Source organism: Aureimonas populi, assembly GCF_017815515.1.
Classification (GTDB): domain Bacteria; phylum Pseudomonadota; class Alphaproteobacteria; order Rhizobiales; family Rhizobiaceae; genus Aureimonas; species Aureimonas populi.
Genome location: NZ_CP072611.1, coordinates 563,443 through 619,315, shown reverse-complemented (window position 1 = coordinate 619,315; position 55,873 = coordinate 563,443). Strand labels below are relative to the sequence as shown.

The 55,873-nt window shown below is 65.5% G+C and carries 54 protein-coding genes, 1 tRNA gene and 8 pseudogenes (1 of these 63 cut by a window edge); 25 read left to right on the top strand and 38 right to left on the bottom strand.

All coding sequences use genetic code 11. The annotated features are described in order from the left end of the window. Positions 1-245 precede the first annotated feature (245 nt). Both J7654_RS02860 and J7654_RS02855 read right to left on the bottom strand, forming a co-directional pair. Positions 246-431: a class IIb bacteriocin, lactobin A/cerein 7B family gene (locus J7654_RS02860; protein WP_209738047.1), complete on the bottom strand. Its 186-nt coding sequence runs from the start codon at positions 429-431 to the stop codon at positions 246-248. A gap of 45 nt (positions 432-476) precedes the next feature. Beyond that, positions 477-635: a hypothetical protein gene (locus tag J7654_RS02855; RefSeq protein WP_209738044.1), complete on the bottom strand. Its 159-nt coding sequence runs from the start codon at positions 633-635 to the stop codon at positions 477-479. 876 nt (positions 636-1,511) lie between these two features. On the opposite strand from J7654_RS02855, the gene J7654_RS02850 reads away from it, so the two are divergent. The 8 genes and pseudogenes from J7654_RS02850 to J7654_RS18485 form a co-directional block, all read left to right on the top strand. After that, a complete protein-coding gene (locus J7654_RS02850) occupies positions 1,512-2,747 on the top strand; it encodes an HlyD family secretion protein (RefSeq protein WP_209738042.1) in 1,236 nt (411 codons plus the stop codon). Beyond that, positions 2,744-4,879: a peptidase domain-containing ABC transporter gene (locus tag J7654_RS02845; protein ID WP_209738040.1), complete on the top strand. Its 2,136-nt coding sequence runs from the start codon at positions 2,744-2,746 to the stop codon at positions 4,877-4,879. Before J7654_RS02850 ends, J7654_RS02845 begins: the two co-directional genes overlap by 4 nt. A 112-nt stretch (positions 4,880-4,991) precedes the next feature. Next, complete coding sequence (locus tag J7654_RS02840; protein ID WP_245195609.1) at positions 4,992-5,603, top strand: response regulator transcription factor; 612 nt, start codon at positions 4,992-4,994, stop codon at positions 5,601-5,603. Beyond that, on the top strand, positions 5,600-7,315 hold the full coding sequence (locus J7654_RS02835; protein ID WP_209738035.1) for an ATP-binding response regulator: 1,716 nt from the start codon (positions 5,600-5,602) through the stop codon (positions 7,313-7,315). Before J7654_RS02840 ends, J7654_RS02835 begins: the two co-directional genes overlap by 4 nt. Positions 7,316-7,484: 169 nt before the next feature. Beyond that, complete coding sequence (locus tag J7654_RS02830; protein ID WP_209738033.1) at positions 7,485-7,685, top strand: hypothetical protein; 201 nt, start codon at positions 7,485-7,487, stop codon at positions 7,683-7,685. Positions 7,686-7,804: 119 nt separating this feature from the next. Then, entirely contained in the window at positions 7,805-8,740 is a 936-nt protein-coding gene (locus J7654_RS02825) for an ATP-grasp domain-containing protein (protein WP_209738032.1), read from the top strand. Positions 8,741-8,824: 84 nt separating this feature from the next. Beyond that, complete coding sequence (locus J7654_RS02820) at positions 8,825-9,001, top strand: hypothetical protein (protein ID WP_209738030.1); 177 nt, start codon at positions 8,825-8,827, stop codon at positions 8,999-9,001. 274 nt (positions 9,002-9,275) lie between these two features. Next, positions 9,276-9,413, top strand: a pseudogene (locus J7654_RS18485) (OB-fold nucleic acid binding domain-containing protein); the annotation flags it as partial. Positions 9,414-9,471: 58 nt separating this feature from the next. On the opposite strand, the pseudogene J7654_RS18480 reads toward J7654_RS18485, so the two are convergent. From J7654_RS18480 to traG, 4 genes and pseudogenes are all read right to left on the bottom strand, one after another. Continuing rightward, positions 9,472-9,795 (bottom strand): annotated as a pseudogene (locus J7654_RS18480) (ATP-binding cassette domain-containing protein); the annotation flags it as partial. A 195-nt stretch (positions 9,796-9,990) separates the two neighbouring features. Continuing rightward, positions 9,991-10,212, bottom strand: a complete 222-nt coding sequence (locus J7654_RS02810) for a VirB3 family type IV secretion system protein (RefSeq protein WP_209738028.1) — start codon at positions 10,210-10,212, stop codon at positions 9,991-9,993. After that, positions 10,212-10,316 (bottom strand): annotated as a pseudogene (locus J7654_RS18275) (TrbC/VirB2 family protein); the annotation flags it as partial. The pseudogene J7654_RS18275 and the gene J7654_RS02810, both read right to left, overlap by 1 nt. Further along, positions 10,313-11,656 (bottom strand): annotated as a pseudogene (gene traG / locus J7654_RS02805) (IncP-type conjugal transfer protein TraG); the annotation flags it as partial. The pseudogenes traG and J7654_RS18275, both read right to left, overlap by 4 nt. A gap of 678 nt (positions 11,657-12,334) precedes the next feature. Between traG and J7654_RS02800 the strand changes: the two are divergent. Continuing rightward, a complete protein-coding gene (locus J7654_RS02800; RefSeq protein WP_209738025.1) occupies positions 12,335-12,607 on the top strand; it encodes a hypothetical protein in 273 nt (90 codons plus the stop codon). Then, on the top strand, positions 12,591-13,850 hold the full coding sequence (locus J7654_RS02795; RefSeq protein ID WP_209738023.1) for an ImmA/IrrE family metallo-endopeptidase: 1,260 nt from the start codon (positions 12,591-12,593) through the stop codon (positions 13,848-13,850). The genes J7654_RS02800 and J7654_RS02795 overlap by 17 nt, the downstream gene beginning before the upstream one ends. Before the next feature lie 136 nt (positions 13,851-13,986). Here the strand turns inward: J7654_RS02795 and J7654_RS02790 are convergent, their stop codons facing one another. Next, complete coding sequence (locus J7654_RS02790) at positions 13,987-14,799, bottom strand: IS5 family transposase (protein ID WP_209738022.1); 813 nt, start codon at positions 14,797-14,799, stop codon at positions 13,987-13,989. 93 nt (positions 14,800-14,892) lie between these two features. On the opposite strand from J7654_RS02790, the gene J7654_RS02785 reads away from it, so the two are divergent. Continuing rightward, the gene (locus J7654_RS02785; RefSeq protein ID WP_245195606.1) at positions 14,893-16,092 is read left to right on the top strand and encodes a rhodanese-like domain-containing protein; all 1,200 of its coding nucleotides are present in this window, start codon (positions 14,893-14,895) and stop codon (positions 16,090-16,092) included. Between the two features lie 360 nt (positions 16,093-16,452). On the opposite strand, the gene J7654_RS02780 is transcribed toward J7654_RS02785, so the two are convergent. The 7 genes from J7654_RS02780 to J7654_RS02750 form a co-directional block, all read right to left on the bottom strand. After that, the gene (locus J7654_RS02780) at positions 16,453-17,070 is read right to left on the bottom strand and encodes a DUF1989 domain-containing protein (protein ID WP_209738018.1); all 618 of its coding nucleotides are present in this window, start codon (positions 17,068-17,070) and stop codon (positions 16,453-16,455) included. After that, entirely contained in the window at positions 17,067-18,038 is a 972-nt protein-coding gene (locus J7654_RS02775; protein WP_209738016.1) for an arginase family protein, read from the bottom strand. The genes J7654_RS02780 and J7654_RS02775 overlap by 4 nt, the downstream gene beginning before the upstream one ends. Then, on the bottom strand, positions 18,035-18,847 hold the full coding sequence (locus J7654_RS02770; RefSeq protein WP_209738014.1) for an amino acid ABC transporter ATP-binding protein: 813 nt from the start codon (positions 18,845-18,847) through the stop codon (positions 18,035-18,037). Before J7654_RS02770 ends, J7654_RS02775 begins: the two co-directional genes overlap by 4 nt. Continuing rightward, complete coding sequence (locus J7654_RS02765) at positions 18,844-19,563, bottom strand: amino acid ABC transporter permease (protein ID WP_209738011.1); 720 nt, start codon at positions 19,561-19,563, stop codon at positions 18,844-18,846. Before J7654_RS02765 ends, J7654_RS02770 begins: the two co-directional genes overlap by 4 nt. Further along, positions 19,563-20,225 (bottom strand): amino acid ABC transporter permease, encoded by a 663-nt coding sequence (locus J7654_RS02760; RefSeq protein WP_209738009.1) that lies wholly within the window; start codon positions 20,223-20,225, stop codon positions 19,563-19,565. The genes J7654_RS02765 and J7654_RS02760 overlap by 1 nt, the downstream gene beginning before the upstream one ends. Before the next feature lie 57 nt (positions 20,226-20,282). Then, a complete protein-coding gene (locus J7654_RS02755; RefSeq protein WP_209738006.1) occupies positions 20,283-21,143 on the bottom strand; it encodes a transporter substrate-binding domain-containing protein in 861 nt (286 codons plus the stop codon). Between the two features lie 82 nt (positions 21,144-21,225). Next, positions 21,226-22,191: an agmatinase gene (locus J7654_RS02750; protein WP_209738004.1), complete on the bottom strand. Its 966-nt coding sequence runs from the start codon at positions 22,189-22,191 to the stop codon at positions 21,226-21,228. A gap of 211 nt (positions 22,192-22,402) precedes the next feature. Between J7654_RS02750 and J7654_RS02745 the strand changes: the two genes are divergently transcribed. Next, entirely contained in the window at positions 22,403-23,389 is a 987-nt protein-coding gene (locus J7654_RS02745) for a LysR family transcriptional regulator (protein WP_209738002.1), read from the top strand. Between the two features lie 405 nt (positions 23,390-23,794). On the opposite strand, the gene J7654_RS02740 is transcribed toward J7654_RS02745, so the two are convergent. The 8 genes and pseudogenes from J7654_RS02740 to J7654_RS02705 form a co-directional block, all read right to left on the bottom strand. Then, positions 23,795-24,607: an IS5 family transposase gene (locus J7654_RS02740; protein WP_209736461.1), complete on the bottom strand. Its 813-nt coding sequence runs from the start codon at positions 24,605-24,607 to the stop codon at positions 23,795-23,797. Positions 24,608-24,871: 264 nt separating this feature from the next. After that, positions 24,872-25,241: pseudogene (locus tag J7654_RS02735) on the bottom strand (VOC family protein). 129 nt (positions 25,242-25,370) lie between these two features. Next, positions 25,371-25,622: pseudogene (locus J7654_RS02730) on the bottom strand (SDR family NAD(P)-dependent oxidoreductase); the annotation flags it as partial. 20 nt (positions 25,623-25,642) lie between these two features. Further along, positions 25,643-26,808: pseudogene (locus J7654_RS02725) on the bottom strand (IS3 family transposase). A gap of 63 nt (positions 26,809-26,871) precedes the next feature. Beyond that, positions 26,872-27,372, bottom strand: a pseudogene (locus tag J7654_RS02720) (FAD binding domain-containing protein); the annotation flags it as partial. Continuing rightward, the gene (locus J7654_RS02715) at positions 27,369-27,875 is read right to left on the bottom strand and encodes a (2Fe-2S)-binding protein (RefSeq protein WP_209737996.1); all 507 of its coding nucleotides are present in this window, start codon (positions 27,873-27,875) and stop codon (positions 27,369-27,371) included. The gene J7654_RS02715 and the pseudogene J7654_RS02720, both read right to left, overlap by 4 nt. A gap of 87 nt (positions 27,876-27,962) precedes the next feature. Further along, the gene (locus J7654_RS02710) at positions 27,963-28,388 is read right to left on the bottom strand and encodes a MarR family winged helix-turn-helix transcriptional regulator (RefSeq protein ID WP_209737994.1); all 426 of its coding nucleotides are present in this window, start codon (positions 28,386-28,388) and stop codon (positions 27,963-27,965) included. 256 nt (positions 28,389-28,644) lie between these two features. Further along, positions 28,645-28,719, bottom strand: a tRNA-Gly gene (locus J7654_RS02705). Between the two features lie 263 nt (positions 28,720-28,982). Between J7654_RS02705 and trxA the strand changes: the two genes are divergently transcribed. From trxA to J7654_RS02690, 3 genes are all read left to right on the top strand, one after another. Further along, the gene (gene trxA / locus J7654_RS02700) at positions 28,983-29,939 is read left to right on the top strand and encodes a thioredoxin (protein WP_209737992.1); all 957 of its coding nucleotides are present in this window, start codon (positions 28,983-28,985) and stop codon (positions 29,937-29,939) included. A gap of 79 nt (positions 29,940-30,018) precedes the next feature. Then, positions 30,019-30,696 (top strand): LON peptidase substrate-binding domain-containing protein, encoded by a 678-nt coding sequence (locus tag J7654_RS02695; protein ID WP_209737990.1) that lies wholly within the window; start codon positions 30,019-30,021, stop codon positions 30,694-30,696. Beyond that, positions 30,693-30,908 carry a Trm112 family protein gene (locus J7654_RS02690; RefSeq protein WP_209737988.1) on the top strand — a complete coding sequence of 72 codons (216 nt, stop codon included), beginning with the start codon at positions 30,693-30,695 and terminating at the stop codon, positions 30,906-30,908. Before J7654_RS02695 ends, J7654_RS02690 begins: the two co-directional genes overlap by 4 nt. Before the next feature lie 39 nt (positions 30,909-30,947). Here the strand turns inward: J7654_RS02690 and cysN are convergent, their stop codons facing one another. The 7 genes from cysN to J7654_RS02655 form a co-directional block, all read right to left on the bottom strand. Continuing rightward, positions 30,948-32,630 (bottom strand): sulfate adenylyltransferase subunit CysN, encoded by a 1,683-nt coding sequence (gene cysN, locus J7654_RS02685; RefSeq protein ID WP_209737986.1) that lies wholly within the window; start codon positions 32,628-32,630, stop codon positions 30,948-30,950. Then, on the bottom strand, positions 32,631-33,533 hold the full coding sequence (gene cysD, locus J7654_RS02680) for a sulfate adenylyltransferase subunit CysD (protein WP_209737984.1): 903 nt from the start codon (positions 33,531-33,533) through the stop codon (positions 32,631-32,633). A gap of 61 nt (positions 33,534-33,594) precedes the next feature. Next, the gene (locus J7654_RS02675; protein WP_209737982.1) at positions 33,595-34,392 is read right to left on the bottom strand and encodes a phosphoadenylyl-sulfate reductase; all 798 of its coding nucleotides are present in this window, start codon (positions 34,390-34,392) and stop codon (positions 33,595-33,597) included. A 12-nt stretch (positions 34,393-34,404) separates the two neighbouring features. After that, positions 34,405-34,914, bottom strand: a complete 510-nt coding sequence (locus J7654_RS02670; protein WP_209737980.1) for a DUF934 domain-containing protein — start codon at positions 34,912-34,914, stop codon at positions 34,405-34,407. After that, on the bottom strand, positions 34,911-36,584 hold the full coding sequence (locus J7654_RS02665) for a nitrite/sulfite reductase (RefSeq protein ID WP_209737978.1): 1,674 nt from the start codon (positions 36,582-36,584) through the stop codon (positions 34,911-34,913). The genes J7654_RS02670 and J7654_RS02665 overlap by 4 nt, the downstream gene beginning before the upstream one ends. Positions 36,585-36,631: 47 nt before the next feature. Continuing rightward, the gene (locus J7654_RS02660; protein ID WP_209737976.1) at positions 36,632-36,964 is read right to left on the bottom strand and encodes a DUF2849 domain-containing protein; all 333 of its coding nucleotides are present in this window, start codon (positions 36,962-36,964) and stop codon (positions 36,632-36,634) included. Between the two features lie 176 nt (positions 36,965-37,140). Continuing rightward, complete coding sequence (locus tag J7654_RS02655) at positions 37,141-38,382, bottom strand: ubiquinone biosynthesis hydroxylase (protein WP_209737974.1); 1,242 nt, start codon at positions 38,380-38,382, stop codon at positions 37,141-37,143. Between the two features lie 140 nt (positions 38,383-38,522). Here J7654_RS02655 and tesB point away from each other — a divergent pair, with 140 nt between their 5' ends. The 5 genes from tesB to J7654_RS02630 all read left to right on the top strand — a co-directional run bounded on the left by tesB (position 38,523) and on the right by J7654_RS02630 (position 43,239). Further along, entirely contained in the window at positions 38,523-39,395 is an 873-nt protein-coding gene (gene tesB, locus J7654_RS02650) for an acyl-CoA thioesterase II (RefSeq protein ID WP_209737972.1), read from the top strand. A 236-nt stretch (positions 39,396-39,631) separates the two neighbouring features. Beyond that, on the top strand, positions 39,632-39,970 hold the full coding sequence (locus tag J7654_RS02645) for a P-II family nitrogen regulator (protein WP_209737970.1): 339 nt from the start codon (positions 39,632-39,634) through the stop codon (positions 39,968-39,970). A gap of 14 nt (positions 39,971-39,984) precedes the next feature. After that, positions 39,985-41,322, top strand: coding sequence for an ammonium transporter family protein (locus J7654_RS02640; protein WP_209737968.1), 1,338 nt, complete (start codon positions 39,985-39,987; stop codon positions 41,320-41,322). Between the two features lie 213 nt (positions 41,323-41,535). Continuing rightward, positions 41,536-41,874: a P-II family nitrogen regulator gene (locus J7654_RS02635; protein WP_209737966.1), complete on the top strand. Its 339-nt coding sequence runs from the start codon at positions 41,536-41,538 to the stop codon at positions 41,872-41,874. A gap of 15 nt (positions 41,875-41,889) precedes the next feature. Beyond that, positions 41,890-43,239 (top strand): ammonium transporter, encoded by a 1,350-nt coding sequence (locus tag J7654_RS02630; protein WP_209737964.1) that lies wholly within the window; start codon positions 41,890-41,892, stop codon positions 43,237-43,239. Positions 43,240-43,304: 65 nt separating this feature from the next. Here J7654_RS02630 and J7654_RS02625 read toward each other — a convergent pair whose 3' ends face one another. Then, positions 43,305-43,616, bottom strand: coding sequence for a GNAT family N-acetyltransferase (locus J7654_RS02625; protein ID WP_209737963.1), 312 nt, complete (start codon positions 43,614-43,616; stop codon positions 43,305-43,307). A gap of 221 nt (positions 43,617-43,837) precedes the next feature. Between J7654_RS02625 and J7654_RS02620 the strand changes: the two genes are divergently transcribed. From J7654_RS02620 to J7654_RS02610, 3 genes are all read left to right on the top strand, one after another. Beyond that, positions 43,838-46,846 carry a DNA translocase FtsK gene (locus J7654_RS02620; protein WP_209737961.1) on the top strand — a complete coding sequence of 1,003 codons (3,009 nt, stop codon included), beginning with the start codon at positions 43,838-43,840 and terminating at the stop codon, positions 46,844-46,846. Between the two features lie 144 nt (positions 46,847-46,990). Continuing rightward, positions 46,991-47,638: an outer-membrane lipoprotein carrier protein LolA gene (locus J7654_RS02615; RefSeq protein WP_209737959.1), complete on the top strand. Its 648-nt coding sequence runs from the start codon at positions 46,991-46,993 to the stop codon at positions 47,636-47,638. Between the two features lie 108 nt (positions 47,639-47,746). Next, complete coding sequence (locus J7654_RS02610; RefSeq protein ID WP_209737957.1) at positions 47,747-48,550, top strand: exodeoxyribonuclease III; 804 nt, start codon at positions 47,747-47,749, stop codon at positions 48,548-48,550. Between the two features lie 12 nt (positions 48,551-48,562). Here J7654_RS02610 and J7654_RS02605 read toward each other — a convergent pair whose 3' ends face one another. Both J7654_RS02605 and J7654_RS02600 read right to left on the bottom strand, forming a co-directional pair. Beyond that, positions 48,563-49,018, bottom strand: a complete 456-nt coding sequence (locus J7654_RS02605; RefSeq protein ID WP_209737955.1) for a cyclic nucleotide-binding domain-containing protein — start codon at positions 49,016-49,018, stop codon at positions 48,563-48,565. A 106-nt stretch (positions 49,019-49,124) separates the two neighbouring features. Continuing rightward, positions 49,125-49,808 (bottom strand): response regulator transcription factor, encoded by a 684-nt coding sequence (locus J7654_RS02600; protein WP_209737953.1) that lies wholly within the window; start codon positions 49,806-49,808, stop codon positions 49,125-49,127. Between the two features lie 149 nt (positions 49,809-49,957). Between J7654_RS02600 and J7654_RS02595 the strand changes: the two genes are divergently transcribed. Together J7654_RS02595 and J7654_RS02590 are read left to right on the top strand one after the other, a co-directional pair. Beyond that, on the top strand, positions 49,958-50,446 hold the full coding sequence (locus J7654_RS02595) for a L,D-transpeptidase family protein (RefSeq protein WP_245195605.1): 489 nt from the start codon (positions 49,958-49,960) through the stop codon (positions 50,444-50,446). A 140-nt stretch (positions 50,447-50,586) separates the two neighbouring features. Then, positions 50,587-52,905 carry an FdhF/YdeP family oxidoreductase gene (locus J7654_RS02590; protein ID WP_209737949.1) on the top strand — a complete coding sequence of 773 codons (2,319 nt, stop codon included), beginning with the start codon at positions 50,587-50,589 and terminating at the stop codon, positions 52,903-52,905. Here J7654_RS02590 and J7654_RS02585 read toward each other — a convergent pair. The 6 genes from J7654_RS02585 to tsaD form a co-directional block, all read right to left on the bottom strand. Further along, the gene (locus J7654_RS02585) at positions 52,874-53,572 is read right to left on the bottom strand and encodes a class I SAM-dependent methyltransferase (protein WP_245195604.1); all 699 of its coding nucleotides are present in this window, start codon (positions 53,570-53,572) and stop codon (positions 52,874-52,876) included. The genes J7654_RS02590 and J7654_RS02585 overlap by 32 nt on opposite strands. Before the next feature lie 185 nt (positions 53,573-53,757). Then, on the bottom strand, positions 53,758-53,976 hold the full coding sequence (locus tag J7654_RS02580) for a DUF3072 domain-containing protein (RefSeq protein WP_209737944.1): 219 nt from the start codon (positions 53,974-53,976) through the stop codon (positions 53,758-53,760). A 49-nt stretch (positions 53,977-54,025) separates the two neighbouring features. Then, positions 54,026-54,466, bottom strand: a complete 441-nt coding sequence (locus J7654_RS02575) for an EVE domain-containing protein (protein WP_209737942.1) — start codon at positions 54,464-54,466, stop codon at positions 54,026-54,028. 8 nt (positions 54,467-54,474) lie between these two features. Beyond that, entirely contained in the window at positions 54,475-54,762 is a 288-nt protein-coding gene (locus J7654_RS02570; RefSeq protein ID WP_209737940.1) for a YciI-like protein, read from the bottom strand. 54 nt (positions 54,763-54,816) lie between these two features. Next, entirely contained in the window at positions 54,817-55,794 is a 978-nt protein-coding gene (locus tag J7654_RS02565) for an NAD(P)H-dependent glycerol-3-phosphate dehydrogenase (RefSeq protein ID WP_209737938.1), read from the bottom strand. Beyond that, on the bottom strand, positions 55,791-55,873 hold the end of the coding sequence (gene tsaD / locus J7654_RS02560; protein WP_209737936.1) for a tRNA (adenosine(37)-N6)-threonylcarbamoyltransferase complex transferase subunit TsaD. The gene runs 1,018 nt beyond the window's last position; the window shows 83 of its 1,101 coding nt (coding positions 1,019-1,101); the start codon falls outside the window, past its right edge — the gene reads right to left on this strand; it ends in the stop codon at positions 55,791-55,793. The genes J7654_RS02565 and tsaD overlap by 4 nt, the downstream gene beginning before the upstream one ends.

Below are 55,873 nucleotides of genomic sequence, written 5' to 3'. Positions count from 1 at the left end.
TCGGATGCGGAGGCATATTGATCTCTCACATCTCATTCCAATTTGCAGATGGCGGCAATAGCGCGGAGCCGGCCGTCGTTGTTCGAGTGGGTTTCCCGATCCAGCCCGATTAACCATTTGGTCATCGAGGAGCGGGGCAACACACCTTTCTTTATCCTCGTCGAACGCTCCACTGGGAGCGTTCGACGGACTGTATCGAGCAGTAAGGACGAGCCCGCCCGACACGGCGATATCTCAAGGTGGGCTTAGCTGGCCAACAGGCGAACGAAGCGTCCTGCGGTGTGGACAGCCGCGGCGGCACCTACGCCACCCGCGAAACCCTTGCCGAAGGCTACGGCGAGGGCAAGCGGTGCGATTCCGCCGGAAACGAGGTCGATCTCCTCGTCTGTCAGATGATTGGCGAAGTGTTCATGCGTTGGAGAAAAAGACATCTTAGCATTCCTTTAGTTATATGTGATTTCAAACGCCGAACTGATTCACTGTGTCATGAAATAGCCGGCGGCGCCGAGTTGGGCACCAACATAGGTCGCGACCCTACCCGCGCTTACCCTCGACAGAGCCACCGCCGCAACGAACAGAAGCGGGGCGGCCGCGCCGTTCACCGTTTCCAACTCTTGATTTGTCAGTTCACGCATTTTGACCTCCATTAAGAGTCCGATCGACCGCGTCATCAAATTGGCGCGGCACCACTAATCGCGAAATGCCCGAGCATCGGAAATAATAGGATGCCGGCCAGCACTCCGCTTCCCCTTCGAAACGCCGATTGACGAAGGGATTTCGTATACGCCTGATCCGCCTCCCAGCGATTTGGTGTACGGCGTCGTCGCCAGGCGAATTAAGTCCTTATCTCAGGCTCAGGCTCCAGAGATATTGTGCAACCCTGTCCAGCACACCGCCCAAGTGAACGCCGCCCGCAACTTGATCGATCTCATTCGAAGCGAGCTCCCGAGTAATCTCCAGACATTCACCCTGGCATTTCATGTATTACTCCTATAGTTTCATAAATATATTTTATTTTACATAGATGATAAAACACACATCCATCCGGATTGTGACTTAGATAATCCATCGTCTGTTATTTCATCAACACGAAGGCGGATTATTGTTCATAGACCGACGGGGTCAACTAGCCCAAATGCACTAACCCCTGATGTTTATCTTCGCAGGTCTGCGACCGCTGCATGCCGTCAGAAAGCTCTCTCATAATGCCCCGCACCAATTGGAGGCGAGAACGGACGGAAAACAAAAGGACGCGCGATCCGGTCAAGATCGGGCGGGACATGATGGCCAGTTCGATTCAGTATAGGTCATCTGTACTATTTGACGGACGCCGATATCCGCGACATGGATTGCGCCCTTATGTTTTCAGAATGTTGGCCGGAGGCAGTTTCGCATCCTTCGATCCGGCCAGTGGATGAAGAAAATGTCGATCGGCGTTAATGGTGGAAGTAGCACGGGCACCCACGGATAAGCGGACGAAGTCCAAACCGCCCGAATCCGCGCCCTCTCCCTTGTTCCGCAACGAAGCCGTCGTCAGCCAGACCCGGCGTCTGGAGGGAGAGGTCGTTCTCGCCCAGCCTGTGCAGTCCCGGGTTCTTGGCATCGCCGGCATGATCGTCGTGGTCGCCGGTCTCGCCTTCGTCTCCACCGCCACCTATGCCCGGATGGAGAGCGTGACCGGATGGGTGGTGCCAGAAGGAGGGTTGATACGGGTCGGCGCACGGCAAGCTGGGATCGTCGAACGAATCGACGTCGCGGAGGGCGACGAGGTTCAGGCCGGGCAGCCGCTAGCACTTGTCAGGGTCTCGTCCGATTTCAGTGGAGGCAATGCCGGTGTTCTAATCGCCGATCAGCTGCGCGCCGAGGCGGAAGCTGCCGAGGCGCAGGCGACGGCCGCGCGCGAGCAGCTCCTCGCCGAGCAGGAGCAGGTGACGGCACAGCGGGAGGCCCTTTCCTTGGAACTCGCGGAGAGCCGCTCGGGCCTTTCGACCCTGGTTGAGCGCGCCGAGCTTCTCAGCGGCAACGTGGGGCGTGCCGAGCAACTCGCCGAGCGCGGCGTCTTCACGCAGAGGAATCTCGAAGAGGCACGCATGGCCGAGCTCGTCGCGCGGCAGGAGGTGTCCCAGGCGCGTGCCGCCATCCTGAGCTACGAACGACAGATCGGTGAACTTGACGCGAGGGCCCGCTCGCTGCCGCTGGAAATCGAAGCGGCGACAGCCCAGGCGCGGATCTCGCAAGCCGCGCTCGCACAGCGGCAGACGGAGGCGGCCGTGCGCCACAGCCATGTCGTCGGGGCGACTGTTGCGGGCCGCGTCGTCGCCGTACCGGTCTCGCTCGGGCAGGACGTGGCCGCGGGCGCGATGATCGCCGCGATCACTCCGGCCGGTAGCAGCCTGGAGGCCGAACTCTTCATTCCTTCCAGAGCCGCGGGGTTCATTCAGTCCGGACAAGAGGTTCGCCTGATGTATCAGGCCTTCCCCTACCAGAAGTTCGGAACGGGGCGAGGTACAGTTCAGCAGGTGTCCCGCACCGTGCTTGGCCCTGGAGACATCTCTGTTCCCGGCCTCGAACTGCGTGAGCCTGTGTTCCGGGTGAAGGTCCGCCTGGAGCGTGACAGCGTGAACGCCTATGGACAGGAAATTCCGATCCAACCAGGCATGCTGCTCTCGGCCGACGTCGTCATCGACCGCCGCACGCTCCTGGAATGGCTGCTCGACCCGCTCTACGCCGTCGGACGGATGGGATGAGCATACGGGAACTGAACTTTTCCCGGACGAGACGGCTCCCCGTCGTCCTCGCCAGTGAGGGCGCCGAGTGCGGCCTGGCATGCCTGGCCATGGTCGGCAGCTTTCACGGTCATGAGGTCGACCTGAACGGACTGCGGCAGCGTTTCCCGGTTTCCATGAGTGGGGCGAGCCTTCGCAGCCTCATGCAGATGGCGACGCAACTTTCCCTCGCTCCACGCGCTCTGCGCGTCGGCCTCGAAGCCCTGTCCAAGCTCGCCCTTCCGGCGATCCTTCACTGGGACTTCAACCACTTCGTCGTGTTGAAGTCCGTATCCGCCCGCGCTGCTGTCATTCACGACCCCGCGCTTGGTGAGCGCCGGATGCCGATCGACGAGTTGTCGCGGCATTTCACCGGCGTCGCGCTCGAACTCGCACCAGCCGCTGGTTTCGAAAAGATCGAGGCGAAGGAGACGCTGCGGCTCAGCGATCTCTGGTCCCGCCTGACAGGCATCTGGCCCGCGATTTTCCAGATTCTCGGCCTATCGCTGGCCTTTCAGGTCGCCGCCTTCGCGCTACCGTTCCAAATCCAGCTCGTGGTCGACGAGGCGATCGCTCGGGCCGATGCCGATCTGCTGACGGTTCTCGCGCTCGGCTTCGGCGCTTTGACCTTCATTCATGCCGGGCTCGAAGCCGTCCGGGCCTGGGTCGTGCGGATTCTTGGCTCGATGATGCTGTTCCAGATCGTCGGCAACCTCGTACGCCATCTCATGCGCCTGCCGTCGTCCTTCTTCGAGAAGCGCCATGTCGGCGATATCATCTCACGGATCGAATCTACCAACGCCATTCAGGACGCGGTGACGCGCGGCATGGCAGTGGCCCTGATCGACGGCCTGATGGCCATCCTCGCCGCTTTCATCCTTTTTCTCTACTCGCCCCTTCTGGCGTTCGTTGTCTGCCTGTCGCTGGCACTGGTGCTCGGCATTTCCCTGGCGTTCTACCCGGTGATGCGCGCTCGTACGCAGGAGCAACTCATTGCCTCGGCGCGCGAGCAGACGCAGCTTATGGAGACGGTGCGCGCCGCGACAACGATCAAGATCATGGGCGGAGAATCCGAACGGGAGGCAAGCTGGCGCAATCGATACGCCTCGGTGATCAACGCCTCGGTCTCGCTCGGCAAGTACGAGATCACGCTACGATTTCTTCAGAACGTCATCATTGGTTTGCAGACGGTGATCGTCATCTATCTCGGCGCACGTTCCATCATCGGCGCTGACGGGCTGTCGATCGGAATGCTGATGGCGTTCCTCTCCTTCCGGCAGACTTTCAGCGACCGCACCCTTTCGCTGGTGACGGAGGTGATCCAGTTCCGGCTTTTGAAAGTACACCTCAATCGCATCGCCGACATCGCTATGGCGGCGGGCGCCCTTCCTGCGGCTTCTTCCGGGGCGGCACACGAAGCCGGCGGCAGTATCGAGCTTCGCGACGTTGCGTTCCGCTATGGCGCTTCCGATCCCCTCGTACTCGATCAGGTGAGCCTTGCCATCGAGCCGGGAGACTATGTCGCGATCACGGGAACGTCCGGCGGCGGCAAGAGCACGCTTTTCAAGCTGATGCTCGGGCTTCACGAGCCGGAGACGGGCGAGGTGCTGCTCGACGGACGGAGGGCGACGCCGGAGCTCTGGCAGGCTTGGCGCACCCAGGTCGGCGTCGTTGCCCAGGACGACCGACTCCTTTCGGGCTCGATCGCCGACAACATCGCCTTCTTCGACCCCGACCTTGACATGGAAAGGGTTGCGGTCGCTGCGAGCGCTGCTCGCATTCACGACGACATCGTGCGCATGCCCATGCAGTACCTGTCCCTGATCGGGGACATGGGGGCCGCCCTGTCGGGCGGTCAGCGCCAGCGCCTTCTCCTTGCGCGTGCGCTCTATCGCCAGCCGCGACTGCTCCTGTTGGACGAGGGAACGGCCAATCTGGACGAGCAGACGGAAGAGGAGATCGCCCGCCTGATCGCTTCACTGCCGATCACGCGGATCGTCATCGCGCATCGTCCGGCTTTGATCCGCAACGCCTCGCGCGTCTTCCGCGTGCAGGAGGGTCGGGTCGTCCCCGTGTCGTCCTCGCCGACCGGTCTGACGCCGGTGGGAGGTTGATCTTCTCTTCAGCGCACGGGACACGATTGCTATCTTGGAGACGAGGACCGACGGGAGGCGGTGAATACGCATGCCATGGAGTACCAAGGAAATGGATCGGCAGCCTCGACGCATGATCGTGGCGGACGACCATCCGCTGTTCCGCGATGGGCTGAAACGGCTCATGCTGCGCAACCATCCCACGGCCGAGATCGCCGAGGCCGGCTGCTTCGAAGAGGTCCTGGCGCTTGCAAGAGAAGGCATACCGCCGACGGCAATGCTTCTCGACGTCCGCTTTCCGGGCTTCTGCATCGAGAAGAGCCTTCCGTGCCTGCGTCGCGAGTTCCCAACCACGGCGATCGTGATCGTCTCCATGATCGAGGACCGACAGGAGATCCGGCGGCTGTTGGAGAGCGGTGCCAACGGTTTCGTCTGCAAGAGCGTGCCGCCCAAGGCGATCGCGGAAGCGGTGGAGGCGGTGCTCGATGGCGACCTGGTCGTGCTCACCGAGCCCCCTGAGGACGGCGAACTCGACGAGGACTGCCCGTCGCATCTTGGCGCTCTCACCCCGCGCCAGCGTGAAGTTCTCGCCCGTCTCGCTCAAGGCAAGACCAATAAGGAGATCGCATACGACCTGCAACTCTCCCCCTTCACGGTGCGCATTCATGTCTCGGCGCTTCTGCGGGCCCTGAACGTCTCGTCCCGGAGCGCGGCCGCATTCCGCGCAGCCGAGTTGGGGCTTTGAGGCCGGAGGCGCAGACGGCGGTAGATGCGGAGGCCAGCGGCGGGAGCAAGCTGGGTTTCGTCGGCAGCTTCCGGACGGCGGCGTCCGACCTGCCGGCAGCCCGCCACGAACTCGAGCAGGCCAACATCCGCATCGTTATTGTCGCGTTGGCGAATCTATATCTGATGCTGGGCGAGAGACTTGGCTTCGTATCGGCTGAAATCAGTACAGTTTATGCTTGGATGTTCTCCGGCGCATTCGGCCTTTCTTTCGCCATCCGGGCTTCCTTTCTGCTTCTGCCGAACGCGTCGACCGGGCGCCGCCTTTTCTGCATGCTTGCTGACTATGGCCTCATTTCAGCGACTATCGGATTAGGGGACGAATTCTCTTCTCCGATTTATGCGGTGCTCATCTGGGTGACTGTCGGCTACGGCATGCGTTTCGGGCCGAGATATCTGCTTGCCAGCACCGCCGCCTCGCAGGCCAGCGTCCTGCTGATCGGACTTCTGTCGCCGTTCTGGCAACAGCACCCGTTCCTCGTCGGCATGTTGTCGCTGACGGCGCTGATCGTACCGGTCTATGCCAATATTCTCCTGCGCGAGACCCGGCGTTCAAGGGATGCGGCCCTGGCGGCCGATCTCGCCAAGTCTCGCTTCCTGGCGCAGGCCAGTCACGACCTGCGTCAGCCCATTCATGCTATCAGCCTGTTCACGGCGTGCCTTCGTGAAGAAAGCCTGAGTGACAACCAGAAGCAGATGGTGGACAGTATCGACCGCTCACTCGCCAGCGTGTCGCGCCTGTTCCGCAGCCTGCTGGACATCTCAATGCTGGACAGCGGGAGGATCGCCATACAGCCAGAGCCCGTGGCGGTCGGAAGGCTTCTTACCGAGGTCGTTGACCGCAACCGTTCCATCCAGCGGCGCGTGCGCCTGGTGGGCACCCGTGCGTCCGTACGCAGCGACCGCGCGCTTCTGGAGACCATTGTCCAGAACCTTGTCTCCAACGCTCTGAAGTACGCGCCGGGCCGCGACGTGCTGGTCGGCTGCCGCCGCCAGCGCGGGACGCTCTCCATCTGGGTCGTTGACCGGGGCCCTGGCATTCCCGATGCGGAGATCGAGAACATCTTCACCGAGTTCTATCGCATACCGCAGCCCGGCCGGGACTTGGAAGGCATCGGCCTCGGGCTTTCGATCGTCCGGCGCCTCGCCCACCTTCTGGACTGCACCGTACGGGTTTCATCGCGACCCGGGAAGGGTACGGTCTTCGCGATCGAGGGCCTGTCGCGCGTGCGCAGCCCTCGGCCCGGACGAGATGCGCGGCTGGAGCGGCCGCTGGACTACGAGCCCCTCGCCGGCCTCAAGGTTCTCCTTGTGGAAGACAACGTTCAGGTGCTGCGCGCGACCTCGCTGCTCCTCCAGGGCTGGGGCTGCATCGTGCAGGCCGAGCCCTCGCCGGACTTCGCCACCGAGCGGCCCGATGTCATCGTCAGCGACTTCGATCTCGACGGGCCAATTTCTGGCATCGACGTCATCGACCGCGTGCGTTCGCAGACAGGACGAGCTGTCCCCGCGCTTCTAATGACCGGGCACGACGAGGGACGCGTGCGGGAGGCGCTCGGGGGGCGCGACATTCCCCTTCTTCAGAAGCCATTGCACCCGATCGAGCTGCGGGCAGCGCTGACCGGGCTGCGCCGCCAGCGCACGAAGGGCGCACGCGAGGACTCCCAAGGTTGAAAGCCACGCTCGGGACTGCGTTCGGCCCATCCTTACCTGTCGCGTATAGTACATCTGCGCGAATTGATGTTCGCCGGCGCGGCCGCCATTTACTGGCGCGGAGGCCAAGAGGCCTTTTCTCACAGTGGCCTGAACGTGCCCCGCGGGACACGAATTCTTGGAGGACAAGATGACGATGAAAGCCAATCACGAGACCCGCGCACTGACCGATGCGGAGTGTGAGGCGGTCGGCGGGGGCCGTATCGCTCCGATCACGACCCTGGCGGTCGGCGAGGAAGACGGCGGCTGGCGGGCAACGACCTTGGCGGTGGGAGAGGAGGATGGCCGGTTCATCCCCTCTCCGGTGCTCGATCTCAAGATCCATAACTGACAGGCTTGCTCTCAATCCGGGCGTCTGGATCGCGGCCAGTTCGGCGAGTGCCGGGCTGACCGCGATCCGTTTCTGTCGCCATGCAGCCTGCGAGGGCCGACACAAAGAACGTTGATATCATGATCCTGATCGCCGGCGGCCAGTACGACACGAACCTCACCGCACTCGTGGATCGCCTGAAGGTGCGTGGCATTCCGTTCCATGGACTGCTTGTCGGACCCGAAAAGCCGCCACGGCTCAGGATTGACATCCAGGAACACACTTTCGAACTGGACGGCAAGTTCCTGTTCCCGTCGGCCTTCTTCATCCGACAAGACGTGTTCCTGTATCCGACGGAAGACACGGCGGCAGCGCATGCGCAGGCGTTCAACTGGTATCATGCCATTCGCGGCTGGGCCGAGAGCCGGCTCGACGCAAGAATGTTCAATCGCCGCACCACCCTGCGAGAGAATAACAAGATCCACAATCTGATCGCGGCGCACGAAGCAGGCCTGCGCATTCCCCGAACGATCGCGACGAACGATTTCGCGCCGTTCGGGGCGGATACGGCCCGCCTGATCCAGAAACCGGTTGCCGGAGGCGAATATACAGGTCTGCTTGAGGACTTTCTGAAAACGGAACGAGCCTCAGCCCTCGGCCCCCGCTTCATCCAGCCGCGCCTCGGCCGTCCCGAATTCCGCGTCTATCGCATCGGTCCGCAGCTCATGGCTTTCTCGCTTCAGTCGCCCGAGCTGGATTACCGGCAGACGCGCGACGTGACGATCGCAGCCGTCCCCGTTCCCGCCGGGATCGCCGAGGGCCTGACGGCCCTGTGCGACCGACTGGACCTCGACTTCGCTGCTGCCGATTTCATGCTCGACGACCAGAACGAGCCGACATTCCTGGAGGTGAACTCGCAGCCGATGTTCGCAGCCTTCGACAGGGCGGCCGGGGGACGGCTTTGCGACGCCATCCTCGATTGCCTTATGGACGACGCTTCGGGGAAGGGGTCCCGCATCGAAGGACCGTCGAAGAGCCGTCCGTCGCATGGTCGGCGGCCCGCATCGCCTTTGTAGCACATGTGTCTTAATTGACCATCTTCGGGGTGGCAGTCATTTCCCTGAAGCCCGATGTCGGGCTGTTGAGACAGGAGAAGATTGATGACCGCTCTGGGCGAAAAGGATTCTGCTTCCTTCGATATGCAGGAGCTGAAGGCCGAGCAAATCGACGCCGTTTCCGGCGCCTTTGATATCAGCATCGGAAACTGGTTCCTGACGCGGAACGAGTGGGGGACCTGGTTTGGGAATTCCGCCACCGGCTATCTGCGTCAGCTCTAAATCAATTCCGGCAGGCGCCCGCAGTCTTGCGTTGGCATCGCATGGTGTCAGGCAGATCGGAGATCTGGGGCCCCATGCAGGAGACTGAACCTTTCCGACATCCTGCCGACGGAGCCGACAGAGCCCATCGAGCCCGCCGGCCGGTGGGCTCGTTACGTTTGCAGGGGATAGCGTGCTTCCTTCGTCTCGCCCTGGGAGCCTGAGGCCCGACATGTTGTCGCTCTCCGATGCTCTCGGGGTACTGAGCAGCGGCGAACGCATGTTCCTTTCGGCCAAATGCTGGCATCCGGATGTGTTCTGCGCGTCCCTGCTCAACAGCCAGCCGATGGGCTTCTATGCCCCGGCCCAGATCGTGCGCGATGCGCTGGGACATGGTGTCGAGATCCGGCCGCTGTGCATCTGCGCCGCGCGGCGCAGGCGGGTGTCGTCGCGCTCACGGCCGAGCAGGATGTGTCGGCCAGGCTCTCGTTGATCAGTACGACGTCCTGCGGAACGACCGCAGCAATCGCATACCAGTCGGTCCGGTCGATGCCGGCGAGATCGACGCCGTCGATCAGGATGCGGCCGCTGTCGGGCTCGATGGATTTGAGCGCAAGCCTGAACACCGTCGACTTGTCCGCCCCGGTCTCGCCGGTCAGGAAGGTGATGCGGCCGCGCTCGGCTTGAAACGAGATGCCCTCGACGCCCCGGCCGTTGCCATAGGTGTAGCCGACGTCCTCGAAGGCGATCCGGCCGCTGCCAGGCACGATGAACGCCGCCTGCGACACCTGCCGCTCCTCCGACGCGGCCCACATAGTCGCCAGGGTGACAAGCGCGGGACGTGAGCGGGCAACATCATCGATGGACCGGGCGATCATCTCGAAAGGCATGTTGAGCTGGAGCAGCAAAATATTGAACAGCACGATGTCGCCGATGGTCAGCGCGCACCTCCTGTTGTTATCAGCGAGAGGCCCGCACTGTGATGCAACAACGCCATAGGTGAAAGGTCTTTAGAACGCTTTTCGCCTTGCCTTGAACACCCGCTTGCGTCCGCCCGGATGGCCCGCCATCCAGAGCAGGGCGCCGCCGATCCACAATTGCAGGCCGATGCCGATGGCGGCCGCGAGCGTGCCGTTGAGGATCGCGACCGATCGCGGCGCACCACCCATCAGCACGGGCTCGGTCAGCGAGCGGTGCAAAGGCACCTCGAAGCCATCGACAACAGCGGCCATCAGACCAGCACCCCGCCGCCGAACGAGAAGAAGCTGAGGAAGAAGGAGCTGGCCGCGAAGGCGATGGACAGGCCGAACACGATCTGGATCAGCTTGCGGAAGCCTTCTCGATCTGATTGAGCGACTGCGCGATCAGGAAGGAGCGGAGGCCATAGCCGGCCATGAACGCCAGGGCGCTCTCGAAGAAATCGAGCCTTCCCAACGCCGGGAACTCGTCGCGCATGAGGAGCAGCTTGTGCTTGCGCTCGATGCCGTCTGACCCGTCGAGGCTTTCGGTGAGGCGGCGGCCGATCTGGTTGAGGATCAGGCGGATCAGCGGCTTGGTGCGCGAGATGTCGGACGGCGGCACGACCAGATAGAGCGAGACGGATGCCCGGCGGCGATCAGGTCGGCGATGCGCCAGTCGCAGCGCGACGTGACCTCGGCCACGGTCGGATCGCGATAGAGGCCGAGGAACGACATGGCGGTGGAGAGCACGCCGCTGCGCTCGTTCTCGGACTTGTTCAGCACCTCGCGCGCGGCGCCGGCGACGACGGGATGCGGACCGGCCTCGCCGAGATGCGCCGTGGTCATCATCGACCAAAGCGCCTTCTCGAAAGGGTGAGCTGGATCGGAAAGGAAGTTGGCGATGCCGCGCAGCGTCTTGTCCTGTTCGGCGTAGAGGACATGCAGGATCGCGCCGACCAGCAGCGAATGGCTGGTCTTTTCCCAGTGAGACCTGCGCTCCAGCGCGCCTTCGGGATCGACGAGGATGTCCGCGATGTTCTGGACGTCGCGCACCTCATGGACGCCGCGGAGGACCTCCAGCAGCGGATTGTAGGCCGCGCTCTTGGGATCGGTCGGGTTGAACAGGAGGCAATGGGAGAACTGCGCGCGCCATCCGGCGGTCAGCGTCCAGTTTTCGCCCTTGATGTCATGGATCGCGGCCGAGTGCGGCCACGACAGGAGTGTGGGCACGACCAGGCCCACGCCCTTGCCGGAGCGCGTCGGGGCGAAAGCCATGATGTGCTCGGGACCGTCATGGCGCAGATAGGCGCCGGCCATAAGGCCGAGGAAGACGCCTGACGGCTTGCTCAGGCCGGCCTCAGTGATGTCCTTACGGTCGGCCCAGCGGGCGGGAACCGTAGGTGGTGACATGCTTCGCCTGCCGTGCGCGCCAGACCGACCCGACGATCGCCGACAATGCGGCGGCGACGCCGCTGCCGCCGGCGATCGCGCCGCCTGTGCGGAAAACGTCGGGCGCGTAAGCCTCATAGACATACCACCACTCGAACAGCCGCCAGGGATAGTAGAAGGGAAGGCCGTCAACGAGAAACCAGGGCTCTCCTAGGCGGGTCTGAAAGCCGAGTTGGAAGGCGACCCATTGCGTCGCGGCCCATGTGCCGGCAAGCGCGATGCCGAACACGACCAGCATTTGTCCGATAAGCACCTTCGTCGGCGTCATTCACGCCCCGCAACAGCCACACAATCCGGCCCGCGCAAGGGGCCGATCGGACACGAGGCTTGTTGCTTGAAGGCGTTAAGTCAAATACATTTTCCTCTGTCATAAACGGCGAAAATTATCTTAATACAAAGAGGTGTCATCTAATATTGCTGTATATAGACTATGGCAGTTGAGTATTGCGGCGTTGTGACGCAAGGCCGGCGCGACGCATCGTCGATGCCAGACAATTCGTCGCCACATGCAAACAAGTGAGGACGTCTTGTCTGGTTTCAGCGGCGGGAGAAGCAGCGGATATGAGGATTCGACGTCAGGACTCAGTCCTGCGACGGTATCGGCGGACGGTATCGCACGAACGATCATCCACCCGTATACGTTTTATCGGCATCTGTTGGAATGCCGGCAGGCGCGTTTGGCGTGCCGATGTCCTTTGACAAGCTGAGCTTTTTGGCGCTTGCCATGCATGCATGGCGGCATTCTAAATGAACCGCTATAGGTCAACCCTCAGACGCTCCTGTCGGTTCGACAGGGTCATATCGTTTATGTAACATGCCTCGACCAAAGCAAATCGAGACACGGGCACCTTTGACCCCGGCCGAGGTAGAGAGCGCGACTTACGTAGGCAGTGCAGAGCATAAGACCGTGCGCTGGTGGGGCGGTCTCCCAGAGGCTTGGGTAGGCGTGGACGGCAAGGCTCGGAGACCGAAGAAGGAGCATACAACAATTTGCCCGAAGGTCACCGAACAGGAACGCGAGGAAGCCAGCAGATGGGTGCGAGTTGCGCTCGCGTTGGGTCAGTTGCGTTTTTTGGAAGGTGACAAAACTTATCCCAAACATATCTGGTATAGGGATGATAATGGACAATTCTGGTTTGGATTTGCGATCAACCAGATAGCAGGTACATACAAGGGCTGGCCTATCAGCGAGGCGGAAAAGCGTGCAGCATTCGATTGAATGGCAAGAAGGTGCGATCAACGCGTCGCCAGAGGAGCGGGCGACGGTCGCTGACTTGCGCCTGTTTCTCAACAATCAGAATGTCACGAAGTATCTACTCGACGACAAGTTGGGCGATCACGTTACGATCGCGCTTTATGGCCTCGTCGAAGGTTTAGTACATCGATGGTGGTCAATCTTTGGGGCGCGGGATCGAGAATTCTTTCTCAAGAACTATCGTATGGGCTATCTTTTGCCAGATGTACGAATTCAATTCGATGGTGCAGTTTTTGAAGTTTCTTCCCATCAATGCGTATACACCAATCCCGATTTGCGATTTTGGGGAGGGGCCAGCGAGGTTCTTTCCCGCAAAGACGGGGAGGTTTGGCTTTCCACTTTCGTTGAAGAGGTTCTGACACGTCTGGATAGCCAAGGAGTCCGTGAAACAGGCGCCGCTCTGCGTTGGAAGCGAGTCAAGGCTTCTCGTCATTCACAAGAAAGCGCCTTTTGCGAAGCCGCTGGCAGCTTAGGGTTGGACCCCTATCAGATTGCTGACGATATGGCAGATTTCATTGAAAAGGCAGAGGATCTGTTCACAGCGGAACCGCTGACGGAGTTCGTTTCCGGGGCCAAAGAGGTCGATCAACACCGACTGATCGAGTGGGCGAGTCGAATGATAGGGCCCAAAGGATCTAATCACCGCCTAGCCAACCTCCGTCCGATCGTGGAGAAGATCGCAAAAGAAGTTCCGGCTCGTCCTGGGGAGCAGGCATGGGCCGCCGGGTATAGACGCGCTCGGGCTATGCGGAAAGCTTTAGACTTAAAGCAGCATAGCCGGCTTGCTTCATTCCGAGATCTGGCGTCACGTCTCGGCGCACCAACGAGCTATAATCTCGCGCCCAAGGTGAATGGGATAAACGCTCTGCGCCGCGAGGGCCCAAACGGCATCCATATTCATGTTCGCAACCATGGCAACTATGAGGGTGCGAAAACATCCCATCTATTTACGCTGGCGCGGGCGATAGGTGATGCCGCCTGTTTTCCCGACCCAGAGGCGTCCCCAATCAATAGGCTTCGAAATGCCTACCGGCAAGCAGCCGGGCGAGCGTTTGCGGCAGAATTCCTGGCTCCGATAGACGAAGTGCGGTCGATGCTGGAAGACGAGTATGACGAATATTCGATCGCAAACGAGTTTGGCGTCTCTCCGAACGTCATTGAACATCAGATTGAGAATGAAGATCGGATTCAGAAAGCGTGTGACTAGTGCCTGACTACTGGTGGAGCTGTCTCGTACGAGCAGGATAACCAGTAGAGGCACTGTCACTTGCGGCCGCAGAATGCGCCTGCCTTTTAGCGGAATACAGCAGGGTTCGACAGTATGTCAGAGTCCGTCCGGGAATTCATGATGCCCGAGCGATGCGACGTAGGAGGATCATGACGGATGCGGCGTAGAGGAAGGCTGTGGCGGATGCGAGCGTGGCCTCGGTATTCTTCCAGAGGCGCCGGTTGCGGCTGATCCATGCGAAGAAGCGTTCCACGGCCCAGCGCCTCGGATGGATTGCGAATCCGATCTGCTCTGGCGGTTTCCTGACGATCTCAATGTCGATCAGCGTTGCGGTGCGAGGCCGCTCTCCCGCAAAGCCTGCGTCGGCGAAGGCCTTCGTCACGAACGGGAAGGAACGCCGCGACAGGCGCAGGACAGGGACGGCACCGTCGCGGTCCTGGACACTGGCGGGCTGAGGATCGAGAACGAGGGCGCGTCCATCCGTATCGACCATGGCCTGGCGCTTTCGACCCTTCACCTTCTTGCCGGCGTCATACCCTCTCGGCCCGCCGGCCTCGGTTGTCTTGACGCTTTGGCTGTCGATGACGGCGGCGCTGGGCGAGGCATCGCGCGCCACCCGCTCACGATCCCTCATGACGAGGCGGTGGTTGATGGTCGCGAATACGCCAGCGTCGCGCCAGCGGCTGAAATGGTCGAACACCGTGCTCTTGGGCGGCATGTCCTTGGGGATGAGCCGCCAGGGAATGCCACCCCGCAGGACGTAGAAGATCGCATTCAGGATCTCGCGCGTCGGCCAGGCCGACGGTCGCCCTCGCAAACATCCCTTCGGCAGCATGGGCTCGATGATCCCCCACTCGGCATCGGTCAGGTCGGTTTCATATCGCAGGTGGTCGCGGCTATGCTGCCGCCGGGTGGTCGGGGTCCACATGGCGTTTCCAGATCAGGTGTCAGATACCCTCTGGAATCAGCCGCGCTCCGATCACTCAACCCATTCTCGGACGGACTCTTAGACCAATTCTCATTGATCAGAACCCATGAGCCCAAGCGCATTCTGGACACCGAGGACGACGTCGTGGTGGTGGATGCGCGCCGCTTCGAGGAGTTCAACACGATGAGCATCCCGCGCGGGCGCAGCCTGCCGGGGGGTGAGCTCGTCTACCGGATCCATGATCTCGCGCCCTCGCCCGACACGCTGGTGATCGTGAACTGCGCGGGCCGCACGCGCTCGATCATCGGCACCCAGAGTCTCGTGAACGCCGGTATTCCCAACCGGGTGGTGGCTCTTCGCAACGGCACCATCGGCTGGACGCTGGAAGGGCTCGAGCTGGAAACGCGCCGCACCGAGCGGGTGCCCGAGCCTTCGGCGGAGGCCCGTGCCAAAGCGCGCGCCAACGCTGCTAGATGGGCGGCTCACGTCGGTGTGCCGGTGATCGGCGCGCAGGACCTCGCCCGGTTCCGCGCCGAGGCCGAGGAGCGCACGCTCTATACGCTCGACGTGCGCGATCCGTCCGAGCACGCCGCCGGCCATCCGGCTGGCTTCGCTTCCGCTCCCGGAGGTCAGCTCGTGCAGGCGAGCGACGAGTGGCTCGGCGTACGGGGAGCGCGGGTCGTTCTCTACGACGACGACGGCGTGCGCGCCCGCATGACCGCCTCGTGGCTCGTGCAGATGGGGTGGAGTGCCCACGTCCTTGCCGAGGACGCCGTTCTACCTGACAATGTTCGGGAACCATCGGCGGAGCGGATCGACCTTTCGGCGCCGCCGCACGCGGTGATCACACCGCGCGAGCTTGAGGCGCTGAAGGGTGCGGCCATCGTCGACCTCGCGCGCAGCCCCGCCTACCGCCGGGGCCATGTGCCGGGTGCCTGGTTCGCCTCGGGCCCGGAACTTTCACGGGATCTGAGGTCTCTGCCGGGCGAGGGGCCGGTGGTCCTCACCTCACCGGATGGCAGGCTGGCAACGGCTAATCTCGCCGACGCGCTCGCCATCACCGGGGGGCGCGGGGCGCTGCTGCTTGACGGTGGGACAGACGCCTGGACACAGGCCGGACTCCCGCTGGAAACAGAGGCGCGCTGGCTGTCGGACCGAATCGATGTCTACAAGCGCCCGTACGAGGGCACGGACAATGCGAAGGCCAACATGCAGGGCTACATCGACTGGGAACTGCAACTCGTCGCCCAACTCGCCAACGACGGGGTGGCGAAATTCCACGTCCGACGATGATAATTAGTTTTTCCAGTTAAGGGAATAATGCATTTTTTCGACATAGGGACGGCGTATAAAAATGCAATTTTCAGGATAAAACATGGTATTTTCACCCTTTAAATTCAGTTTATCCTTCTTTTAATTCAAATAGTTAACTAATGTTTTCTCCTTCCATTCGCTCCAATCATTTGTAAGATTCTTGATGGTCGACTGTGGTGCAGATAGTCGCACGAACGATCGTTTAATCACCGTCTCCTGCTAGAGCTGTAGTTCTGCTATCGGCGCTACTGGGCGGCAGGAGTGCAATCCGTTCATAGGCGACGTGTAGGCCATTGATCGGTGGTGGGCGCCTGGGGGCCTGGGCCCGGAGAGATGCGGCTACAACGCAGTGCGCATTCGGCCGAGCACGACCTCGACGTCTGTCGGGGAATGGCCGTTGATCGGCGTTATGTCTTGTGGACAAGCGGAGAATGCGACCACGCAGTTTCGCAGCGCTTTGAGCGTCACGCGATCACCCGGCTCGCCTAAAGGGGCTCCTTGCGTGAGCGATCCGTCCGCGCCGACAGGGATGTTCATGAACAGGTTGAGGGGCTGCGGAACCTTTCCTGAGAGCGGAAGGCCGATCGCCTCCATGGCTTCGCGCAGGTTGTCGGCGCAGCTTCTGTGATGGCCCCGGCATCCGAGGAGTTCGTAGCGGCGTGCGTCGCAGGCCGCCATGATCGTGTCGTGGATGCCCGGTGAGGTATCCTCCACGACCTCGATGATGGGTTCGCGCCGATCCGTAAGGTAATGCCCCCCGACCCCGGCGGAAAGCCGTCCGTTCTCGACACGACTGTGTTCCATGGACATGACGTGATCGAGGTTCTCGGCGCAGAAGGCCCAAGTGTCCACGACCTGAGTGCCCGAGACGTTCACAACCGAGACCGTCTCCCCTTCAGCCAGACGCATGGCGAGGCCACGTCCGGCCGGGACGATGAGGGTTTTCTGCTCGCTCATGCTGGCACTCCTTGCGCGTCGCGTGCCTCGGCCCAGTAGGGCTGGTTGCAGATGAAGCCGAGAAACCCGGTGACGACCAGTGCCCCGAGATAGGCGGTGGCTCCTGTTCCGACGTCCAGCGGCGGATTTACTTCCACGAAGTCGAAGCCTCTTACCCGGTGACGCTCGGCGATCGCCCGCAGAGCGCCCATCAGTTGCGGGAACGTCATTCCGTCCGGCTCGCCCGAAACGCAGCCGGGAACCAGCGACATGTCGAGGGCATCGACGTCGATCGTAACGTAAACGTCCGAGCCTTCGGGTAAGAGCGCAGCGATCCCGTCGGCTCCCAAACGCCGCGTCTCGCTCATGCACACGACTCGGTGGCCGCTCCCGCGAAGTTCCTCGACGTGGCGCCGGCTCGTGCGCAGCCCGCGAATGCCGATCTGTGTCAGAGACAGGCAGGTCGGCATCGAGACGATGTGCCGGAACGCGTGGCTGTTCGTCCGGTCGAGATCCTCGTCGATCTCCGCGTAGTCCTGATGCGCATCGAACTGGATGACGTGCATCGGGCGGTCGAACGCTTCGAAGACAGGATAGGTGATCGAGTGATCGCCGCCGAGGACGACGGGCATCAACCCTGCTTCGAGCATCTCGCGCACGCGCTGGGTTACGATCTCGAAGGTGCGGGCCGGGTTGGCGGGCCGCACGTCCACGTCGCCCGCGTCGACGATCAGGCCGCGCGAAATCTCCTCCGCGAGGTAATCCGTCCCGGTGTCCGGGTCGTGAAGCGGCGCGTCGAGCGGAAAGCGCAAGGAATGCTCGCGGATCGCCCGTGGTCCCATCCTCGACCCCGGCAGGAAGGGAGATCCCTCGTCGAAGGGAACGCCAAGGACGCCGATCCTGGCTCCGGCATAATCGGAAGGCGATGACGAGATCCTGCTCCGCAGATAGCTCGGTATGCCGCAATACGGTCTGTCGATGGGCTTCAAGTGCTTTCTCCTGAGATAGGGGGACGCGCTGCGAAGGACGGATGAAAGGGCGAGACGCGATCGAAGAAGTCCGCGACGCGGGGGTTCTCGCGCGAGGAGACGACCCTGGAAGGCGGCCCGTCGGCGATGATCCGTCCCTTGTCCATGAACATCATCCGCGCGGCGACGTCGCGGGCGAACGTGAGTTCGTGCGTGACGACCAGCATGGTCATGCCAGTGTCAGCGAAGTCTCGCAGCAGTTGGAGCACCTCGCCGATCAGCTCGGGGTCGAGGGCTGCGGTCGGCTCGTCGAACAGCATGATCTCGGGCTCCATGGCGAGAGCACGGGCGATGGCGACGCGCTGCTTCTGGCCGCCGGAAATCTGGCCCGGATAGCGATCGCCGAGTTCGGCGATCCGCAGACGGTCGAGAAGCCGGCAGGTGCGTTCGCGCGCCGCGGCCGGCGATCGGCCGCCCGCGACGATCTGGGGCCGGTTCACGTTCTCGGCGACTGTCATGTGGGGCCACAGGTTGAGCTGCTGGTAGACCATCCCGATCATAGGCCGGATCGCGTCGATCTCGCGGCGGGACTGGCGCCGAACGGTCTCGCCTCTCAACTCGCGTCCAAGATAGTGTCCGCCGACCTCGACGAAACCCTCGTCCGGGGGGTCGAGCCACAGAAGGGTGCGCAGAAGCGTGGACTTCCCGCAGCCGGAAGGCCCGACCAGGCTGACGACCTGTCCCTTCGGAATCTCGAAATACACCTCGTCGAGAGCCTTCGTCTCTCCGAAGCGACGGTTGAGGTTAGTCGCCCGCAGAGCAAGGGTCATCGCGCATCCCTCCCGTCGAGGATGAGGTAGCGAGCGGCGAGCGGATTCATCCTGCCGGCCCGTTGTGCCGATCCAAGACGCCGTTCGAAGGCGTCGGCCACGGCTGCGAAGACAGCGGTGATGAACCAGTAGATGAGCGCCACCGCAATGAAGACCTCGAACGGCGCGAAGGTGTTGCCTTGGACGACGAGGCCCTGGAACGTCAGTTCCGCGACGGTGATCGAGGATATGACCGAACTCTCCTTGATCATCGTCATCGTCGTGTTCACCACTGGCGGGATCATCGGCGACCGGACTTGGGGCAGTATGACGTGGCGCGCGGCCGCGAAGGGCGACATCCCGATCGCTCGGGCCGATTCCCATTGACCGGCGGGCAGCGCCTTCACGCAGGCGCGGATGATCTCGGTGTAGTACGCGCCCGCGAACAGCGACAGGGCGACCGTTCCGTTGAAGAGCGCGGAATTGCGGATGCCGGCGGCCGGCATGCCGTAATGCACGAGAAAGAGGATCACAATGAAGGGAATGCCCCGCATCAGCATGATGTAGACGAAGACCAGCCAGCGCAAGGGAGCAAAGGAGGTAAAGGAGAATGCGGCCGCGACCGCGCCGATCAGCAGGCCGAAGACGAAGGCGGTTGCACAGATGCGCAGGGACATCAAGGCGCCGCGCGCGAAGAGGTCCCAGTGGTCGAGAACGACGAATGGGTCCAGCGACATCAGCGGGTCTCCTTCGCAACGCGCCGCTCCAGCAACAGGCCCACGGCGGCCAGCGCAAGATTGATCGCCAGGAACATGAGCGCGGCCGCGATCAGGGGTTCGAAGGGCCTGAAGGTCGAGGCTCCGATCTGCTGGGCCACACGCAGCATCTCCACCACGGTGATAACGGCGAGAAGGGCCGTGCCCTTCACGATGATCGTCCCTTCGTTCACGAGCATGGGTGATATCCGCCGGAAAAGCTGAGGCAGGATAACCCGGCTCCAGATGGCGAACGGGGAGAGGCCGAGTGCGGTAGACGCCTCGATCTGGCCCGCCTCGATCTCGCGCAGGGACCCGCGCATGATCTCAGAGATGAAGAAGGAAGAGTTGATCCCGATCGCGAGGATGCCGGCCATCTCTGGCGGCAGTCGCAGGCCGACGGCGGCTGGCAGACCGTAATAGACCAGGAAAATCTGGATGAGTATCGGCGTGCCGCGGATGAAGCTCAACAGGACGGCGATCACGCCGTTGACGGGGCGGATCTTCAGCGACCGCAGGATCGTCAGCAGCGTGCCGCCGACCAGGGCGAGCAAGGCGGCCGCCGATGCGATCCGCAGATTGAAGAGCGCGGCATCGCTGACCCTCGGCATGGCCGAAAGGATGTAGGCGAGATCGACGTTCATGATGGCTCCGGCCCGAACGGTTCGGACGGTCGCCCCCTCATCGGGGCTGACCGAGGCTCAGAGAGCGCCTTCGGGCAGGTAGCCGTCGTGGGGAATCTCCATCCGGAATCCGAACCACTTCTCCTGGAGTTCGTAGAGACGGCCGTCGTCCCTCATCTTGAAGATCACGACCGAGATGAAGTCGCGAAGATCGGTGTCCTCGGGCCTCGTCACCCAGCATAGGTAGGTCCACTGCACTCCGGTCTCGATCGGCGCCCCGATCTCGAATGCGTCCGGGCGATCCCTGACGAGGGTCGCCAGCGATGGCAGCGACTGGATCACCACGTCGATCTCCCCGGTGGCGAGTGCCACGTAGCAGTCGGTGAACGCGGTGTAGAGCAAGAGATCCGCAAAGCCCTCGCCTTCAGCCGTGAGCCGGTCGTTCAGGGCGCGGGCGATCGGTTCCGTCGACGAAGCCAGCTGCGTGCCGACTCGAAGCCCGGCCATCGCGTCCTCATCCTCGAACGCCTCCCCGGCGCGGGTGAGCGCATAGGGTTGCCCGTTGGCGATCGGGGCCGTGTAGGCGTAGCGGGAGGCCCGCTCTTCATTGACGCCGACGGTGGTGGCGACGAAATCGAAGTTGCCTGCGAGGAGGCCTGGCAGGATACCCTGCCAAGGCAGATCGAGCTGCCGAAGCTCAACGCCGAGTTCGGAGACGATGACATCGAGGATGTCCTTGCCGTATCCGACGATCTGGCCGCTCTCGTCCACGAATTCGAACGGAGGAAAAGCGGCTTCCGTGCCGACGGTGACCGTTCCCGTTTCTCGGATGCGGCCCAGCGTTCCTCCCGTCTGGGCGAGGAGGGGGATCGGGAACGCGGCCAAGACACCCGTGAGCCCGGTGACGATGCCGAATTGCCTGCGCGTGAGTTTTGCCATGTCGCTTTTCTCGCCTTTGGAGTTGAAACCGTGACTGCTTAGACGTTCGTCCTCGGGCCTCCCTCCGTCGGATCCGGGCGTTTCAGGGCCCCGCGAAGTAGTCCGCCCTGACGGCGGCGCCGATCAGGTTGACGGCCAGCCGGCCGGCAAGGATCGAGGTGATGTCGTTGACATCGCGAGACGGGGTGATCTCGACGACGTCCATGCCGAGGACGCGCCCCTTGGCCACGAGCCCGTGGATCAGGCGCCGGCACTGATGGAAGGTCAGTCCTCCCGGCGCGGGACCTTCGACGCCCGGTGCCTCCGAAGGGTCGATGCCATCGGCATCGATTGTGATGTAGTAACGCCCGCCTGAGGGGATTCGGTCCAGGACGGAGTCGATCCCATGGTCGTGTACCTCGAAGGCGGGCACGATGTTGGCGCCGTAGGCCACCGCGGCCTCGTATTCCTCTGGGCGTGCGCTGCCTTGGGCACGGATTCCGATCTGAAAGATTTCCCCGATGTGATCCATCTCGGATGCCCTGCGGATCGGGCTCGACAAGCCGTCGTGGACACCGTTCACCTCGTTCCTCCAATCGATATGGGCGTCGATCTGAACGAGGGTGATGGGTTCGTCTCCGCCGAGTTCGGAAAGTGCCCGCAGAATCGGGATTGGAATGCCGTGATCGCCACCGAAGGTGATCGGCATCGCCCCGGCCTTCAGGATCTTGCGCACCGCCTCCTCGGCGCGCGCGAAGTGGCCACCGCCTGCGACTTCGAGATCATAGGGAACGTTGCCAACGTCCACCGCACGGATCGGGCGATCGTCGTAGATCGGACCGCCGACATCGAAGTCGTGGCGCTCAAGCGCCCTGGATACACGGTAGGTCACGCGCCGGATCGTGTCAGGCGCATTGATCTGGTCGTTCGCAAGCGCGTCCGGCGTGTAGGCGCTGCCATAGGGAATTCCGAGAAAAGCGATGTCGGCTTCCAGAGAGTCCAGATCGGTATGGACCGGCGCGTACAGGAAGCTTCCGTGCGAGACCGGCGCTGGAACGGTAAGAGACATGGGCGAAATACTCCTATGCATTCAGATCATGCCGGCCGCGTGAGCCCTCGGAACCACGCCCAATTCACGCGCCCATTGCACTAAAAATAGCCATCTAACGGAAGAGACTAATTTATGAACTTCGGGGACTATTCATGACCATCGCGGACATGCGAGAAAACCGCAAAGGGAGCAACGCGGTTGTTCCAGACGCAACCTTCGAGGCCTTCCCATGGATGGAACGCTCGTCAAAACCCCGTTTCTAAAGCGTCGGACGGTCGGGCCGCTCCATGAGAACGACCTCCGGAACCTGCGCGTTTTTAGGATAGTTTGCGATGCAGGCGGCATCACCGCTGCGGTAGAGCGCAACGGACTGGAGAAGTCGTCGGTTAGCCGATCGATCAAGTCGCTGGAAGCCCGCCTCGACGGAACACTTTGCTTTCGCGGACCAAAGGGCTTCTCCCTGACGGACTACGGGACGAAGGTCTATGCTGCGGCCAGTTCGCTCGACGACGCTTTGGACCGCACGAGGACTGCGATCAACGCGGCTCACGGACTCTTCGAAGGGGAGGTCAGGCTAGGCGTCGCCGACAATTGCCTCACGAACCCCGATGCAAAGATCTCCGACGCGATCGAGGCATTCATGAAGATCGCGCCGGCCGTGCGCCTATCGGTCTCCATCTATCCTCCCGACCAGTTGGCGGCCGCCCTGACGGAGCGCCGGCTGCATCTCGGCGTGGTGTCCTCCGAGTTGGCGGGTCCGGGGTTCGAGGGGATTCCGATCTTCACCGAGCGATTCCACCTGTATTGCTGCCCCCAAGCCGATGAGGCACCACCCCGATTGGAAAGACTCGCCTCACGGGGCTACGGCATCGTGCACAGGGCTTTCAGTCATGACGGTCCCGCAGGATCATCGAGGCACATCGACGCCGCGTGGACGGCGCAGGCGAGTGGACTGGAAGCTGTGGCCACACTCGTCAATACGGGGCGTTATGTAGGATTCTTGCCGGACCACTATGTTGAGGGAATCCGGACGCGCAGGCCCTTCGTCGAAGTCCCCGGCTCCTCGCACCTCAGCCTCGAAACGGTCTTCTGCGTCGTGACGGAGCGTGACAGGTCGATCTCGCAGGCGTCGAACGCCATGAAAGAAACCATCGTGCGAGTTGCGCGACAGATGGGAACGGCGCGGGCCGCACAAGCCTTGTGCGACGGGAGGTGAGTGCGCTCCCTTGTTCGTGCCGACCTCTCTCACTTCTTTGAATATCTCGAAGAGATGGCCGCTGACGAAGCACTACGACATAACCGACGGACAAGCGGCCAAGATTCTCCCGCTGGCGGGCAGGCGTCTCAGGACCGCCACCAATTTCGATTCGAAGCGTCTCCCGCACGCCTCCTATGGGCATCTTGGCGACGACGCCTTCGATAAGGCTCTCGCCCCAGCAATTTGGAGGGGAGTTGTCATGGGCCTAGAAGGTCTACCACTTGCTCTAAATCGAAACTCCTCTCTGGAGAGTGAAATCGAGAGAGCATGCCCGCGCGCCGAATGGTCGCATCTGTCACCATCGTAACCGCGATCCGATCATCTTCCCTTAGGGTTTTGCGATCTCAGAGTCCGTCCGGGAATTCATGATGCCCGAGCGATGCGACGTAGGAGGATCATGACGGATGCGGCGTAGAGGAAGGCTGTGGCGGATGCGAGCGTGGCCTCGGTATTCTTCCAGAGGCGCCGGTTGCGGCTGATCCATGCGAAGAAGCGTTCCACGACCCAGCGCCTCGGATGGATTGCGAATCCGATCTGCTCTGGCGGTTTCCTGACGATCTCAATGTCGATCAGCGTTGCGGTGCGAGGCCGCTCTCCCGCAAAGCCTGCGTCGGCGAAGGCCTTCGTCACGAACGGGAAGGAACGCCGCGACAGGCGCAGGACAGGGACGGCACCGTCGCGGTCCTGGACACTGGCGGGCTGAGGATCGAGAACGAGGGCGCGTCCATCCGTATCGACCATGGCCTGGCGCTTTCGACCCTTCACCTTCTTGCCGGCGTCATACCCTCTCGGCCCGCCGGCCTCGGTTGTCTTGACGCTTTGGCTGTCGATGACGGCGGCGCTGGGCGAGGCATCGCGCGCCACCCGCTCACGATCCCTCATGACGAGGCGGTGGTTGATGGTCGCGAATACGCCAGCGTCGCGCCAGCGGCTGAAATGGTCGAACACCGTGCTCTTGGGCGGCATGTCCTTGGGGATGAGCCGCCAGGGAATGCCACCCCGCAGGACGTAGAAGATCGCATTCAGGATCTCGCGCGTCGGCCAGGCCGACGGTCGCCCTCGCGAACATCCCTTCGGCAGCATGGGCTCGATGATCCCCCACTCGGCATCGGTCAGGTCGGTTTCATATCGCAGGTGGTCGCGGCTATGCTGCCGCCGGGTGGTCGGGGTCCACATGGCGTTTCCAGATCAGGTGTCAGATACCCTCTGGAATCAGCCGCGCTCCGATCACTCAACCCATTCTCGGACGGACTCTTAGACAAGGGAAGCCGATCAGGATCGTCTACGGATAGGCAGCTTTCCGGCCTGATGTACCCGGAAGCTCTCCGTCCGCGTTCGGCCCCGGCTAACCTAAATGCGGGTGGAGCATTCAATCTCTCCCAGATCGTCAAACATCAAGGCCAGCTGCTGGGACTACCCAGTCTGCAGAGCGATAGGCGTTTACGATGCGAACAGGCCGTCTTCGGAGGCGAAGCCCTTGATCTCGATCGGGTTGCCGGATGGATCGAAGAAGAACATCGTGCGCTGCTCGCCTGGTTCGCCCTCGAAGCGGACGACCGGCGGGATGTCGAACGTCACGCCCTTGGCCTCCAGACGCGCCGCGAGCGTCTTCCAGTCGTCCAGCATCAGCGCGACGCCCATATGCGGCATCATCTCCATGTGATTGCCGACCTTGCCGGTGCCGAAGAAGTCGAAATCGACCCATGTGTCGGTGCTGCGACCCTCCCTGCAGCCGAGCATGTCGCCGGTAGAAGGAGCGTTCCTCGTCGAGGTCGGTGACGTGGCAGGCGAGATGGAAGACGGATTTCATTTCATTTCCTTGAGAATGCGATCGATGACAGGTGGCGGGAAAGCCGGTTCGCCATCAGTTCCAGTCGTTCAGGCAAAGACGGCCGTGGCGGCACCACCTGGCCATCAGGCAGCCATCCATCTCGCCATGACCGGCGTTGTTGACGAGATGGTCGAAATCGGTCCGTCCCCAAATCGACTGCAACGCCGAACGGACGCTCTCCACGAAGGTCGGGAAAGTGGAGATGTTGCTGACATCGAGGGGCAAAGCGATGGCCTTGCGGCCAAGAGCCTCGATCTCCGCGACCACGGCCTGGGCGGCGTCGGCGCCGTTAAGATAAGTCAAGATCACGTCACCGCCGCTACGAGCGATGCTGACGGCGGTGTTGTGATCTGCCCCCATCGACGGGTCCGGTTGGAGTGTTAGTGGATCGTCGGCCGTTGTGCCAGCGATCGGGGCGCGGGTGCTGATGCGAATGCCGGCAGGAAGACTTCCGGCGCCGGTGGTCTGTATCCGAGCGAGGAGTGCGGGCGCACGGTGTTGTAGTGGCGCCGCCAGCTTTCGATAACGATCCTGGCCTCGGCGAGGGTGTAGAAGACCTCGCCATCGAGAAGTTCGTCGCGCATGCGGGCGTTGAAGCTTTCGATGAAGCCGTTCTCCCATGGGCTGCCGGACGCGATATAGGCGGTCTTCGCCCCGACGGCGGCGATCCATTTCCTCACGGCCTTGGCGATGAACTCCGGGCCGTTGTCGGATCGGATGTTCTCCGGTACCCCGTGGAGGATGAAGAGGTCGGAGAGGACGTCGACGACATCGGTGGAATCGAGCTTGCGATCGATCCGGATGGCGAGCGCCTCGTGCGTGAACTCATCGATCACGTTCAGCATGCGGTACTTTCGTCCCTCTTGGGTTCGGTCCTCGACGAAGTCGTAGGACCAGACATGGTTGGGTCGTTCGGCCCGCAGACGGATGCACGATCCGTCGTTCAGCCAGAGCCGGCCCTTCTTCGGTTGCCTGGCGGGAACCTTCAGCCCCTCACGTCGCCAGATGCGCTCGACCCGCTTGTCGTTGACCACCCAGCCCGCCTGGCTGCGCAGAAGCGCGGCGATCCGGCGGTAGCCGTAGCGACCATAGCAACGGGCGAGCTCGACGATGTCCTCGGTCAGTTGCGCTTCGTCGTCCCGGCCACGAGGCCGGCGCCGCTGCGTCGAGCGATGCTGACCAAGAGCCCGGCAGATCCGGCGTTCGCAGACCTTCTTCGGCAGAACCGAGCGGACATGGTCGATACAGGCACGGCGACGCGCGGGGCTCAGAAGTTTCCCCGGGACGCCTCCGAAAGGATCAGCTTGTCCAGGGTCAGATCAGCCACCGCCTTGCGAAGCCGCTCATTCTCTTTCTGGAGCTCTTTCATCTGGCGGAGCTGGTCGCGGCTCATGCCACCATACTCCTTCCGCCACCTCTAGAAGGTCAGCTCCGACACGCCGATCTGGCGAACGGCATCAGCCATCGCCACCCCCTGGCCTCGTAGCACCTCAACCTGCCGAAGCTTCGTGACGATCTCGTCGGGCTTGTGTCTCTTCCGGGCCATCGTGGTCCTCCTTCATGGCAAAAACCATACTTCAGGATAGACCCGTTCAATGGGGGAGGATCACGCCACGCACATGTCGGAAGGGTGCGTCGCGATGCAGTCCGGCGATGCGCCGATGATCGCATGATAGCGGTTGAAGCCGCCGATCGCGTCGCAGCCGGCGCCAGGCTCGCGCTTGTTGCAGCGTGATCCGGCTCGGTCATAAAAATAGGCGCAGCGTGTGCGCTGCATGAGATTGCCGCCGACGGTTGCCATGTTGCGGATCTGGCCCGAAGCGCCCGCCAGAATGGCACGGGCGAGCACAAGGTAGCGAGAACGCACGAGTGGGTGGGCGGCGACGGCGCTGTTGCGGGCGGCCGCGCCGATCATGAGGCCGCCGTCGTCGCCGACCTCTATTGCGTCCGACAGGCTGGTCACGTCCACGAGGGCCGCGGGCCGTTCGATCATCTGCCGCATCAGGTCGACGAGATTGGTCCCGCCGCCAAGAAACCGGTGACCGGTTTCGCGTGCGAGGCGCAGCGCCTCGTCTGCTGTTGCCGCACGGCTATAGGTGACCGGCATCATCGCGCGGTTTCCCTTGCCGCATCGAGAATGGCTTCCACGATCCCGTTATGCGTGCCGCAGCGACAGAGATTACCGCTCATCCGCTCGCGAACCTCCTCGGGCGAGAGCGTGATCACGTCCGCGCCGAGATCGGCCGTGACGTAGCTCGGCGCCCCACGCTCGATCTCGCGCAGCATCGCCGCCGCGGAACAGATCTGGCCGGGCGTACAATATCCGCACTGGAAGCCGTCATGCTCGATGAAGGCGGCCTGGAGTGGGTGAAGGTGGTCGAGGCCGCCCAGACCTTCGACCGTAGTGACAGAGCGTTCGTCCACTTGGACAGCCAGCGTCAGGCAAGAGAGGACGCGTTCATCGTCGACCAGAACGGTGCAGGCGCCGCAGGCGCCCTGGTTGCAGCCGACCTTGGTGCCGGTCAGATGGAGACGTTCGCGCAGGAGATCCAGCAGCGAGACGCGCGCGTCGTCCGGCACGGGCACATCGGCCCCGTTGATCCGTATCGGCATCGTCCCTCCTTGCAAGGCCCCTTGCAAGGCCAAAGGAGGGTTCGGCGACCTCTCCTGCTTGAAGAAATGGTACGATATTCGTATAATTCAATCGTCGTGGTAGGCGATCTTTGTGATCAGCTCGATCAAGGTGCCGCGTTCTGCCGGCGAAAGACGATCGAGCATCATCCGGTAGAGATCGTCATGCGCCCGCGCATATGCGGCGACATGCGCTTCGCCTTTCGGCGAAAGCGTGAGCGCAACCGACCGGCGGTTGCTTTCGATCCGCCGGCGCTCAAGGAAACCATGCTTCACGAGCCGATCGGTCACCGACGAAATCGTCGTCGCCGCTACGCCGAGATAACGCGCCACATCCGTCGGTCCGCACGCGGGATGCTCAGACACGTACAGCAGGGTCTGTGTGTCGAGCAGATTGAGCGTCTTGCCGCCCACATCAGCCAGCTTGTAACGGCGGGTGAAAGTCTCGAGTGCGGTACTGAGGGCCGTTATCTGTTCATCGGTCGGCTTAGTCATGGGCGCCATATAACGCCTCATGCTTGCGTCGGGCCAGATTGCATATGCGCGGAACGCCAGCTTCTCGCGAAGACGACGTCTCGATCCATAGCGGTAGCGGGGCGTCCACCTCTTCGCGAGGCAACTTCCGACAAGCCGTCACGCACAATGCGGTCCGGCCTACCCACGCTCAATTGCGTGGTAGCTTGGTGGTAGCTTGGCGCAAAAACAAGGACGGCGACCCGAAGGTCGCCGTCCTTGTTTTCTTTGAAAAAACTGGAGCGGGCGAAGGGATTCGAACCCTCGACCCCAACCTTGGCAAGGTTGTGCTCTACCCCTGAGCTACACCCGCCCGCTCCCCGCTGCGCCGTGGCGCCGCGGACGGCCGCTATATGGCGCAAGCCGTTTGGGAATGCAACGGGAAAATTCGCGTCGGGCGGCTTCCTTGCGCCTGGCGGCGGTTCCGGCTTGATGCGGGGCGCGTTGCGCACGATATCACGGTCCTTGTGCGGCGAAGGTTGCGCCGGGGAGCCGGATCGGGCTTTGCGGCTTGACATTCATGTGCGCGAGCGGACATCGACCCCATCGCCGGTCTGGAGGCGAAAAGGAACGATCATGAGCAACAATCCATTCGCTTCGATGCAGGCCGGCGGCACCGGGCCGTCCGAGGCTCCGGTCGGGGCGGCCGCGTCGGCGGGCCTCGTCAAAGACACCACCACCGCCGCCTTCTCGCAGGACGTGATCCGCGAATCGCGCAACCAGCCCGTGCTCGTGGATTTCTGGGCGCCCTGGTGCGGGCCCTGCAAGCAGCTCACGCCGATCATCGAGCGTGTCGTGGCGGCCGCCGGCGGGCGCGTGAAGCTCGTCAAGATGAATATCGACGAGCATCCCTCCATCGCCGGCCAGCTCGGCGTCCAGTCGATCCCGGCCGTCTTCGCCTTCGTGAACGGACAGCCGGTGGACGGCTTCATGGGCGCGCTGCCCGAAAGCGAGGTGAAGGCTTTCGTCGACAGGCTGGTGGCCAGCGCCGGCGGGGCGGGGGCGGACCCGGTGGAGGAGGCGCTGGCGCAGGCGCGTGAGCGCCTCGATGCCGGCGATCACCAGAACGCCGCGCAGATCTTCGGCGCCGTCCTGCAGCACGCGCCCGACAACGCCAAGGCCGCCGCCGGGCTTGCCGAATGCTTTCTCGAGGGCGGAGACCCCGAGAGCGCGCGGGCCGTGACCGAGAAGGTACCGCCCGAAATGCTGGCCGATCCGGCCTTCGCGGGCGTCGTCGCGCGGCTCAAGCTCCTGGACGAGATCGCCGGGCTCGGCGATCCGGTGGCCCTGCAGGCACGGCTCGAGGGCGATCCGGACGATCACCGCGCGCGCTACGACCTGGCGCTCATCGCCCAGGCGAAGGGCGAGCGGGCCGAGGCGGCCGGCCATCTTCTGGAGATCGTGCGCCGCGACCGGAGCTTCGAGGATGACGGCGCGCGCCGCAAGCTGCTCGAATTCTTCGAGGCCTGGGGGCCGGCCGATCCGGCCACCAGGGACGCCCGACGCCGGCTTTCCTCGCTGCTTTTCTCGTAAGGTGGCCGGCGGGAGGCCGCTCCCCTTGCGAAGGGCGCCGAAGGCGCCAGTTCAAGCCTCCTGAGGAGAGGGTATCGATTTGGGCCAGGCCGGCAACAGGACCTATGCGAGCGAGAACGAGGTTCCCGCCACCATCCCCGTCTTCCCGCTGGAAGGAGCGCTGCTCCTACCCGGGGGCCAGATGCCGCTCAATATCTTCGAGCCGCGCTATCTGGAGATGGTGGACGACGCGCTCAAGGGCGATCGGGTCGTCGGCATCATCCAGCCGCGCCTCGATGGCGCCCGCCAGCCCTCCGGCGAGCCGGAGTTGTGCGCCGTGGGCTGCCTGGGGCGGCTGACCTCGATCACCGAGACGGGCGACGGGCGCTATCTCATCACCCTGCACGGCATCGCCCGCTTCCGGGTGGAAGAGGAAATCGCCTCGCGCACGCCGTACCGAATCTGCCGCACGAAGATCTTCGCGGCCGATCTGGACCTCGATTCGGGGGCCGAGGATGTGGATCGGGAGGCGCTGCTCGGCGCGTTTCGCCTCTATCTGGAGGCCAACCAGCTCGAGGCCGACTGGGACAGCGTGGTGAAGGCGTCGAACGAAACGCTCGTCAACGCCCTGTCCATGATGTCGCCCTACGGGCCGGCGGAGAAGCAGGCGCTGCTGGAGGCGCCGGACCTGAAGACGAGGGCCGAGACGCTCGTCGCGATCACCGAGATATCGCTGGCGCGCGGCAATTCGGAAGACGGGACGCGGACATTGCAATGAGCGGGAACGACAGAGATCCGCAGGCGGGCGACACCGCGCGGCTGAGGCCGGACCCGAGGCTGCTGGAGCTTCTGGTCTGCCCCCTCACCAAGACGCCCCTGTCCTACGACGCGCAGCGCAACGAGCTCGTTTCGGCCGCCGCAAGGCTCGCCTATCCGATCCGGGACGGAATCCCGATCATGCTGGCCTCGGAGGCCCGCTCGCTCGAATAGCAGGTCCGATCAACGCGGATGGGGAAGGGGCCCCGCGTCTCAGATGCCGGCCCCGTCGCCCACCTCGTCCGGCCGGTTCGTCTCGCCCGGTTTGGGTTCGGGCGTGAAGAGGCGCCACAGGAACGGGCGAAGGGTGAAGTCGATCAGCGCCAGGAGAACCGCGCCCGGCAGCCCGAGGCCGAAGAGAAGCGCCAGCAGCCCGAGGAGAATCGCCGCCGCCGCGCGGAACCGCACCAGGGGGGCGGCGAGGCGCGGGCGGCCCGCCGCCGTGCCGAGCCATTGGGCGCGGGCGCGCTCGAAGCGGGAGGCCGATGCGGCGGCGGCCGGGACGCCGGCGTCCTGGATGCCCGGCTCGGCCGCGATGGCGCGCACCACGCCCAGCGCCGCCGTCTCGTTGGTCATCGGGTCGATGAGGATCAGCGCCCCGAGCTCGCGCGTGTCCGCATAGGGCGCGGCGACGGTGGGACGCTCCAGCGCGAGCGTCACCTTGCCGATCTCGTTCATCGCCAGCGCGCTCGTCTGGCGTGGGCGATAGGAGTGGATGTCCACCGCCTCGTCAAGCGTGCGCACGAGCGCGGGCGTCTGGGCGGAGGCGATCCTGGCGATCAGCCGGCGCCCCGCGATCAGCGGGCGTTCGGACATCCACAGAAGATCGACGCTCAGCGTCCTCGTGGCGCGCAGCGTGTCGCCCCGCGCCACGATCACGTCGCCGCGCGAGGCGTCGATCTCGTCGTCCAGCGTCAGGGTGAGGGCCTCGCCGGCAAAGCCGGCCTCCACCTCGCCGTCCGGGCCGAAGACCGCCTTCACCCGGCTCGTCCGGCCGCTGGGCAGGGAGACCACCGCGTCGCCTCTGGCGATGCGCCCGCTGGCGGCGGTGCCGCAGAAGCCGCGAAAGTCCAGATTGGGACGGTTGACCCATTGCACGGGCAGGCGGAAGGGCGCGCCCTCCGGCTCCAGCGTCTCGGGCCGCACGCTCTCCAGCCGCTCCAGCAGCGTCTGCCCCTCGTACCAGGGGGTGCTGGCCGAGCGCGCGGCGATGTTGTCGCCCCCCTTGGCCGAGATCGGCACGAAGGCGATGTCCGTGAAACCGAGCTGGGGCAGGATGGCGCGGTAGTCCGCCTCGATCCGCTCGAAGACGGCGCGGTCGAAGCCGACGAGGTCCATCTTGTTGATCGCCACGATCACCGAGCGGATGCCCACCATGGAGGTGATGAAGGAGTGGCGGCGCGTCTGCGGCAGGATGCCCTTCCTCGCATCGACGAGGATGATGGCCAGGTCCGCCTGGCTGGCGCCCGTGGCCATGTTGCGCGTGTACTGCTCGTGGCCGGGCGTATCGGCGATGATGAAGGCACGCCGGGCCGTGGAGAAGTAGCGATAGGCGACGTCGATGGTGATGCCCTGCTCGCGTTCGGCCGAGAGGCCGTCCACCAGCAGCGCGAAGTCGAGATCCTCGCCCGTTGTGCCGAACTTTCTCGAATCGCGCTCCAGCGCCTCCATCTGGTCGTCGAAGACCGAGTTGGTGTCGTGCAGCAGCCGGCCGATCAGCGTGGACTTGCCGTCGTCCACCGAGCCGCAGGTGATGAAGCGCAGAAGCGAGGCGGCCGGGGCGGCGACGCCGTCCGGCGCGGGGCCCGCGAAGGTCTCGTCCTGCGCGATCGCCGCGGCGCTGGCATCCACAGCGGGAATGGCGTCGACGGGCAGCGGCTTGAGGGCGCTCGACATCTAGAAATACCCTTCCTGCTTCTTTTCTTCCATGGAGGCACCGCCGTCCCTGTCGATCAGCCGCCCCTCGCGCTCCGAGGAGCGGGAGGAGCGCATCTCGGAGATGATGCCGGGAAGGTCGCGGGCCTGCGAGCGCACCGCGCCCGTCAGCGGGTAGCAGCCGAGGGTCCGGAAGCGGACCTCCATCTCCTCCACGCTCTCGCCGGGCCGCAGTTCCATGCGCTCGTCGTCGCGCATGATGAGCATTCCGTCACGCTTCACCACGGGCCGCTTCCGCGCGAAATACAGCGGCACGACGGGGATGTTCTCCAGTGCCACGTAGTCCCAGACATCGCTTTCCGTCCAGTTGGAGAGCGGGAAGACGCGGAAGCTCTCGCCCTGCCGCTTGCGGGTGTTGAACAGGCGCCAGGGCTCCGGCCGCTGGTTCTTGGGCTCCCAGCGGTGCTCGGCCGAGCGCAGGGAGAAGACGCGCTCCTTGGCGCGGCTCTTCTCCTCGTCGCGGCGCGCTCCGCCGAAGGCGGCGTCGAACCTGTATTTCTCGAGCGCCTGCTTCAGTCCCTCGGTCTTCATCACGTCGGTATGCAGGCGCGAGCCGGAGGCGAAGGGATTGACCCCGGCCCGAACCCCGTCCTCGTTGATGTGGACGATGAGGTCGAGCCCCAGCTCCTTCGCCCGCCGGTCCCGGAACTCGATCATCTCGCGGAACTTCCAGGTCGTGTCCACATGCAGGAGCGGGAAGGGCGGCTTGCCGGGGGCGAAGGCCTTCATGGCCAGATGCAGCATGACGGCCGAATCCTTGCCGATCGAATAGAGCATCACCGGGTTCTCGGCCGTGGCCGCCACCTCGCGGATGATGAAGATCGACTCGGCCTCGAGCCGCTGCAGATGGGTCATCGGTTTCATGGGGGGTGCCTTGCCGAAAGCGGCGTCTCACGCCTGTTTCACGTGAAACAAAAGAAGAACATCAGGGCGCGCGGGGCGGGATGGCCTCGAAAGCGGCGTCGCCATGCGCGGGGCGGCCGTCGTGCGTGCGGGCCAGCCGGCCGGCGTCGTCGACATGCAGTCCGCATTCCTTTCGCGTCTCCTCCTCCCACCACCAGCGCCCGGCGCGCTCGGGCTCGCCGGGCTTGAGGGCGCGGGTGCAGGGGGCGCAGCCGATGGAGAGGAAGCCGCGTTCGTGGAGCGGGTTGACCGGCACCGCGTTGTCGAGCGTGAAGAGGCGGATGTCCTCGCGCGTCCAGTCGAAGAGCGGGTTGGCCTTCAGCAGTCCGCGCGCCGCGTCGAAGGAGACGAAGTCCAGCGTCTCGCGATTGGCCGACTGGTCGCGGCGCAGCCCGGTGATCCAGCCGCCGGCGCCCTTCAGGGCGCGGCCCAGCGGCTCCACCTTGCGCACGCCGCAGCAGGCCTTGCGGAATTCGGGGGCGAAGTAGAAGCCGTCGATGCCCTGGTCGTCCACCAGCTCCTCCAGCGCCTCGGCGTTCGGATATTTCGCCTTGATGCGCCGGCCGTATCTCTCCTCGGTCTGCCGCCAGAGCGCGTAGGCCTCGGGAAACAGACGGCCCGTGTCGAGCGTCACCACCTTGATCGGCAGGCCCGCCTTGAAGATCAGATGCGTGAGCATCTGGTCCTCGATTCCCAGGCTCGTGGTGAAGACCACGGGCGCGGCGACGCGCTCCACCATGGCCGCCAGCCGCTCGGCCGGGGTCAGGCGGGCGAAGGCGGCGTTCAGCTCGGCGGCCAGCTCTTCTCGCGCGTCGGACATGCGGGTTGCCTCTCAGCTCTTCCGGGCGTCGAGGCGCTGGCGCAGGATGGAGCGCTCCTCGCCATAGCCGGACTGATAATGGGCGGTGATGGAATCCCTGGCCTCCAGCCATTGCTCCACCGGCTGGCGGGCGGCCGACTCCTCGGGCAGCTCCACCTCGTCGAAGCCGCAGGCCAGCGCCTCGGGGAACTGGTCCGCGATGAGGGGGCCCCGGGCGCGCAGCGTGCCGGAAAAACCGGCGCGGCGAAGGCGCCTGGCCAGCGACAGGCCGCGCCCGTCCGAGAAGCCGGGAAAGGCGATGGCGATGAGATCGACCTGGCCGATATAGGGCTCGGCCGCGCTCACCGGCACGTCGTTGGGCAGGGACAGGCCGAGCCGCTCGTTGCGCCGGTCGGCGAGCGCGGCGTCGATCACCGTCAGGGGCACCAGAACCGGGCCGCTGGCCAGCGACAGATCCTCCACGGCCTCCACCGGCGTGTATTCGTTCTCGGCCGCGCCGGACGCGTTCAGGAGAAGGCTCATGCAGCCTCTCCCGCCACGAAGCGCTGGAAGTCCTGCTTGAAGGGCTCCAGGCCCGCGCGCTTCACCGTGGCGATGAATTCCTCGCCCTCGCGGCGCTCCTTCATATAGGTCGCGACGATCGCCTCGATGGCGCCCGGAACCTGGTCGCCGTCGATGCCCGGCCCCAGCCGCTCGCCGAGCGCGGCGTCCTGCGAGGCGTCGCCTCCCAGCGTGATCTGGTAGTTCTCCTTGCCGGACTTTTCCAGGCCCAGAATGCCGATATGGCCGACATGGTGATGGCCGCAGGCGTTGATGCAGCCCGAAATCTTGATCTGCAACGGGCCCACCTCGCGCTGGCGCTCCGGCGAGGCGAAGGTCGTGGCGATCTCCTGCGCGATGGGGATGGAGCGGGCCGTGGCGAGCGCGCAGTAATCGAGGCCGGGGCAGGCGATGATGTCGGTGACGAGGCCGGCATTGGGCGTATGCAGCCCGGCGGCCTTGAGCGCCTCGTACACCGCCGGAAGGTCGTCCTGGCGCAGATGCGGCAGGACGAGGTTCTGCGAATGGGTGACGCGAAGCTCGTCGAAGGAATAGCGCTCGGCGATGTCGGCGAAGGCGCGCATCTCGTCATGCGACATGTCGCCCGGAACGCCGCCGATGGGCTTGAGCGACACCGTCAAGGCGATATAGCCGGGCTGGCGGTGGGCAAAGCCGTTCTGCCGCACGAAGCGGTCGAATTCCGGGTCGGCCGCGCGCGCGGCCTCGAGCACGGCGGAGCGGGCCGGCAGCGTCTCGTAGGCGGGCGGGGCGAAATAGGCCGCGATCCGCTCCACCTCCTGCGCCGGCGCGTTCACGCTCGGCCCGTCGAGCCGGGCATATTCCGCCTCGACGCGGGCCTTGAACTCCTCCGTGCCGATCTCGTGCACCAGGATCTTGACGCGCGCCTTGTACTTGTTGTCGCGCCGCCCCTCGGCATTGTAGACGCGCATCACCGCTTCCAGATAGGCGAGCAGCTCGTCCCTGGGCAGGAAGTCGCGGATCACCTTGCCGATGAAGGGGGTGCGCCCCAGCCCGCCGCCCACGATCACCTCGTAGCCGATCTCGCCCGTCTCGCCATGGCGCAGCACGCGCAGGCCGATATCGTGCACCTTGATGGCCGCGCGGTCGTGCTCGGCGCCGGTCACGGCGATCTTGAACTTGCGCGGCAGCCAGGAGAACTCGGGATGCAGGCTCGACCATTGCCGGATCAGCTCGGCAGTGGGGCGCGGGTCCTCCACCTCGTCGGCGGCGACGCCGGCGAACTGGTCGGCCGTGACATTGCGGATGCAGTTTCCGCTCGTCTGGATGCAGTGCATCTCGACATCGGCCAGAAGGCCGAGGATCTCCGGCACGTCCTTCAGCTTCGGCCAGTTGAACTGGAGGTTCTGGCGCGTGGTGAAATGCGCGTAGCCCTTGTCGTAGACCTCCGCGATATGGGCGAGCTGGCGGAGCTGACGGGAATTGAGCGTGCCGTAGGGCACGGCCACGCGCAGCATGTAGGCGTGAAGCTGGAGATAGAGGCCGTTCTTGAGCCGCAGCGGCTTGAACTCGTCGTCCGACAGGGAGCCGTCGAGACGCCGTGCCACCTGGCTGGCGAACTGGGCGACCCGCTCGCGCACGAAGCGCTCGTCGAACTCGTCGTAACGGTACATTCGGTGCATCCTTTTCCGGCCGGCGGCGAGCGCCCGCCCCGCACGTGTCAGAACTCGGCCTGCTTGCCCATGTCCGGGTGGATGGTGGGCCCCTTCAGGCGGATCGCCTCGCGGAAATGGCGCGCCACCGGGCGCCCTCCCTCCAGCGAAACCTCCACGAGATAGGGATCGACCACGCGGTTGGCGCGAAACTCCGCCTGCCCGCGTTCCAGGAAGCGCTCCGCCGTGGCCTCGTCCTCGGCCACGAGCGCTTCGGCCGGGTTCTCGGTCCAGCCTCCTTCGCCTAGAAAGACGACAAGCCCGCCGAGGAGGTCGTTCGCCGACAGGATGACGGGCAGCTTCGGCCCCTTGCCGCGCGCGGCCAGTTTCGATTCCGCCATGCCTGACCCTTTCCAACAGCCGTTCCCGCCGTCCCTTGTAACGGCGGCGGAAAAGTTTGGTAAGGTTCTAGATAGGGCAAGATCGGGCGCCGCGCGGCGATGAACTTTCCAATCCGCAGCTTTGGGGGGAAACGGATTTCTCTCTTTAAAATCTATCGTTTAAGTAGAAAGATGCCTCAGATGGGCTCGCCTTTCAGGAGGCGCGGGGAGGGGCCGGACAGGCCCGCCGCCTCCTCGATGAACCAGCGCTTGGCGAAGGGGGCGCGGTCCACGAGGCTCAGGCCGAAGGAGCGGACCTGGCGCAGAAGCGCGTTGTCGTTGGAGAAGAGGCGGTTCAACAGATCGGTGGTGACGCCCATCTGCACCGTATCGAAGCGCCTCCAGCGCTCGTAGCGCTGGAGCGTGTCGAGCGCGCCGATGTCGAGGCCCAGGCGCGCGGCCTCCACCACCGTCTCGGCCAGGGCGGCCACGTCCTTGAAGCCGAGATTGAGGCCCTGGCCCGCGATGGGGTGGATGCCGTGGGCCGCATCGCCCGCCAGCGCGATGCGGGGCCGCACGAAATCGCGCGCCAGCGTCAGGCCGAGCGGGAAGGCGCGGCGCTCGCCCTCCACGGTCAGCGCGCCGAGCTTGAAGCCGAAGCGCTGCTCCAGCTCCATCTCGAAGATCATATCGTCCGCGGCGATCAGCCGCTCCGCCTCGCGCGTCGACTCGGTCCAGACCAGCGAGGAGCGGTTGCCCTTCAGCGGCAGGATGGCGAAGGGGCCGGCGGGCAGGAAGTGCTCCTCGGCGCGGCCCCCGTGCGGGCGCTCGTGCCGCACCGTGGCCACGATGCCCGACTGGCCGTAGTCGGTGTGGATGGTGCGGATGCCGGCCATGTCGCGGATCTTCGACTTCACGCCGTCGCAGGCGATCAGAAGCCGCGCCCGGACGCGCCCCGCCCCGCCGAGCTCCACCGCGATGCCGGCGGGCTCGTGCGAGAGGCCGGTGACGGGCGCGCCCGAGCGCAGCGAGACGCCCAGCGCCTCGGCCCGCTGGCGCAGCGCGCCGTTCAGCTCGACATTCGGCATCATGTGGGCGAAGGGCTCGCCGGCGCTCGCCTCCCCGCCGAAGGTGAGGAAGACCGGGCGCACGGGATCGGCGGTGCGCGAGTCGGTGACGATCATCTCGCCGATCGCCTGCGCCTCGTGCCGGATCGCCTCCCAGACGCCCAACTCGCGCAACATGCGCACCGCCGCCGCGGCCAGCGCCGAGGCGCGCGTGTCGCGCCGCCACGCGTCGGCCGGCGCGCCGTCCACCAGAAGGACCGAAAGGTTCGGCGCGGCCTGGCGGATGGCGACCGCGACGGTCAGCCCCACATAGCCCGCGCCCGCGACCACGATGTCGAAGCGCTCGCCGCCCGGCTCGCCCGCCTTGTCCATGATCGTCTTTCCTTCGCCCAGAAGCCTGCTTCAAGGCGCTGACTTAAGGCCGCGAGGGCCCCGCGGCAATCGCGGGCTGTTTGCGAGGGGGCGCGAATGCCCCATAAGGGCGGCCGGGCGGCACGGGACGGGAGACGGCGATGAACGGGACGGTGGACGGGCTGATCCGCACCCTCGACCTGGAGAAGGTGGAGGAGAACCTCTATCGCGGCACCAGCCCGCGCAGCGGCTGGCAGCGCATCTTCGGCGGCCAGGTCATCGCCCAGGCGCTCGTCGCCGCGCAGCGCACCGTGCCGGCCGAGCGCCCGGTCCACTCGCTGCACGGTTATTTCATGCGCCCCGGCGACCCCAAGGTCCCGGTGGTCTACGAGGTCAAGCGCATCCGCGACGGCGGCTCCTTCACCACCCGCATCGTCATCGCCATCCAGCACGGCGAGGCGATCTTCACCCTCTCCGCCTCGTTCCAGAAGCACGAGGAAGGGCTGGACCACCAAGTCTCCATGCCGGACGTGCCGCGCCCGGACGAACTGCCGCACGGCGCGGCGCTGAACGAGCGGATCCTTTCCGAGGCACCCGAGCCGGTGCGCCGCTACTGGGAGCGGCCCCGCCCCATCGAGTTCCGGCCGGTCTCGTTCGACCATTATCTGACGCAGAAGAAGCTGGCGCCGCGCCAGGACGTGTGGGTGCGGGCCGTGGGCGAGGTGGGCGACGATCCGGCCCTGAACGCGGCGATCCTGGCCTATCTCTCCGACATGACGCTGCTCGACACCTCGCTCTTCGCCCATGGCCTGTCGGTGTTCGACGCGCGCATCCAGGCCGCCAGCCTCGACCATGCCATGTGGTTCCACCGCCCGGTGCGCGTGGGCGAGTGGCACCTCTACACGCAGGACAGCCCCTCCTCCTCCGGCGGGCGCGGGCTGACGCGCGGAGCGCTCTTTTCGCTCGACGGCGCGCTGGTGGCCTCGGTGGCGCAGGAGGGGCTCATCCGACCGCGCCGGGCGGCAAGCGCCTAAATTATGGGCCGAAAGCATAATATTTCGTCATTTGCCTAGCGACGCTGGCCCTTCGATGCGGTCTTGGCAGGCACGAAACATCTTCCTCGGCGCAATTCGGGCCGTTTCGTGGCGCTGGCCGTGGTTGGCACAATTCTTGTTTACCTGAGTTTCGACGTCGCCGGACCCGCCGGCGGCTCCAACCGACCCGGCGGCCGAGAGGGGGCGTCCGGTCCTTTGCGACATTCGAGGTGGACATGAAAATCGTGATGGCGGTGATCAAGCCGTTCAAGCTGGACGAGGTGCGTGAAGCGCTCACCGCCGTCGGCATCCAGGGCCTGACCGTGACGGAGGTGAAGGGTTACGGGCGACAGAAGGGGCACACCGAGATCTATCGCGGCACCGAATATGCCGTGAGCTTCCTGCCCAAGCTGAAGATCGAGGTCGCCGTGGCCGCCGACATCGTGGACAGCGCCGTGGAGGCCATTGCGAGCGCCGCCAAGACGGGGCAGATCGGCGACGGCAAGATCTTCGTCTACGGCCTCGATAGCGCCGTGCGCATCCGCACCGGCGAAACCGACGTCAACGCGCTGTAGGGGGACCCATCACGATGCGTTTGAAAAGAACTCTCCTCACCACCGGCCTGATGACGGCGCTGGCCGCCACGGCCGCCTTCGCCCAGGAAACCGCACCTGCGGTCGAGGCCGCGCCGGAAGCGGCCGAGGCGGCGATCGACGTGAACTTCTACGTCTTCAACACGCTGCTCTTCTTCCTCGGCGGCATCCTCGTCATGTGGATGGCGGCCGGCTTCACCATGCTCGAGGCCGGGCTGGTGCGCTCCAAGAACGTCTCCATGCAGTGCCTGAAGAACATCTCGCTCTATTCGCTGGGCGTTCTGATGTACTGGGTGATCGGCTACAATCTCATGTACACGGGGGTGGACGGCGGCTGGTTCGGCTCGCTCGGGCTGATGAGCTTCCCCGACCCGGCCTCCGACACGGGCGACTACTCGCTGGCCACCGACTTCTTCTACCAGTCGATGTTCTGCGCCACCGCCGCCTCGATCGTCTCGGGCACGGTGGCCGAGCGCGTGCGCATCTGGCCGTTCCTGCTCTTCGTCGCCATCCTGTGCGGCGTCTTCTACCCCATCACGGGCTCCTGGCAGTGGGGCGGCGGCTGGCTCTCCGAAGCGGGCTTCTCCGACTTCGCCGGTTCCACCCTCGTCCATTCGGTCGGTGGCTGGGCGGCGCTCACGGGCGCGCTCATCATCGGCGCGCGCCGGGGCCGCTACGGGGCCGACGGGCGCGTCGTCGCCATGCCGGGTTCCTCCATCCCGCTGGCCACGCTCGGCGCCTTCATCCTGTGGTTCGGCTGGTTCGGCTTCAACGGCGCCTCGCAGCTCGCCCTCGGCACGCTGGAGGACGCGGCCTCGGTCGGGCGCGTGGTCGTCAACACCAACACGGCGGCCGCGGCCGGCGTGCTCGTGTCCATGGTCCTCATGCAGGTCCTGTACAAGAAGGTCGACGTCACCATGGCGCTGAACGGCGCGCTGGGCGGCCTCGTCGCCATCACCGCCGAGCCCCTGACGCCGACCTTCCTGTCGGCGGCCGTCATCGGCGGCATCGGCGCGGCGCTCGTGGTCTTCACCGTGCCGCTGCTCGACAAGCTGAAGATCGACGACGTCGTGGGCGCCATCCCCGTCCATCTCGTGGCCGGCATCTGGGGCACGCTCGCCGTTCCCTTCACCAACCCGGACACGAATTTCGGCTCGCAGATCACCGGTATCGTCGCCGTCGGCGCCTTCACCGTGGTTGCGACCGGCATCGCCTGGTTCGTCATCAAGGCGGTGATCGGCCTGCGGCCGACCGAGGAGGAAGAGGCGCTCGGCCTCGACCGCTCCGAGGTCGGCGTGGAAGCCTATCCGGAGTTCTCCTCCACCCGGATCTGATCCGGCGGCGAGACGCAAAAAAGGCACCCGGCGGCGCGATCCGCCGCCGGGTCACGAGAGTGAAGAGGGCCGTGTCCGTTCCGGGCGTGGCCCTTTTCGCGGCCGGTCCTTTCCGGGCCGTCCGCATGTCGAGGTCCTGTGGCCGCTTCAGGTCGACGTGAAAGCGGCGTCGGCGCAAGGGGAGCCGTTCTTCCCCGTTTAAGGTCAACTCAGATGAAGATCGTCATGGCGATCATCAAACCCTTCAAGCTGGACGAGGTGCGCGAAGCGCTCACCGCCGTCGGCATCCAGGGTCTCACCGTCACCGAGGTGAAGGGCTATGGCCGGCAGAAGGGCCATACCGAAATCTACCGCGGCACCGAATATGCCGTGAGCTTCCTGCCCAAGCTGAAGATCGAGGTCGGCGTGCCGCCGGGCCTCGTCGACCGCGTCGTCGGCGCGATCGCGAATGCCGCCCGAACCGGCCAGATCGGCGACGGCAAGATCTTCGTCTACGGCCTCGACAGCGCGGTGCGCATCCGCACCGGCGAAGTCGACATCGACGCGCTTTAGCAGGGAGCTACCATCATGCGCTTGAGATCGATCTTCGCCGCCGCCGGCTCGGCGGCCCTCCTGGCGGCCACGGCCGCCCTCGCGCAAGAGGGCGCCGCCCCCGACGCGGCCCCCGCGCTCGCCGGGGAGATGAACAAGGGCGACGTCGCCTGGATGCTCGTCTCCACCGTGCTCGTCCTGTTCATGATCCTGCCGGGGCTCGCCCTGTTCTACGGCGGCCTCGTGCGGGCCAAGAACATGCTCTCCGTGCTGATGCAGTGCGTGACGATCACCTCCGTCGTCATCCTCATCTACGTCGCCTACGGCTACTCCTTCGCCTTCGGCGGCTCCACCAGCCCTTATTGGGGCGGCATGGCCAAGATGTTCCTGGCCGGCATCGGCCCGGACACGATGGCGGCGACCTTCACGGACGGCGTCGTCATCCCCGAATACGTCTTCATCGCCTTCCAGATGACCTTCGCCTGCATCACGCCGGCGCTGATCGTCGGGGCCTTCGCCGAGCGCATCAAGTTCTCGGCGGTGGTGATGTTCACCGTCCTTTGGGTGACGTTCGTCTACTTCCCCATCGCGCACATGGTGTGGGACCCGAGCGGGCTCATCTTCGGCTGGGGCGCGCTGGACTTCGCCGGCGGCACCGTCGTCCACATCAATGCCGGCATCGCCGCGCTGGTGGGCTCGATCCTCGTCGGCAAGCGGGCCGGGCTGGGGCGCGACAACATGGCCCCGCATTCGATGACGCTGACCATGGTGGGCGCCTCGATCCTGTGGGTGGGCTGGTTCGGCTTCAACGCCGGCTCCAACCTGGAGGCCAATGGCGGCGCGGCGCTGGCGATGATCAACACCTTCACCGCCACGGCCGGGGCCGCGGTGGCCTGGGTGCTGGTGGAGACGAGCGTGCGCGGCAAGGCCTCCATGCTCGGCGCCGTGTCGGGCATCGTGGCCGGCCTCGTGGCGGTGACGCCGGCGGCCGGCATCGTCGGGCCGGTCGGCGCCATCGTGCTCGGCGCCATCGCCTCCGTCCTCTGCTACGTCTTCGTGGCGGTGGTGAAGGCCAGGGCGGGCTATGACGACAGCCTCGACGTGTTCGGCATCCACGGCATCGGCGGCATCGTGGGAGCCATCGGCACGGGCGTCTTCGCCTCGGCCTCGCTCGGCGGCATCGGCTATGCCGAGGGCGTGACCATGGGCGGGCAGGTCTGGACGCAGATCCTCGGCGTCCTCGTCACCATCGCCTGGTGCGGCATCGGCTCGCTGGTCTTCTACAAGCTGACCGACGCGGTGGTGGGCCTGCGCGTGCCGGCCGAGGCGGAGTTGCAGGGGCTCGACCTCACCTCCCACGGCGAATCGGCCTATCACAACGGCTGATCGTGAAAGGGCCGGCGGAACGATCCGCCGGCCCGTTCGCCTTCCTCCGGCCGGAGGCATGAGGCTCAGATGCGGCCGACCGGCTTCTCTTCCTCGGTGGCGATATCGGCGTATTTCTCCGGGTGGCGCCTGAACAGGGTGCGCACATAGGAGCAGGCCGGCACCACCTTCAGGTTCTGCGAGCGGGCATAGGCCACGGCGTGGTCCACCAGCTTTTCCGCGATGCCCTGTCCGCGCAGCCGCTCGGGCACATAGGTGTGGTCGAAGACGAGCGCCTCCTGGATGCCCGCATGGGCGTAGGTCAGCTCCGCGCGATCCTCGCCCTCGCCGGCGATGAAGAGCCCGTCGCGCCCGCGGTCGTCGTGCCGGATATCCATGGCAATTCTCCTTCTCGAACCTTTCGCTACCAAGGCGGAAGGGCGCGATCGGTTCCCTCCTCTGCCCGCGCCGGTCGCGGTCCGTTAGGGTTAAAGCGGCTTTAACCCCGCCGCCCTAGTCTCGCCGGGAAGGAACCGCTCCGGTTGCCGCCGGGCGGTTCCGGAACAGGACCGAAAGGGAAGCGCTAGCCGCTTCCGAAGGCTTCAGGCAGAGCGCGAAGATGGCGATGGCATCGATCGAGGCGAGACACGACATTCAACCCATGCTGCGCCGGCCCGCGCGGCTCCTGGCGGGGCTCGGCCTCCTCGGGCTGTCCGGCTGGCTCGCGGCGGCGCTGGCGAGCTGGAACGCGGGCGACCCCTCGCTCAGCCATGCCAGCCCCGAGCCGGTGACGAATCTGGCCGGCGCCTCGGGCGCGGTGGTGGCGGACCTGTCCATGCAGGTCTTCGGCCTGTCGGGCGTGCTCCTGATCGCGCTGCCGGCGCTCTGGGGTCTGTTCCTTGTCTTCGACCGGCGCATCGGGCGCCTGTCGAAGAGGGCCTGGCTCGCCTTCGGCTCCATCCTCGCCTCCAGCGCCGCGCTCGGCTGCTTCCCCGCGCCCGCCGGCTGGCCGCTGCCCATCGGGCTCGGCGGCATCGCGGGGGACCTTCTGCTCAAGTTTCCGGCCCTTCTGACCGGCGCCTACCCGTCGGGCGTCCTCGGCATCGCCCTCGGCCTCGTGCTCGCGGCCCTGGCCGGCTGGATGTTCCTTTCGGGCGCGGCCATCCTGGGCCGCTCCGCCGAGCCTGCCTTCGCCCATGAGGAGAGGGCCGAGGAGGGCGAAAGCCGCTGGCAGCTTCTGGCCGGCGCGGCCGGCCATGCCCTCTATGCGTTGCGCTCGCGCCTGCCGACCCGCCCGGCGCGCGCGGCGCGCGGGAGCCGCGCCGAGCGCATCGACCCCTTCGACACGCGGGAGGCGAGCCCAGACGCGCCGCTCATTCCGCCGGCCCCCGCGCCGCGCCTGAAGGGCGAGCGCGAGATCCGCGTGGTGGAGCCGCGCTTGGACGCCGCGCCGCCCGCCTACGAGCCGGTATTCGAGCAGCCCTACGAGGAGGTCTACCAGGCGCAGCCCTGGAGCGAGGAGCCGCCCGCCGCCTCGCCCGAGCCCTACCGCGAGGCGCCGCAGGCCGCGCGCCGCGCGGTGGACACCAGCCGCGCCACCGTTCACCACGGGCGCAGCGACTGGAAGGGCTCGGTCGTCGCTTCGCGCCTCGGCCAGCCGCGCGGGCAGGCCGGCGCGGCGCCGGAGGAGGGCGAGGAGGCGAGCGAGGATTACGCCTACGACCCGCCGTTCGACACTTATGCCGACGAGCCGGGCCACGAGCCCGTGGCCTATGACGAGCCCTTCGAGGCCGAGCCGGACTATGGCGAGGACGAGATGCGCGTCGAGGCGCAGGATCGCGTCCAGCCGGTCGCGGTCGAGGAGGCGCCCGGCGGCTGGCTCGGCCGCGCCGCCAACATCGTCGCCTTCCCGCGCCGCAGGGAGGAGCCGGCCCCGATGCCCGCGCCCATGCCGGCCCGGGGCGCGGCGCCCCAGGCCCCGCTCCAGCCCGCGCCCGTCATGGACCACGGCGTGCGCGTCGTGCCCGCGGCCCCCGTCCAGGCGCCCTCGCGCCAGGCCGCCCAGCCGCAGCGCGTCTACCAGGGCGAGCCGGCGCATGCCTATGCGCCGGAGTTCTTCGAGCTGCCGCCCGTCGACCTCCTCTCGCCGCCCAAGGCCCGTTCGCGCGATGCCTCCCTCTCGCCCGAGGCATTGCAGGAGAATGCCCGGCTTCTCGAAGGCGTGCTCGACGATTTCGGGGTGAAGGGCGAGATCATCGAAGTGCGCCCCGGGCCGGTCGTCACGCTCTACGAGCTGGAGCCCGCGCCCGGCATCAAGTCCAGCCGCGTCATCGGCCTGGCCGATGACATCGCCCGCTCCATGTCGGCCATCGCCGCGCGCGTGGCGGTCATTCCCGGCAAGAACGCCATCGGCATCGAGCTGCCCAACGCCCGGCGCGAGACGGTCTATCTGCGCGAGATGATCGCGGCCGAGAGCTTCAACCAGAACAAGGGCAAGCTCGCGCTGACGCTCGGCAAGACCATCGGCGGCGAACCGGTGATCGCCGACCTTGCCAAGATGCCGCACCTGCTCGTCGCCGGCACCACCGGCTCGGGCAAGTCGGTCTCCATCAACACCATGATCCTGTCGCTCCTCTACCGGCTGACGCCGGCCGAGTGCCGCATGATCATGATCGACCCCAAGATGCTGGAGCTGTCCGTCTATGACGGCATCCCGCACCTTCTCTCCCCCGTCGTCACCGATCCCAAGAAGGCCGTCGTCGCCCTGAAATGGACGGTGAAGGAGATGGAGGACCGCTACCGCAAGATGTCGAAGGTGGGTGTTCGCAACATCGACGGCTTCAACACGCGCGTGCGCCAGGCGATGGAGAAGGGCGAGACGATCTCGCGCACCGTGCAGACGGGCTTCGACCGCGAGACCGGCGAGCCGATCTTCGAATCGGAGGAGTTCGACCTTTCGCCGCTGCCCTACATCGTCGTCATCATCGACGAGATGGCCGACCTGATGATGGTGGCCGGCAAGGAGATCGAGGGCACCGTCCAGCGCCTTGCGCAGATGGCGCGCGCGGCAGGCATCCATGTCATCATGGCCACGCAGCGCCCCTCGGTGGACGTCATCACCGGCACGATCAAGGCGAACTTCCCCACCCGCATCTCCTTCCAGGTCACGTCCAAGATCGATTCGCGCACCATCCTGCAGGAGCAGGGCGCCGAGCAGCTCCTGGGGCAGGGCGACATGCTGTTCATGGCCGGCGGCGGGCGCATCCAGCGCGTCCACGGCCCCTTCGTGGACGACGCGGAGGTCGAGCACATCGTCGCGCATCTGAAGTCGCAGGGCGTGCCGGACTATCTGGACTCCATCCTGGAGGACGACGAGGACGGCGAGGCCGGCGGCGCGCCGGGCGGCGGCGGCGCCGGGGGGCTGGAGGAATCGGCCGATCTCTACGACCAGGCGGTGGCCGTGGTGCTGCGGGACGGCAAGGCCTCCACCTCCTACGTCCAGCGGCGGCTCGGCATCGGCTACAACCGCGCCGCCTCCCTCATCGAGCGGATGGAGAGGGAGGGCGTGATCGGCGCGGCCAACCATGCCGGCAAGCGCGAGATTCTCGTGCCCACCGACAACGCCTGACCAAACGGTAAGGCCTCCGGCTCTGGGAACGGGGCGGTTCCTCCCCATCTTGTGAGGGGAAACCGCCCCAATCGGGCCGCAGCCGGGCGCTAGGAACCGCCGAGGGGACGCCCGCCGACGCAATACGAGGCTTCAGAGACCTTCATGACCGCATTCTTCGCCCCTTGGCGCTCCGTTCGCGCCGCGATGCTGGCCCTCTCGCTGGCCGCCCCGCTCGGCGCGGCGACGCTCGGCCCCCAGCCGGCCCTGGCGCAGGCCTCCGCCGCCGCGCAGCAGGTCGCCGATCACTTCTCCTCCGTGCGCTCCATGACGGGCAGCTTCGTGCAGTTCGACGCGGCCGGCAACCAGTCGGAGGGCACCTTCTACATCGAGCGGCCGGGCAAGATCCGCTTCGACTATTCCGGCCAGCCGCTGCGCGTCATCGCGGACGGCAGCCAGGTCGCGATCAACAACCGCCGCCTGAACACCTGGGACCTCTATCCCCTCGCGCGCACGCCCATGCGCCTCCTGCTCAACCAGCGCATCGACCTCTCCTCGGCCAATATCCAGGACGTGCAGCAGACGCCCGAGCTGATCACCATCGTGATGGGCGACCGTTCGGTCTTCGGCAATGCGCGCATCACGATGATGTTCGACCCCGCCACCTACGAGCTGCGCCAGTGGACGGTGCGCGACGCGCAGGGCAAGGACACCACCGTGATGATCCACGGCGTCCAGCAGGGCGTGAACCTCGATCCGTCGATGTTCCAGATCCCCTACGCCCAGATCCGCGGCGGCGCGACGGGCAACTGAGGGAGAGGCGCAAGGCGCCGGTTCAGGCGCCGAGGCGCGTGACGGCTTGTCCGCGCGGCCCGCTCTTCGTAGGAAGGCCGGGCCGTTTTTCTGCCGCGAGTGCCCGCCTTGCCCTTCACCATCGCCACCTGGAACATCAATTCGGTGCGGCTGCGCATCGGGCTCGTGGAGCACTTCCTGCGCACCCATGCGCCGGACGTCCTGTGCCTTCAGGAAACCAAGTGCCCGAACGAGCTGTTCCCGCGCGAGGCCTTCGAGGCGCTGGGCTACGGCCATGTCGCGATCCACGGGCAGAAGGGCTATCACGGCGTGGCGACGATCTCGAAGCTGCCCTTCGAGGATATCGTGCGCCAGGACTTCTGCGCCATCGGCGACGCGCGCCATCTCTCGGTGCGCCTGAAGGCCGGCGACACGCCTATCCGCATCCACAATCTCTACGTTCCGGCCGGCGGCGACGAGCCGGACCCCGACATCAACGTCAAGTTCCGCCACAAGCTCGATTTCCTGGAGGAGATGCGCGCCATGCGGGCCGGGGGCGAGGAGGGGGTCTCGGCCATCCTCGTGGGCGATCTCAACATCGCGCCCTTCGAGGAGGATGTCTGGTCGCACAAGCAGCTTCTGAAGGTCGTGTCCCATACGCCGGTGGAGACGGACGGTCTCCTGCGCGTCATCGAGGAGGGGGGCTGGGACGATCTGGTGCGCCGGGCCATCCCGCGCCCGCAAAAGCTCTACACCTGGTGGAGCTATCGCTCGAAGGACTGGACGGCCGGGGACCGGGGGCGGCGGCTCGACCATATCTGGGCCTCGCCGGACCTCGGCGGCAAGCTCGTCTCCGCCTCCGTGCTGCGCGAGGCGCGCTCCTGGGAGCGCCCGTCCGACCATGTGCCCGTCATGGCCGCGATCGACCTCTGAGGCGCCTCGCCCTCAGTCGCGGAAGCGGTTCTCCATCGCGCCGATGCGCCGGGTCATCTCGGAGAAGCCCGCCGCGATCTCCTCGCGCAGGCCGGCCGCGATCTCGGGAAACTCCTCCAGCATCCGGCGGAACAGCGCGCGGGGAATGCGGATGATGTGGCTGTCCTGCGCGGTGATGGCGGTGGCGCCGCGCCGTGTCTCGGTGATGAGCGCAAGCTCGCCGAGAAGCGCGCCGGGCCCCGCCACGGCGGCCACGCGCTCGCGGCCCGCCGGCCCCTGCATCAGCCGCACCTCGCCCGTCACCACCACGAAGCCGGCATCGGCGCGCGCGTCGGCGCGGTAAAGGGTCTCGCCCTCTCGCAGGTGCCGCTTCTCGGCCCCGAAGGCGAGAAGGCGCAACTGATCCCGCGAGAGCGCGGCGAACAGCGGCACCTGGCCCAGAACCTCCATATCGCTTTCAAGGCTCATGTCTTCGGATCGGAACCTCTTTCAATGCCGGACGCAACGCCCATAGCATGAAAGAGGTGCGATACACTCCTCTCCTCGGCGAGTTGAGCGGGGGAGGAGGAACGCCTCAGGGCATCAGCTTGTAGCCGCCCGATTCGGTCACGATCAGCCGCGCGTTGGAAGGGTCGGGCTCGATCTTCTGGCGCAGGCGATAGACATGGGTCTCCAGCGTGTGGGTGGTAACGCCGGAATTGTAGCCCCACACCTCCTCCAGCAGCACGTCGCGCGTCACCACGCGCCGATCGGCCCGGTAGAGATAGCGGATGATCGCCGTTTCCTTCTCGGTCAGGCGGATCTTGCCGCCCTTCTCGTCGGTCAGCGCCTTCTGGCTGGGGCGGAAGACGTAGGGGCCGACCTGGAAGGTGGCGTCCTCGCTCTGCTCGTGCTGGCGAAGCTGGGCGCGGATGCGCGCCAGGAGCACGGCGAAGCGGAAGGGCTTGGTCACATAGTCGTTGGCGCCCGCCTCCAGCCCGAGGATCGTGTCGGACTCGGTGTCGTGGCCGGTGAGGATGATGATGGGCGCCTTGAAGCCGGACTTGCGCAGGAGCTTCACCGCCTCGCGCCCGTCCATGTCGGGCAGGCCGACATCCATCACCACCAGATCCACCAGCCCGGCGCGGGCGGCCTGGATGCCCTTGGCGGCGTTCGGCTCGTCCTGAACCTTGAACTCTTCGTGCAGCGAAAGCTGCTCGGCCAGGGTTCCTCTCAGGTCGTCGTCGTCATCGACGATCAAAATGCTGCGAGCGCTCATGATATCCATTCGATCGTTCTTGGCCGGCCGGCAAGGCCGAGACAGGTTCCGGTTCCCTGTAACAAACTGTGATAGCGATGCGCAGATTTCCACCTTCTTCCGCCATTCCGGGCCAAAAACCCGTCGAACTCACCGTTCGACGCTCGGCGATGGACCCCCGCAAGGGCCTGCTCCGGGCAGGCGTGCTGACCATGCCCTGCGCGCTGGGGCGCTCGGGGACGAGCATCTTCAAGCGGGAGGGAGACGGCGCGACGCCGGTGGCCGCCATGACCCTCCTCTCGGCCTTGCGCCGCCCCGGATACCGGCTGCCGCTGGCGCTCTCGCTGCCCATGCGCGTGGCGCGGGCCGATGACGGATGGTGCGACGCGCCCGCCCACCCGGCCTACAACCGGGCGGTGCGCCTGCCTTTCGCCGCCAGCGCCGAGACCATGATCCGCCAGGACCGGCTCTACGACCTCGTCGTCGTCCTGGACTGGAACGTGCGGGCGCGCCGCCGAGGGGCGGGCAGCGCCATCTTCCTGCACGTCGCCAAGCCGGGCTATCGCCCGACGCAGGGCTGCGTGGCGGTCTCCCCCGCCGACATGGCGCGCCTGGCGCCGTTCCTGCGCCGGGGAACACGACTGCGTGTGCACCGCTGAGCAGGGCTTCGTGCGGCCGGCACGGCCCTTGAACGATTCAGAATCGTTCCAGATGTCCTCTGAACCTAAGCGGAATGGACGGCGTTGCTCCCTCTCCGGGAGCCGGCGAGGCCGGACGCGGACGAACAGGAGACGGGCAGATGCGGCGCAGCGAGATCACCACCCACCCCACGATCAAGCCGTATGACGAGCCGACCGGCGGGTGGGGCTCGGTGAAGTCGCTGCTGGCCCATTCGAAGGCGGAGAATCTCGTCACCACCAGCCTGTGGAGCACGCTCGCCAAGCAGAACAAGCCGGGCGGCTTCATGTGCGTCTCGTGCTCGTGGGCCAAGCCCGCCAGCCAGCACACGTTCGAGTTCTGCGAGAACGGCGCCAAGGCCACCATGTGGGAGCTGACGAAGGGGCGCACCGACCGCGACTTCTTCGCCCGCCACCGCGTCACCGAGCTTCTGGAATGGCCCGACCACGATCTGGAGAAGCACGGCCGCCTGACGACCCCGATGCGCTACGACGCCTCGCTCGACCAATATGTGCCCGTTTCATGGGAAAGCGCGTTCAAGGAGATCGGGCGCGAGCTGAACGCGCTCGATCCCAAATCCGTCGTCTTCTACGCCTCGGGCCGCGCCTCGCTGGAAACGAGCTACATGTACCAGCTCTTCGCGCGCATCTACGGGCACCAGAACCTGCCCGATTCCTCCAACATGTGCCACGAATCGACCTCCGTCGGCCTGCCGAAATCCATCGGCTCGCCGGTGGGCACGATCGTCTACGAAGATTTCGAACACACCGACATGATGTTCTTCTTCGGGCACAATATCGGCACCAACGCGCCGCGCATGCTCCATCCCATCCAGGAGTGCCGCAAGCGCGGCGTGCCGGTCGTCACCTTCAACCCCATCCTGGAGCGCGGCCTGATGCGCTTCAAGAGCCCGCAGAACCCGGCCGAGATGCTCTCGCCCGGCCCCGGCACCAAGATGTCGAGCGACTATTTCCAGGTTCGCTGCGGCGGCGACACGGCGGTGATGACCGGCATCGCCAAGACCGTGCTGGCGCTGGACGACGAGGCGAAGGAGGCGGGGCGCGAGCGCGTTCTGGACGTCGCCTTCATCGAGGAGCACTGCCACGGCTTCGACGAATTCGAGGCCTTCGTGCGCGCCTCCTCATGGGAGGAGATCGAGCGCTGGTCGGGCCTGAAGCGCGCGCATCTGGAGGATGTCGGGCGCCAATATGCGCGCGCCAAGGCGGTGATCGGCCATTACGGCATGGGGCTGACCCAGCATCGCCATGGCGTGCAGAACGTGCAGATGCTGGTGAACCTCCTGATGATGCGCGGCAATATCGGCAAGAAGGGCGCCGGCATCTCCCCCATCCGTGGCCATTCCAACGTGCAGGGGCAGCGCACGGTGGGGATCACCGAGAAGACCGAGCTGGTGCCCGCCGGGAAGTTCAAGGAATTCTACGGCTTCGAGCCGCCCACGGAAAAGGGCCGCGACACGGTGGAGACCTGCGAGGGCGTGATCGACGGCTCGGTGCGCGGCTTCATCGGGCTCGGCGGCAATTTCGTGCGCGCCGTGCCGGAGACCGCGAAGGTGGAGGAGGCATGGCGCGGGCTGCGGCTGCATGTCGAGATCGCCACCAAGCTCAACCGCTCGCATCTCCTGCCCGGCGAAGTGACCTATCTCCTGCCGTGCCTGGGGCGCATCGAGCGCGACAGCCAGGCGACCGGCGACCAGTGGGTGGCGGTGGAGGATTCGACCGCCACCATCCACGGCTCGCTCGGCTACCGGCCGCCGGCATCCCCCGAGCTTCTCTCTGAGCCGAAGATCGTCGCCGAGCTTGCGAAGGCGACGGTGCCGGGCAAGAGCACCATTCCCTGGGACGAATGGGTGGCCGACTATTCACGCGTGCGCGACGAGATCGAGCGGGCCTACCCCCAGCATTTCAAGGACTTCAACAAGCGCTTCCAGAAGCCCGGCGGCTTCCGGCGCGACATCAAGGCGTCGTACCGGGTCTGGGAGACGGAGAACAAGAAGGCCAATTTCATCGTGCCGGACGGCTTCGACACCAATCCGAACGTGAACAAGGAGGGCGAGAACGTCTTCGAGCTGATGACGATGCGCTCCAACGACCAGTTCAACACGACGATCTACGGCTACAACGACCGGCTGCGCGGCATCAGCGGCTCGCGCATGATCCTGCTCATGAACGAGGAGGACATGGCCCGGCTCGGCTTCAAGGATCAGGATCTGGTGGATGTGGAGACGAATGCCGAGGACGGCGTGGAGCGGCGGGTGGAGGGTTTGCGCATCCACTCCTACAAGCTGCCCAGGGGCAATGTCGGCGGCTATTACCCGGAGCTGAACAAGCTCGTGCCGCTCTGGCACCACGCCATCGGCAGCCATTGCCCGGCCGCCAAATGCGTTCCCATCAAGGTGACGGCCGCCGCGCACGCACTGTGAGCCCCGGTCCGGCGTGTGGCGGCTCAGGCCGCCACCGCCACACCGTGGTGCGCTTCACCTCGCCATCCTCCAGCGCGCGGCTGACGGGCACGGTATAGACGCCGCGCTCCTCCAGCCGCGCCTTCGGCAGGTAGGCCCGGCCGGGATCGCCGACGAGGACGGTCTTGCCGCCTCGCGCGAGCGCGTCGAACCAGGGGATGAGCCGGTCCGCGAAGGGCCGGTCGTAGAAGACGTCGCCGGCCAGGATCACCTCTTCCGGCACCGGCTCGCCGATGAGGTCCGCGAGCGCGGCCTCCACCGCGACGCGGTTCAGTTCGGCGTTGAGCGGCACGGCGGCCAGCGCGAAGGGATCGACATCCACCGCCCGCACCCGTGCCGCGCCCGACAGCGCGGCGGCGATGGCGAGGAGGCCGGAGCCCGAGGCGAAGTCGAGGACGGTGCGCCCGCGCACCGTTTCCGGGTTGTCCAGAACGAACCGCGCCAAGCCTTGCCCGCCGGCCCAGGCGAAGGCCCAGAAGGGCGGCGGCACGCCTGCCTCGGCCAATTCCTCCTCCGTCTTCAGCCAGAGATCGTGCGCCTCGTCGGCCAGATGCAGCGCGATCTGCGGCACATGGGGCGGGCGCTGGACGGCCGTGTTCGCGAGGATGAAGGCGCGCGCGTCCCGCACCCGGGAACCAGGGGCCTCCTCAGGGCCTTTTGCCGGGGACGAAGAAGAGGACATGTCCATGTTCAAAGGCGGCCTGCTCTGGCTGATCGGCATTCCGATCCCCATCATCCTCATTTTGTGGATCTTCGGCTTCCTGTCCTGACCCGCAAGAGAGAGCGCCGCCCCATGGGGCGGCGCTGGTCGTTTCAGCCGTCCTTCAAGCGCTTGGATTGCGCCTGCAGCTCGTCGATCTTTTTCGATGCGTCGGCCTTGGTCATCGAATCGTCGAAGGCCTCGCCCGTCTCCTCGCACAGCGTCTTCAGATAGGAGGCCTGAGCGCCCGTCATCGGCTCCTCGCCGGTCGTCCAGTCGTCCGGGTCCTTCACGGTGTTGGAGCCGGTGTCCGTCTTGGGGTCGTTCGCCATGGGTCGGGTTCTTTCGGGGATGTTGATCGTTCCCGAAACGTTCCGTTCCTTACGCGGTTCCCATCGCTCGTTTCGGGTCCAGCCCGCCCATGCGGCAGATATGGGCGAACTCGGCCTCGCCCACGGGCTGCACGGAGAGGCGCGAATTCGTGACCAGCACCATGTCCTTCAACGCCTCATCGGCCTTGATCGCCTCCAGCGTGACGGGCCGGGGCAGGTCCGCCACGGCCTTGAGGTCCACGCATTCCCAGCGCGGGTCCTCCGAGGTGGTGTCGTGATGCGCCTCGGCGATCACCTCGACCACGCCCACGACCGCCTTGCCCTCGTTGGAATGGTAGAAGAAGCCGCGCTCTCCGACCTTCATCGCCCGCATGAAGTTGCGGGCCTGGTAGTTGCGCACGCCGTCCCACTGCGTGCCCTTCTCGCCCGCCGCCTTCTGCGCCTCGAAGGACCATTTGTGCGGCTCGGATTTGAACAGCCAGAACGCCATGGCGCGCCTCAGCCCTTCGGCTCGTTGATGGCCCAGTGCCAGCGGCGCACCGTGACGCTGGAAAACAGGCCCGCCCCGGCATAGGGGTCGGCCTGCGCGATGGCGCGCGCGGCGGCCTCGTCCGCCGCGTCCACCACCACCAGGCTGCCGGTGGGCTTGCCCGCCTCGTCCAGGAAGGGGCCGGCGAATCTCAGCGCGGCGCCGAGCGAGGCCAGATAGTCCAGATGGGCGGGCCGTGTGTCGGGGCGAAGCGTGCCCGCGTCGGGGCGGTCCTCGCACAGGAGAGCGTAGAGCATGGGCGGTCCTTCCTTGGTCGTTCCCTGGCCTCTACGACAGGGGGAACCGCCGGTTCAATCCTCCTCGCGCTTCAAGGGGCGCGCCATGAGGCGGCCGATGGCCTCGTCCACTGAAAGCCGTCCCTCCAGGATGGCGGCCACGGTCTGGACGATGGGCGCTTCGATGTCCTTCTCGCGCGCCAGCCGGGCGGCGATGGCGGCCGAATGCACGCCCTCGGCCAGTTTCAGGCCCGAGACGTCCTCGCCCCGCCCCAGCGCCTGGCCGTAGGCGAAGTTGCGCGATTGGGCGGAGGAGCAGGTGAGAACGAGGTCGCCGAGGCCCGAAAGGCCCGTGAGCGTCTCGGGCCGCGCGCCCAGCGCCTCGCCGAGCCGGCGCAGCTCGCTGAGCCCGCGCGTGACGAGGGCCGCGAGCGCCGAGGCGCCGAGCCCGCGCCCGGACACCGCGCCCGCCGCCAGCGCCAGGACGTTCTTCAGCGCCCCGCCCGCTTCCACGCCGAGCATGTCGGTGGAGGCGTAGATGCGGAACGTGTCGGCCGAGAGCGTGCGGGACAGTTCCTCGGCCAGATCGCCTTCCTCTGCCGCGAGCGTCACGGCGGTCGGCAGGCCGGCGGCCACGTCCTGCGCGAAGCTCGGCCCCGAAAGCACGGCGAGCGGCGCCTCCGGCAACTCCTGCGCCACGACATGGGAGGCGAAGAGGCCCGTTTCCCTTTCGATGCCCTTGGCGCAGAGCACGAGCGGCACGCCGGGCTCCAGGAAGGGGCGGATGTCGCAGGCCACCGCGCGCAGCGTCTGCGCGGGCACGACGAGGAGGATGAGGTCGGCGCTCTCCACGCTGATCGAGAGGACGGTGCTGGCCCGCAGCGCGTCGGGCAGGGCGATGCCGGGCAGGTAGCGCGGGTTCTCGTGCGCCTCGTTGACGCTCTCCGCCGTCGCCTCGTCACGGGCATAGAGCGTGGTCGCGAACCCCTTGCGCGCATAGACGCTGGCAAGCGCCGTGCCCCATGCCCCGCCGCCGATCACCGTCAGTCTCATGCCTTGGCGCCTCTCTTTCCAAAGCCGACGAGGGGCGTGGCGGCTTCGTCGAGCGGCCAGCGCGGGCGCACGGGCGCGG

Coding starts and splice junctions, on each gene's coding strand:
- J7654_RS02860 (WP_209738047.1), bottom strand. CDS start 431: ATGTCTTTTTCTCCAACGCATGAACACTTCGCCAATCATCTGACAGAC.
- J7654_RS02855 (WP_209738044.1), bottom strand. CDS start 635: ATGCGTGAACTGACAAATCAAGAGTTGGAAACGGTGAACGGCGCGGCC.
- J7654_RS02845 (WP_209738040.1), top strand. CDS start 2,744: ATGAGCATACGGGAACTGAACTTTTCCCGGACGAGACGGCTCCCCGTC.
- J7654_RS02840 (WP_245195609.1), top strand. CDS start 4,992: ATGATCGTGGCGGACGACCATCCGCTGTTCCGCGATGGGCTGAAACGG.
- J7654_RS02830 (WP_209738033.1), top strand. CDS start 7,485: ATGACGATGAAAGCCAATCACGAGACCCGCGCACTGACCGATGCGGAG.
- J7654_RS02825 (WP_209738032.1), top strand. CDS start 7,805: ATGATCCTGATCGCCGGCGGCCAGTACGACACGAACCTCACCGCACTC.
- J7654_RS02820 (WP_209738030.1), top strand. CDS start 8,825: ATGACCGCTCTGGGCGAAAAGGATTCTGCTTCCTTCGATATGCAGGAG.
- J7654_RS02810 (WP_209738028.1), bottom strand. CDS start 10,212: ATGGCCGCTGTTGTCGATGGCTTCGAGGTGCCTTTGCACCGCTCGCTG.
- J7654_RS02790 (WP_209738022.1), bottom strand. CDS start 14,799: ATGTGGACCCCGACCACCCGGCGGCAGCATAGCCGCGACCACCTGCGA.
- J7654_RS02780 (WP_209738018.1), bottom strand. CDS start 17,070: ATGAGCGAGCAGAAAACCCTCATCGTCCCGGCCGGACGTGGCCTCGCC.
- J7654_RS02770 (WP_209738014.1), bottom strand. CDS start 18,847: ATGACCCTTGCTCTGCGGGCGACTAACCTCAACCGTCGCTTCGGAGAG.
- J7654_RS02765 (WP_209738011.1), bottom strand. CDS start 19,563: ATGTCGCTGGACCCATTCGTCGTTCTCGACCACTGGGACCTCTTCGCG.
- J7654_RS02760 (WP_209738009.1), bottom strand. CDS start 20,225: ATGAACGTCGATCTCGCCTACATCCTTTCGGCCATGCCGAGGGTCAGC.
- J7654_RS02755 (WP_209738006.1), bottom strand. CDS start 21,143: ATGGCAAAACTCACGCGCAGGCAATTCGGCATCGTCACCGGGCTCACG.
- J7654_RS02750 (WP_209738004.1), bottom strand. CDS start 22,191: ATGTCTCTTACCGTTCCAGCGCCGGTCTCGCACGGAAGCTTCCTGTAC.
- J7654_RS02745 (WP_209738002.1), top strand. CDS start 22,403: ATGGATGGAACGCTCGTCAAAACCCCGTTTCTAAAGCGTCGGACGGTC.
- J7654_RS02740 (WP_209736461.1), bottom strand. CDS start 24,607: ATGTGGACCCCGACCACCCGGCGGCAGCATAGCCGCGACCACCTGCGA.
- J7654_RS02715 (WP_209737996.1), bottom strand. CDS start 27,875: ATGCCGATACGGATCAACGGGGCCGATGTGCCCGTGCCGGACGACGCG.
- J7654_RS02710 (WP_209737994.1), bottom strand. CDS start 28,388: ATGACTAAGCCGACCGATGAACAGATAACGGCCCTCAGTACCGCACTC.
- trxA (WP_209737992.1), top strand. CDS start 28,983: ATGAGCAACAATCCATTCGCTTCGATGCAGGCCGGCGGCACCGGGCCG.
- J7654_RS02690 (WP_209737988.1), top strand. CDS start 30,693: ATGAGCGGGAACGACAGAGATCCGCAGGCGGGCGACACCGCGCGGCTG.
- cysN (WP_209737986.1), bottom strand. CDS start 32,630: ATGTCGAGCGCCCTCAAGCCGCTGCCCGTCGACGCCATTCCCGCTGTG.
- cysD (WP_209737984.1), bottom strand. CDS start 33,533: ATGAAACCGATGACCCATCTGCAGCGGCTCGAGGCCGAGTCGATCTTC.
- J7654_RS02675 (WP_209737982.1), bottom strand. CDS start 34,392: ATGTCCGACGCGCGAGAAGAGCTGGCCGCCGAGCTGAACGCCGCCTTC.
- J7654_RS02670 (WP_209737980.1), bottom strand. CDS start 34,914: ATGAGCCTTCTCCTGAACGCGTCCGGCGCGGCCGAGAACGAATACACG.
- J7654_RS02665 (WP_209737978.1), bottom strand. CDS start 36,584: ATGTACCGTTACGACGAGTTCGACGAGCGCTTCGTGCGCGAGCGGGTC.
- J7654_RS02660 (WP_209737976.1), bottom strand. CDS start 36,964: ATGGCGGAATCGAAACTGGCCGCGCGCGGCAAGGGGCCGAAGCTGCCC.
- J7654_RS02655 (WP_209737974.1), bottom strand. CDS start 38,382: ATGGACAAGGCGGGCGAGCCGGGCGGCGAGCGCTTCGACATCGTGGTC.
- tesB (WP_209737972.1), top strand. CDS start 38,523: ATGAACGGGACGGTGGACGGGCTGATCCGCACCCTCGACCTGGAGAAG.
- J7654_RS02645 (WP_209737970.1), top strand. CDS start 39,632: ATGAAAATCGTGATGGCGGTGATCAAGCCGTTCAAGCTGGACGAGGTG.
- J7654_RS02640 (WP_209737968.1), top strand. CDS start 39,985: ATGCGTTTGAAAAGAACTCTCCTCACCACCGGCCTGATGACGGCGCTG.
- J7654_RS02635 (WP_209737966.1), top strand. CDS start 41,536: ATGAAGATCGTCATGGCGATCATCAAACCCTTCAAGCTGGACGAGGTG.
- J7654_RS02630 (WP_209737964.1), top strand. CDS start 41,890: ATGCGCTTGAGATCGATCTTCGCCGCCGCCGGCTCGGCGGCCCTCCTG.
- J7654_RS02625 (WP_209737963.1), bottom strand. CDS start 43,616: ATGGATATCCGGCACGACGACCGCGGGCGCGACGGGCTCTTCATCGCC.
- J7654_RS02620 (WP_209737961.1), top strand. CDS start 43,838: ATGGCGATGGCATCGATCGAGGCGAGACACGACATTCAACCCATGCTG.
- J7654_RS02615 (WP_209737959.1), top strand. CDS start 46,991: ATGACCGCATTCTTCGCCCCTTGGCGCTCCGTTCGCGCCGCGATGCTG.
- J7654_RS02605 (WP_209737955.1), bottom strand. CDS start 49,018: ATGAGCCTTGAAAGCGATATGGAGGTTCTGGGCCAGGTGCCGCTGTTC.
- J7654_RS02600 (WP_209737953.1), bottom strand. CDS start 49,808: ATGAGCGCTCGCAGCATTTTGATCGTCGATGACGACGACGACCTGAGA.
- J7654_RS02595 (WP_245195605.1), top strand. CDS start 49,958: ATGGACCCCCGCAAGGGCCTGCTCCGGGCAGGCGTGCTGACCATGCCC.
- J7654_RS02590 (WP_209737949.1), top strand. CDS start 50,587: ATGCGGCGCAGCGAGATCACCACCCACCCCACGATCAAGCCGTATGAC.
- J7654_RS02580 (WP_209737944.1), bottom strand. CDS start 53,976: ATGGCGAACGACCCCAAGACGGACACCGGCTCCAACACCGTGAAGGAC.
- J7654_RS02575 (WP_209737942.1), bottom strand. CDS start 54,466: ATGGCGTTCTGGCTGTTCAAATCCGAGCCGCACAAATGGTCCTTCGAG.
- J7654_RS02570 (WP_209737940.1), bottom strand. CDS start 54,762: ATGCTCTACGCTCTCCTGTGCGAGGACCGCCCCGACGCGGGCACGCTT.
- J7654_RS02565 (WP_209737938.1), bottom strand. CDS start 55,794: ATGAGACTGACGGTGATCGGCGGCGGGGCATGGGGCACGGCGCTTGCC.